The organism is Sandaracinobacteroides sayramensis (assembly GCF_022014495.1).
GTDB classification, from domain to species: domain Bacteria; phylum Pseudomonadota; class Alphaproteobacteria; order Sphingomonadales; family Sphingomonadaceae; genus Sandaracinobacteroides; species Sandaracinobacteroides sayramense.
This window is the reverse complement of the sequence record NZ_JAKLSQ010000003.1, coordinates 224125-281653: the sequence shown is the minus strand read 5'-3', so window position 1 is coordinate 281653 and position 57529 is coordinate 224125. Positions and strand designations below refer to the sequence as shown.

Genomic DNA, 57529 nt, shown 5'->3' with positions numbered 1-57529 from the left:
ACTTGTTCGGCCAAGGCCCGGGCAAGGCGCGTGGAAATCCCCCCGCCTTGTTCCTTCACGTCGATCCCGTAGACGTTAAGTTGGTAGCCCTGTTGATAGGGAAACAGGCACAATGTCAGACGCAGGGTCTGGGAACCCCGGACTTTGCGCTGTGCATTCGCGATCCAGACCGCGCCATCGCAGGAGGCCTGCTTGAACTGTGCCAGTTGCGAGGTGGGGATCATCGCTGCAATCCCGCCCATGCTCGAACTGCCTTCCAGCGGATTGCGGATGGTGAAGCGGCCGGGTGTTTCGGGAGGCTCGCCCATTACGATGGGCGTCATCGTCTGCGCATCGCTGGTGTTGTGCTTCAGCCCAGCACCTGCAGCAGCGATCACATACCGGAATGGCAGGCGTTATGCTGACGATATCATCTTCCATGCCTTTCCTTGGCCGTCCGCATGGCGAGCGAGTCGGTCAGGAGCGACCAGAGGGCGTCACGACGCACCTGCATCGGTTCGCGGCCGGCATAAGTCAGTTCGACAAACAGGCTTTCGACGATGCCGATATAAGCCTCGCCGTAGCTGACGCGGTCGGTCTGTTGCATGTGCGCCAGTCCGCTTGTGTCCAGTTGGCGCAGGAAGCCCGACCGCAAGACGGTCAGGAACTGCTCGTAGCCCTCGCCGATCGCGTGCTTGAGGGCAGTGGGCGGCAGATAGGCGGTTCGGAGCAGATAGCGCAGATGGACCGAGCTTTCATGTCGTTCGGCGATGGCGTCCACATAGCCCGCGCCTGGACCTCGACTGCTGACATCTGCGGCCAGAATGTCTGCGGCGAACCGGCTTTCGACAGCAATTGCGTCTTTCAGCACCTGGAGGAACAACTCGTCCTTGCCGTCGAAATGCGAGTAGAGCGAGGCTTTCCTGATCCCGACCATGCGGGCGATCTCGCTGAGCGAGGCGCCGTCATAGCCCGCGACCGCGAAATGGCTGACGGCCGCTTCACAGACGCGGACGAGGGCAGGGGATCTTTCCTTCACAGCGGCGCTTTCCCTTATCCGTGTTGCAGGCCCACCTGCAGGCCGTGCCTCGAAACCATTCGTGCGGTGGTGAAGGCAAGGCCGCTGGCAGCAAGGCCGGTGGCGGCGAGAAGGCCGAGCCAATGCGCCGCACCGATCTCCGCGACCATAGCGGCGACCGGCGTCGCGGCGGCGCCGAGCAGCAGCGGGAAAGCGCCGAGCAGCGCCGCGCTCGCGCCGAGCGCCGTCGTTCGGGTGGCCAGCGCGACCGACATCAGCGTCGCTTCCGCAATGCCGAGCCCGGCCAGCGCGAGGAACATGCCCGTGACGATGCCCGGCAGGCCGACGCCGCCGAGTGCCGAGAAGAGGCCGATCAACGCGCCCGCCAGCATTGCCAGCGCGCCGGCCAATGCCAGCGCCTCGATGCGCAAGCGCGTCACCAGCTTCGCGCTTGCCATCGCGCCGATCAGCACGGCCGTCCCCGTCGCGCCAAAGACGAAGCCGAAGTCGCGCGGGGACAGGCCATAGCCAGTCTGGTAGGCATAGGACGCGCCGCCGATATAGGCGAAGAGGAAGAAGAAGACGGCCGCGAGCGCCAGGCCCGGCAGCATGAAGCGCCGGTCGGAGACGATCCCGGCATAAGTCCGCATCACCGCCGACAGGTTCAGCGAAGAGCGCTTATCGTGCGCCAGCGATTCGGGCAGGTTCGCCAGCGTATTGGCGGCGACCCCCACCCCGAGCGCGGCAAGCGCGAGGAACACGCCGCGCCAGCCGAAGGCCTCGCCGATCACGCCGCCGACGGCTGGTGCCAGCACCGGGCCGAGACCCTGGATGGTCATCAGCAGCGCGAAAAGTTGCGCCGCGCGCACGCCTTCAGCGACGTCGCGCACGCTGCTCATCGCCGTGACCAGCGCCAGCGAGGCGGCGAGGCCCTGAAGGAAGCGCGCCGCGATCAGGCTTTCCACCGACTGCGCCGATGCCGCCCAGAGCGAGGTCGCAACGAACAAAGCGATGGCCGCGAGCAAGGGGCGCCGCCGCCCGAGCGCGTCGATCACCGGCCCGAACACGAGTTGGCCGCCTCCCATGGCGAGCAGGAATACCGTCAGCGTCAGCTGCATGGTCGTGTAGGGGATAGCGAGGTCGTCCGCCATGACCGGGATCGAGGGCAGGTACATGTCGACCGAAGCGGGCCCCAGCAGCGTGATCAGGCCGAGCCCCACCGCTATGCGCAGGGGCGCCGGGCGCGAAAGGATATCCGTTGTCATTGCAATACCGTTTGCAAAGCCGGTGTCACCACGGGCCGAGACCTTCGAGAGGCACTTGCTACCTACCGGTAGCAAGTATTATTCGCAAGCATATTTTGCTGCCGCCAAATGTTGGACAGCTTCTCGGCGTTATTGCAGGAAGAGGGGATGGTTGATCCCACGCTGCTTCTTGCCTTTCTGGCCGCTGCTGCGATCCTGACCATTACCCCCGGCGTTGACACGGGCTTGGTGCTGCGCGCTTCCGCAACAGCAGGCATCACGGCAGACGCCATCGACCGCGACATGGCCGGCATGTGGTCCAGATCGCCTGCGGTTCTTCAGTTGTCTGACCAACCAGCATATGGCTTTAGCAGTGACCGAAACGCTGTCGGCGGAAGGCCCGGATCATATTATGCGGAAGAAGCTGACCGACTGAACAGAGCCGTTAATGGCAAATGCGGGGGTGATTGCCCATGTTGCTACGCATCGCCAAAGCGAAAGGCGATGCCGATATGATGGTGGAGGAATGCGAGCAGCCTGCCCTAATTCCGTCTCGTCACAGGCAATAAGGAGTTGCTGTACGAACTGCTTTCATGTAATTGCGAATTAATCGCAATAATGTAACCAACGTGCATGAAGGCGAATTTTAGAATGCATCCAAGATGAAAAGCCATTGCACGCCGGCTCTCCGCCCGCAGTGATGGAGCGATCCATTCGGCAGAGTGCTTCCAACCGGAACCTGCGGCTGGTCAAGTGGACGCTGGGAAGCTTCATCCTTCTCCTCGCGCTGGCGTTTGCCGGCCTCCAGTTCTTCTTTGCCGCCAGCGTTGCTCCGGTCGAGCCGTTCGTGCCCACGAAGGCGGAACGGGAAGCGGTTGCCTTCTATGCGCAGCCGGAAAGCTGGTTTCTGGAGCATTTGCAAGGCCCGCGCGAAACAGTGGACGGGCAGACGATCGATCCGAAGCTGCAATATATGATGGAGCAGAGCCGCCCCGTCGCGCCCTGGATATGGCGCACCGCGCCGCTGATCTTCTCGACCCCCTGGGGGCGCGGGTTCATCCGGCATGGCATCGACCGCGAATGGCGGCTCTACACGAAGGTCACGCCGGAAATGGCGCGGGTGGACGACCGGATCATCGAGGGGCGACGCGGCCCGATTCCGATCCGCATCTACCGGCCGAAGGGAGAAGGTGTCGGACCGCTTCCGGTGCTGGTCTACCATCATGGCGGCGGCTGGATCTTCGCGAGCATCGCCTCGCACGACCGGGTGTCGCGGCTGCTCGCCAACGAGGCGAAAGCGATCGTCCTTTCGGTAAATTACCGTCTCGCGCCCGAGCATCGCTATCCTGCCGCCAGCGACGATGGCGAGGACAGCTTCCTCTGGGCGCGCGCCAATGCGGCATCGTTCGGTGGCGACCCGGCGAAGGTCGGCGTCGGCGGCGACAGCGCCGGGGGCCATGTCGCCATCAACATCGCCCAGCGTCAGGTGAAAGCGGGCAAGCCGGTGCCCGCAGCCATGCTGCTTTTCTATCCCGGCGCCGGGCTGCCGCAGGATGACCCGTCCTACAGGCTGTTCGGCAAGGGCTATGCGCTCGACAGCGCGTTCATCGAGTTCATCCTGCCACGGGTGTTCGAGGACTATCGACGCGATCGTATCCGCGAAGCGGACGAGTTTATGAACCCGGTCTCCGCCAATAGTCTCGCGGGCCTGCCGCCCACGATCGTCGCCACTGCCGGATTCGACATATTGCGCGATTCCGGGCGCAGGTTCGCCGACAGGCTGGAAGAAGACGGTGTGCCGGTGCGCTATACCAACTATTCCTCCCTCACCCACAGCTTCCTGCAATTCTCGGCCGTGGTGAAAGACGCCGACACCGCCTCGACCGAAAGCGCGCGGTTGTTCGGCGAGTCGATCCGCAACCCCGCGCGGCTGTTGCCGGCCCCATGACGCAGATTGGTATTTGTCTTGAAGCGGCCGCCTCAGCCGGCGCGCAAGGTCGTTAGAACTTCAATCCGAACTCGACGCCGATGACGCGCGGTTTTCCCGGAGTGGCGTAATATCCCCCGTCGAAACCGAAGAGGAAATTCTCATAGGCGGTGGAAGTGTAGACCAGCTTGTCCGCTATGTTCTCGGCGAAAAGGCGCGCTGACCAGCGCTCGGCTTCCCAGCCGATTTGAGCGTTGAACATCCACGCCATGTCCTGGGCGACCGTGTTGGCCGGGTTCAGCATGGCCTTGCCGGTCCCGTTTGCTTCGCCGCGCAGGAACAGGCCGTCCCACGGGCGCCAGCTCGCGGAGGCTGAAAAATCCCATTGGGGTGTCAGCTTGACCCTGTTGCCTGAATAGTCTCGGGTCGTATCATATCGATACTCGACATATCGGGCGTCGACATATCCGAACGACAGGGCAAGATCGAGGTTTGCGGCAGGTCTGCCGACCAGTTCCATCTCGAACCCGTTGCTGCGAATACTGGAATCCGACGTCACGACCGTGGTCGAAAGCACCACGCCATTGTCGTCGGTGGGAACGACATTTTCCTGCCAGTTCGAGGCCTTGATATGGAAGGCCGCGGCCGACAGAAGCAGGCGACGGTCGAGCAGTTCCAGCTTGAAGCCGGCCTCGTAGCTTTTCAGCGTTTCCGAATCATAGGCCGTGAAGCGTTCTCCGAGTGAGGGAACTGCGGCCTGCAGGTTGAAGCCACCCGGAATCCAGCCCTTTGCGGCTGACGCATACAGCAGAAGATTGGGCGCCGCCTTCCAGTCGATGGCAAGCTTGGGCAGGAACTCATCGAACGATCCGGTGCGATTCTCGGCGGTGTAGAGGAAAGTGCCCAGCGGCCCCAGATTCAGTTCGCCCGCAGCCTGGCGCTTGGTGCGTTCCGCCCAGTCATAGCGCAACCCGCCCGTCAAATGGACGGTGGCGGCAAGCGGTATCGTCGCTTGCCCGAACAGGGCATATCCCTTGCCCTCGTTGGCCTGCCAGGGGGCGTAGGAGTAATCGTCGATGCCTCCTGCGCCCAGCAACGTTCCAAGTTGGCCGCGATGCCGCTCGGTATAGCCGTTGACGCCTATTACCCATTGGATGGTGGAGGACGTCAGGGCCGACAACCTGATCTCCGCGTTCAGTTCGCGATCGCGTGTCCGGTTGCCGCCGGCCGACAGGGGCGCGGCCGTCAGGTCGATGTCGAGGCCTTGCGATGAGTTGCGTTCGCGCCGGATCGAGAAATTTGCGTCCAGCTTGGCGAAATCGAATTCATATGTCGCAGCGGTTGCGAACGTATAGGCTTCGAGCCGCGTGTTGGCGGGCGCGTCGTTTACACGCTCGAACCGTCCGTTGGGCTTGCTGTTCAGCGTGCCCAGATAGACCAGATTATATATATCCCGGTCCATAGGCGAGAATTCGAGTTCATAGAGGCCGGGCGTGCGCTGGATGAACGCATTGCCCAGCAGATCCAGCGTCAGCCTGTCTGTCGGTTCCCAGCGCAGCCGACCCTGAACATAGGTCTCGCGAAGTGCGCCCGGTTCGCCGATGGACGACGCGATGTTGCGGGTGAAACTGTCGGTATTCTCATGCTTGACTGTCAGAGACGCGCCAAGGGTGGATGTAAGCGGCCCTGAGACGTGCGCCGTCAGTTCCACGCCATGCCCATTCCCGAAGCCGTAAACGGAGCCGCTCGCCTCCGCTTCCAGATGATCGGATGGCGCGCGGGTGCGGATGATGATCAGGCCTGACTCGGTGTTGGCGCCATAGAGGGTGCCCTGCGGCCCCCTCAGCACTTCAATCTGCTCGATTGCCGGAAGCACCAGATTGTCGACGCTGCGAAACGGAACGCCATCGACGTAGACCGCCGCCCGATTGACGATGAAGGGGTTGGATTCGATGCCGCGAATCGTGATGTATGTGCCGCCGATCTGGCTGGTCTGGTTGAACTGCACGTTCGGCACGAAATCGTCGATCTGGCGCAAGCTGTCGATTCGGGCCTCGCGGACGAAATTTTCCCCCATCACGGTCGCGGCAACGGGTGCGTCGGCAAGGCGTTCTTCCCGGCGACTTCCCGTGACGATGATATCATCGGCTTCCGCCACCTCTCGCACAGGCTTGTCGCCGGTTTGGGCCTGAGCCGGAAGAGACAGGAATAGGCTCAGCGGAAATGCGCAGCCGAGAAGGAGGTGAAATTTCATGTTTGCCCCATTATTTGCGAATGGGTCGCAAGTGCGACTTTCGCTGCGAGGCGGCAATGGTTCGGATATTAGATATCCGGCATGATTCTTCAGCTATCGGGAGCAGGGCGCACCGCGCTGGGCGACAGGCCATAGCGGCGGCGGAAAGCCATGGAGAAATAGGCTGGCGCATAGCCGATCCGATGCGCCACCTGACTGGCCGATGCCCCGGTCGCGAGCATTTCAAGCGCCAGTTCCAGCCGGGCATTGGCCAGACAGGTGGCGATGCTGACGCCGTACACGGCCCGGAACGCCTCCGTGAGCGAACGGGCGTTGAGGCCAACCTCGCGGGCAAGGAAGGCTATGGTAACGGGGGCTCCCGGATCGTCATGGATGATGTCATGTGCCTTGCGCGCGTGGCCATGGTGGCGATGCGCGCGGCTTTCATGCCCGCCCTGCAACCAGGCGAGAATAGTTGCCTTCAGCTCAAGTTGGCGCGCTTCCATCGCGATGGCGCGGGCCGTGCCGGAAAACCAGGGGTCCAGTGGCGAGCAAAGACGGCAGATCAGGGCAGCCGGAGCCTTATATGTCGCGCGCACCTGCGTCCCGGAACCAAGGGCTTTCAGAATATGCGCGGTTTCCGGCGCGCAGTCCGGATCGTCCGCTAAGGGAAGATACAGGCCCAGGGTCCGCGTATCGCCCGCCAGCAAGGTGGTTTCGAACCGATGTTCGCCATCCAGGCTCATGCAACTCAGGCCCGCGCCCTTGAACTCGAACGCGCCTAGCCCCCGGCTGCCGGTGCGCATGGTGGCGATGGCCGCGCTCACATGCAGGCCGGGAGAGACCGTCATTTCGTAAGAGCGGGCTTCGGCAACGGCCTCGTGCATCAGCCAGTGCGACAGAGCCTGTTTATCCAAAGCCGCTCTGCCGTTTTCAGCGGAGGTGGCGGGATCACCGTCCATGTCGTCAGTTGCGCCATCGGATTTGGGCGGTCCCGATCCGTGCGGCGGCGTCGATATTGGCGGGCTGGTTCACACTTCTGCCGGAGAAAGCGGGGCAGGACGCGGCAGATGTCCGCTCCGATCCTTCACATCCTGTCATGCCACATATTTCTGCTATTGAGAGTTATGTGCATAAATATCATCTCGGAACCCTGTCCGCAACTCTATGTGAAAGGCGTAACGGATATCCTTACCACCTAGGCGTTGTAAGCAGGGCCGTGGACCGGCAACTGCGCCGGACGGCGCTTCATCGGCTCTTTGCTCCTCTCAAGGTATGACGAGTATGCCCTGGGTGAAGGCGAAGCTGAGGGAAGACCGCTGCCCGGCCGCCTGCGTAAACGGTGTGTTGGGCCATGGACTTCCTCCATGACCAGTTGGCGACGGGCCGCAAAATCCGCATCCTGACGGGTCCAGAAGACCAGCATCCCTGAGCCATTGCGTTGGCGACGGGCCGCAAAATCCGCATCCTGACGGGTGGTCGACACCTTCTCGCGGTTCTCGCCGGTACTGGCCGTGGTTGACGGCCGATAGTCTGCCGGCCAAACACACCAGTGGCGGCCAGACTGCAGCACATGCAGGACGCCCGAAATCACCCGCCGGCCATCGAGCCACCGTGCGCCGGGCTGGTTCTTGCGCAAGTGCGGTTCGATCACCGACCAAGCATCGTCCGACACCCAGAACAACGAACGCGACATCGTGAATAGGTCTCCCGCGGCAGCGGATGCCCTCTCAATAAATAGGCTCACGCAATTTCAGGAGGATGATTGGGATTCAACCCCAAAGTGGCCGCCTATTCTCTGGATGGCCCCCAGGCGGCTCTCGCTGGCCGCGGAATTAGAGCTAATCTCGTCATTCCGCGGCCAGCTTTTCCGGATGAGCCTTAAACCTTAAACCAAAGCCACTCGCCCGGATTCCAGATCGTAGAAGGAGCCAACGATGGCGATCTTCTTGTTCTGCTCCAAGTCGCGCAGCACGGGTGAACGATCCCGGATCGACTGGATAGATTTCCGCACATTGGTGTGCGCCACAGCGTCTACAAAGGCTGGATTTTTCGAAGTCCTGTCACCTTCAAACTTCGTTTCCTCGATCGCGTTCTTGAAACGCGCCAGCAGCAGGGTGAGGTTGCCCAGGCGGACATCGTCGATCGCGCCCTTGATCGCGCCGCAGGCGCTGTGGCCCATCACCATCACCACCTTCGCGCCGGCGGCAGCAGTTGCGAACTCCATGGAACCTAGAATATCGTCATTGACGGCGTTGCCGGCGACACGGGCGTTGAACGCTTGCCCAATGCCGATGTCGCAGACCACTTCAACCGGCGCCCGGCTGTCCACGCAGGAAAGAAAGACTGCGGCCGGATGCTGGCCGGCGGCCGTTTCGCGCTGTTCGGCAAGCCAGTCGCGAGGACGTTGCGTGCCGGAGGTAAAACGCGCATTGCCCTTCAGGATGAGGGCAATGATCTGCTCGGGCGTCAGCGTCTCGCGTATTTCGGCGGTCAGCACCTGCGCACCTGCGGGAGCGGACATACCTGTCGCCGCCAGTGCCGCAAAAGCCGAGACCGTCAGCAACCCCCGCCGGTCGACCGCGCAGCAGTCCTGCGCTCCGTCATGATCTTCATGTGACATCTTCGATCCCCTCTACGCCCTGTATGCGACGAAGTTGCGATAAAAATCCTGTAGTGGCAATCAGTTCATCATAGATTGGATCACCATAGCGGTGCAATTATTTAATCTTGATGACATTGGTCAAGGAAACGGCGGAGGCAACAGGAAAAAGTAACGTGAATTATATTCAAGTCTTATAGAGATCAGTAATAAGGAAAATGCAATTAAGAAATTCTCTCTGGCTGATTTCCATATGTGGACTGCCGGCACTAAGCTGCATAGCCATAGATTGGCCTGCTCTCGGTATCCTGGACCGTTTGGGTTGGAAAGTTGCAGAAGAAGTTATAGGGAACGCGAAATTGCCTTCGCGCTAATGTAAGGTGAGAAGGAATGTCTGGCGGCAAAGTTTGCTACAAGGTCGGGATCGCCACCTTCCGCCCTGACGCTGCCAACGCCTTCCACCCGAATGCTACGCGTTGCTGCGCTTCAAGCCAGCCTATTTGCGGCTAGAAATACACGAAACGAACTATGCTTCAGCGAGACGGGGCAACCAGTCGCTCACAGTCACGCAAACAACTGCTTGATTTCCCTGAAAGTGGCGGAGCGGGAGGGATTCGAACCCTCGATACGGTTTTGCCGTATACACACTTTCCAGGCGTGCGCCTTCGACCACTCGGCCACCGCTCCAGCACAAGGTTGGCGCCCCTAGCAGGCCCGGCCCGCAGTTGACAAGGTGGTGTGTGCAGGTCTTTCCAACGGCATGACCTCCACCACCCGAACAGTCGCTGCCGTGATCGCCGAAAGCCTCGCCGCTGCCGGCGTCAGCCACGCCTTTGCGGTGCCGGGCGAATCCTATCTGCCGCTTCTGGATGCGATGCGCGATGTGCCGGTGCGGCTGGTAACCTGCCGGCATGAGGCCGCCGCCGCCAATATGGCCGAAGCCGCCGCCAAGCTGACCGGTCGACCGGGCGTCGCCATGGTGACGCGCGGGCCGGGGGCTACCCACGCCGCCATCGGCCTGCATACGGCGCAGCAGGATTCGACGCCGCTGCTTCTGCTGGTGGGGCAGGTGGGCGATGATATGATCGGCCGCGAAGCCTTTCAGGAAGTGGACTATAATCAGCTTTTCGGCAGCATCGCCAAACGCGTGGTCACCCTGCGCGACGCTGATCGGGTGGCCGAGCAGATGGCGTCCGCACTGGCGGCCACGCTTTCGGGGCGGCCCGGCCCTGTTGTGGTGGTCCTGCCCGACGACCGGCTTATGCAGGCGACGGATGCGCGGGCGATCGCCCCGGCGTCGCTTGCCCCGCCGGCTCTGGAGGCTCAGGCGCTGGCGCGGATCGGGGCCTTGCTGGCCGATGCCGAACGGCCTGTTCTGATGCTTGGCGGCCCGCTCTGGACGGCGGAAGACAGCCGTATCGCGCAGACGGTGGCAGAGCGGCTGGGGTTGCCGGTGCTGACCAGCTGGCGCCGCAAGGATCGTTTCGACAATGGCCACGCGCATTATGCGGGCGAGCTGGGGTTGGGGGCGAACCCGAAGCTTGTCGAGGCGGTGAAGTCCGCCGACCTGCTGCTGGTCGTCGGCGCGCGGCTGACCGAAAATGCGACGCAGGGCTACAGCCTGATCGATGCGGAGTTCGCCGCCGGGCGGCTTGTGCATATCGCCGCCGATGCGGAAGCCCTGGGGCGTTGCTGGCAGCCGCTGCTGGCGGCGCAGGCTGCCGTCGGCCCGGCTTTGCAGGCGCTTGCAACCTTGCCGGCGCAGGGCAGGGCGCAATGGGTGCGATCCCTGCATGCGCTGCATCAGGAGTGGGTGCGGCCGACCGAAGTGCAGGCAGGCGTCAATCCGGCGGCAGTGATCCGGACCTTGTCGGACAGGCTGCCGGCCGACAGCATCTATTGCAATGGCGCCGGCAATTTTGCCGGTTGGCTGCATCGATTCCACCTGCATCGGGCGCCGTTCACGCAGCTTGCGCCCACGTCCGGCGCGATGGGCTATGGCGTGCCGGCGGGGATTGCCGCTTCGCTGCTGCACCCGGATCGGCAAGTGGTGGTGGTGGCGGGGGACGGCGATTTCCTGATGGCGGCGGGCGAACTGGCGACCGTGGCGCATGAGGGGGCCGGCACCCTGTTCGTGGTGATTGACAATGGGCAGTATGGCACCATCCGCATGCACCAGGCGCGGGATTTCCCCGGCCGGCCCAGCGCGACGCGGCTGACCAACCCGGATTTCGCGGCGCTCGCCCGCAGCTTCGGCCTGCACGCCGAAACGGTTCGGGAAACGGCGGAGTTCGAGGCGGCGCTGGAGCGTTCGCGCGGGCAGGCGGCGCTGATCCATGTGCTGGTCGATCCGCAGGAGATTTCGCCGGGTCGAAGGCTGGACGAGGGCGCATGACGCTGCTGCCCGAGGAGCGCGCGGCTCTGGCGGATATAGACCCGGCGCGGATGCTGGCGCAGGTGGAGTATTGGTGCGCCATCAACAGCGGCAGCCGCAATCTGGAAGGTCTGGAAGCGATGGCCGCGCTTCTGGCCGAGGCTTTCGCGCCCTTGGGCGAAGTGCGGATGCTGGAGCCGGCAGACGCAAGCCAGATGCTGCCGACCGGCGAAGTCCAGCCCCTGCGGCATGGGCGCAACCTGCACCTGCTGGTGCGGCCGCAGGCGCCGACGCGGGTGTTGCTGACCGGCCATTACGATACGGTCTTCCCGAGGGAGCATCCATTCCAGACCTTGCGCTGGCTTGAGGCTGGCGTTCTGAACGGTCCGGGGGTCGCCGACATGAAGGGCGGGATCGCCGTGCTTCTGGCGGCGCTGACGGCGCTGGAATCAAGCCCCTGGGCGGCTGGGCTCGGCTATGAAGTTGTCCTCAATTCCGATGAGGAGATATCTTCCCCCGGTTCGGCGCCGTTGTTGCTGGAGTGCGCGCGGCGGGTGGATCTGGGCCTGACCTTCGAGCCGGCGCTGCCGGACGGCACGCTGGCCGGCGCCCGCCCGGGGAGCGGCAATTTCTCGGTGCATGTCGCCGGCCGTGCCGCCCATGCCGGGCGGGAGCCGGAGAAGGGGCGCAACGCGATCGTGGCGGCCGCCGATCTGGCGCTTCGGCTTTCCGCGCTGGTGGCGCCGGACCTGAAGGTGAATGTGGCGAAGATCGAAGGCGGCGGGCCGAACAATGTCGTGCCCGACAATGCCGTTCTGCGCTTCAACATGCGCCCGGCGACGGTGGAGGCCGAACGGCGGGCGGAAGCGGCGATCGACGGCGCGATTGCCGCCATTGTGGCGGCGCATGGCGTGGAAGCGCATCGCCATGGAGATTTCGCACGGCCGCCCAAGCCGCTCGACGCCAATCAGTTGCGCCTGTTCGAACTGGTGAAGGCGGTCGGCGCCGATCTCGAGCTGCCGATCGGCTGGCGCGATGCCGGCGGGGTTTGCGACGGCAACAATCTGGCGGCCACGGGGCTGGCGGTGGTGGACACGCTGGGCGTGCGGGGCGGCGCCATCCACTCGGCGGAGGAATATCTGATCGTCGACAGCCTCGGCGAACGGGCGCGGCTGTCGGCCCTGCTCCTCATGCGGATCGCGCGGCAGGGCTTCCGCCGCTCGCCTTGATCAGCCGCGTTTTTCCCTAAGGCAGCGCGCGATATAGGCGACGACCTGTCCGCGCTCCGCCAGCGAATAGGTGGCGAAATCCTCGCCATCCAGCCGGATCTTGAAGCTGGGCGATTCCGCCATATCCTTCAGATATTCCACATCCAGATAGATGGCGATGCCATAGAGGTTGGGCTCGCCCAGCTTGCCGAAGCCGATCTTCGGTGCCTTCACGCTGCGCCCGGCGAACTGCACCTCGGCCGATTTGGGCGGAGTGGTCACGTTCATATTGCCGCGCACCAGCAAGGAGAACTGGTTGTTCGCCTCGGAATTGACTCCGAAACCGGCCGAGGGAATCTGCGGCTGCATGTCCTTGGTGGTGACGACCGAGCAGCCGCCGCCGCTGCTGCTGACGCGCCATTGGCTGAAGGATTGCGCCGAAGCCGGAGCGGCGGCGGAGAAGGTGGCGAGCGCAAGCGCGCCGCAGGCGAAAAGCCGGTTCTTCAATTCTGCAGCCCCCACATCACCGCGCCCATGTTCGGGTCGGCCATGGAGCCGCCGCCGATCAGATGGTTGTTCATGCGCATCATCATCAGCATTTCGTTCGACTTCGCCTGGAGCGCGCCCTGCCGCGCCATCGCGGCGGCGGCATTGCCCCCTTGAGGCGGCCGGCCGGCACCTTCCGTCTTCGCCACCCGGTTGCCGGCCGCTTCGGCGGCGGCCAATGCATCGTCGACGGAAGAGGCTTGCGGCGCCGGCTTCGCGGCCGCCGGGGCGGCGGCCTTCTTCAGCGAGGGCAGGCATTTCCCGAGCGCGGCGGCGGCCGTATCGCGGCCGGGCGCGGCAAGGTCGGCGAGATTGCGGCCATCCAGCCGCACCTTCACGCGCGCGGATTTGCCGAAGGCGGGCAGCTTGTCCGCCGGCATGATGAAGCCGACCGAGATCAGGCCCTGCTGGTTCTTCTGCACCATGGCGGGGGAAAGGGATTTGCCGGCGTCCAGCTGAAGCTCCGCCACATATCCGTCTCCGGGAGCGAGGCCGGGAAAGCGCGGCGAGGTCAGCATCACCATCACATTCGCATTGTCCTGCGCGCCGAGCATCATGGCGACAGGTTCCTCCGCGCGCGGGCCGGTGCCTATCAGGCATTGCCCGCCGGGTTTCGCGGCGACCCAACCCTGCGGCAGTTGCGTGAAGGCTGCGGCAGCCAGAATTGCCAGCACCAGCATGATGTCCTGTCATTCCTTGTCACATATGGAATGGCCTGACTTGGCCGGCTTTCTTGCGGTTTCGCGACAGGGGAGGGAGGCTGCGTCCGGCCGTGCGCCTGCCACGGCGAGCGGATGGCTAGATGTTCGCCGCCATCCAGATCAGCCCTTCTTCTTCCGGCGCCGCGGGGGCGGGCTTCACGACACGGTTCGTCACCATGCGCCCATGCAACTGGCGGATGAGGTTGCTGCCCGTCTTCTCGCAAAGGCCGGGAACCAGCGCATGCAGGAAGCAGGCGGCACTGGCGCGCGCCATCGTCCAGCCGAAGCTCGCGGCCATGCCCATATGTTCGAAATAGCCTTCGTTGACCGAGCGGGGATGGTCGATGAACAGGCGGCGGAACATGGCTGTCTCCCTTTTCATGTTCCGGGAAGTTGCCACGGCTGGCGGCAAAAATGATTCTATTTTTTCGACTTTCAGTATCGAAATAAGGAAGGATATTATATGCTTTCTGCATGAAAGAGAAAATTCTTCTCGACGCTGTGGATCGGCGTATCCTCGCCCTGTTGCAGCGGGATTCGTCATTATCGTTGGCCGCCATCAGCGAGAGGGTGGGGCTGTCGCCCACGCCCTGCTGGAAGCGCATCCGGCGGCTGGAGGCGGAGGGCATCATCGAGGCGCGGGTCGCGCTGCTGAACCGCCAGGCCATCGGGCTTGGCGTGACCGCGTTCGTGGCGGTGAAGGCAGCCGCGCACGACGCCGCCTGGCTGGACCGCTTTTCCGAAGGGGTGGCGACGGTTCCCGAAGTGGTGGAACTCTATCGCATGGCCGGGGAGACGGACTATCTGCTGAAGGTCGTCTGCCACGACATCGCCCATTATGACCGCATCTACAAGAAGTTGATCGCCATCGCTCCGATGGGGGATGTCTCCACCAGTTTCGCGATGGAGCAGATGAAGTTCACCACCGAACTGCCGCTGACGCGCCTGGAGTGACCGGGCAGCGCGGCATGGCTTCACGCCAGGCCCGGCCCGGCCCGGCAGGCTTTTTCGCTGCACGGACATTTTCCGTTAATCCTCGTGCTGCAAGCGGGGGATCGGCGGGCCTCTCCGCGTAATCAGGGTGTGTCCGTGATCAGTCCTCAGGCGGCCGGTGCCGCATTCGCCGCTTTCCTGCTGTCCACCAGCGCGCTTGCGCAGACAGGGGATCTGCCGCTTCCCGCAGCCGACCAGCCGGTGCCGCCGGGAGGGGCGGCCCCGGTCGATGTCGCCGAGGAACCAGGCGAGGACATCGTCGTGTTCGCCGGGCGGCCGCGTGGGTCCGTCGTGTCGGACATCCAGCCGGAACTGGTGCTGAACCCGGAGGATATCCGCGCCTACGGCGCCAGCAGCCTCGGCGACCTCATCACCCAATTGTCGGCGCAGACCAGCAGCAGCCGTGGCCGGGGCGGAGAGCAGCCGGTGATGCTGTTGAACGGGCGGCGGATTTCCGGATTCGCGGAAATCCGCAGCATTCCGCCGGAAGCCATCGCGCGCGTGGAAGTGCTGCCCGAGGAAACCGCGCTGGCCTATGGCTATCGCGCCGACCAGCGGGTGGTGAATGTCGTGCTGCGCGAGCGCTTCCGCTCGTTCACGGCCGAAGCCGAGATCGGCGGCCCGACAGCGGGCAGGCGCACGGAAACCGAGATCGAGGCGTCGCTGCTGCGCTTGAGCGGCGACAGCCGAATCCTCGCGGATTTCAGCTTCGAGCGCAGCTCGGCGCTTCTGGAAAGCGACCGGAACATCCTCCAGTCAAACCCCAGCCAGCCCTATGCCATTGGCGGCAATATCGTCGGCACGCTGGCCGGTGCCGAGATCGACCCGGCCCTGTCGGCGCTGGCGGGCGTGCCGGTAACGGTGGCCGGCGTTCCCGCATCGGCCGCGGATGCGGCGCCGACGCTTGCGCAGTTCGCGGCCAACGCCAACGATCCCAACAGCACCGACATCGGGCGCTATCGCACGCTGCTGCCGGAAAAGACCGATGTGGAGGCCGGCCTCAGCGTTGCCCGGCCGCTGTCGCAAAGCGTGCAGATGACCCTGTCCGCGCGGCTGACGGCCAGTTCGCAGGAAAGCCGGCAAGGGCTGGCCTCCGCCGACCTGCTGCTGCCGACGGGCAACCCCTTTTCGCCCTTCGAAACCGACACGCGCCTTCTCGCCTATGCGCCGGCGCCGGGCGCCCTGGACCGCGACAGCGATGGGTGGACGGGCCGGCTGGCCGCCGCCTTCAATGGCGATGTGGCGGGCTGGCGCTGGTCGGTGACGGCCAGCCATGACCATGACGCCAATGTGACGCGGACGGACCGCAACCTCGACCTTTCCGACGCGCAGCAGCGCCTGCTGGATGGCGACACCGCCTTCAACCCGTTCGCCCTGAACGCGATCAACGGCCCGATGCTGCGGGATCGCTCCACTTCCAACAGCGACCGCAGCCTTGTGGAGGCGGTGGTGAACGGCAAGCCGCTGGAACTGCCGGCCGGCGGCGTTTCCACCAGCTTCAAGCTGGGCCTCGATCACCGCACGCTGGACAGCTACACCCGCCGCGCGGAACTGGAGCAGGAAACCGGCCTGAAGCGCACGCAGGGCGGGGCGCAGGCGAGCATCGACATTCCGATCGCCAGCCGGCGGCGGGAGGTGCTGCAGCCGCTGGGCGATCTGTCTTTCAACGCCAATGTCTCGGCCGACCATTATTCCGATTTCGGCGAACTCTTCACCTGGGGCGGCGGCCTGACCTGGCGGCCGGTGGAGGCGGTGCAGATGATCGGCTCCTTCACGCAGGAGGAAGGCGCGCCGAGCATGCAGCAGCTTGGCAACCCGCTGATCACCACCCCCAATGTCCGCGTGTTCGACTATGTGACCGGCCAGACGGTGGAAATCACCCGGCTGGACGGCGGCAACGCCGAGCTTGGGGCCGACCGGCGGCAGACATGGAAGCTGGGTGGCCGGGTGCAGCCGATCAAGGATACGGACTTCAGCATCCAGGCCGACTATGTGCGGACGAAGATCGACAACCCCATTGCCGGCTTCCCGACCGCGACCGCCGAGATTCAGGCGGCTTTCCCCGAGCGGTTCCTGCGCGACGCCGATGGCCAGCTTCTGCTGATCGACAACCGGCCCGTGAACTTCGCGCGCTCGGATCGCTCGGAATTGCGCTGGGGAATCAATTTCTCGGAAAGGCTGGAAGCGACCAAGGCCGAACAGGCGAAGATGGCCGAGCGCCGGGCCGAGATCGAGAAGATCCGCAAGGAAGCCGAGGCGGCCGGCAAGCCGCCGCCGCCGGGCCTGGGCGGCCCGGGATTCGGCGGGCCGCGCGGGCCAGGCGGCCCGGGCGGTTCGCCTCCGGGCATGGGGCCGCGTGGACCGGGCAGCCCGGGTGGCCCGGGCGGCGGCGGCGTTCTGCACCTTTCCCTGTTCCACACCTGGCGCTTCACCGACAGCGTGCTGATCCGCGAGGGCGTGCCGGAACTGGACCTGCTGAACGGCTCGGCTACGGGCAGCAGCGGCGGTGTTTCCCGGCATCAGCTGGAAGCGCGGGCCTTCGCCACGAAAAACGGCCTTGGTGGCCGTATCAGCGCCAAATGGCAGAGCGGCACGGAAGTGCTGCAGGACAGGTCGGGGCCGCCCAGCCCCGACGACCTGCGCTTCTCCAGCCTGATGACAGTGGATATGCGGCTGTTCGTGGACCTGTCCCAGCAATGGGGGCTGATGCGCAAGGCGCCCTGGCTGCGCGGCACGCGCCTGTCCGTGGGCGTGGACAATATCTTCGACGACCGCATCGACGTGCGCGACCGGGCCGGAGAGACGCCGATCAACTATCAGCCGTGGCTGATGGATTCCGTCGGCCGGCGGGTGGAGGTTTCAGTGCGGAAGCTGTTTTTCTGAAGCCGCCTCAGGCGGGCACGGAGAAGAAGATCAGCGCCAATGTGGCCAGCAGCGCGACCAGAGTGACCAGCCGGTCGAGACCGTTGCCATCGCCCGTTTTCAGCGCTTTCGCGCGGCTGTCGCTGTCATTCGCCATGGCGAGAGAATGGGGTTTCCACCCGAAGACGGCAAAGCAGCATCTCTAGGGGCGCGCAAAGCCGGGCTTTAGGTTGAGAATTCATACAAGTAATGAATATGTTTTCCGTCATCCCGGGCTTGACCCGGGATCCAGCTTCTTTCCCACGCCGGCGGGAAAGCTGGACCCCGGGTCAAGCCCGGGGTGACGAAGGGAATAGGAGTCCTCAATCTAGCGCAGCCGGCGTGCAGGGCGCATCTGGCCAATAGCGTCGGCCTGTGTCAGGCTTTTCCCCATGCAGCCCGCGCGTATCACCAGCATAGACACCGTGCGGGGCGTGGCGGTGCTGGGCATATTGGTGATGAATGTGATCGGCATGGCCTATGCCGGCGCCGCTTATCTGAACCCGATATATGCCGGCGGCGCGGAGCCGGCGAACATGTGGCTCTGGGCGGTCGCCTATGTGACGGTCGACGGCAAGATGCGCGCCCTGTTCGCCATGCTGTTCGGGGCTTCGCTGCTGCTGATGGCGGAAAGCGGCCCGGCGGAAGGGGCGACGCGGCGGCATCTGGCGCGGATGGCCGTGCTGTTCCTGATCGGTCTTGCCCATGGCTCGCTGCTTTGGGCGGGGGATATATTGCTGCCGTTCGCCCTGGTGGGGCTGGCGGTCTGGCCCTTGCGCCGCCAGCCGCCTTCCCGGCTTTTCCTGCTGGGGGTGATCGCGCTGGGGCTGCAGGTGGCGATCAACCTCAGCTTCGGCATGCAGGCGCTGGCGGCGCAGGCGGCGGCAGCGGCGCCCGATGCCTCTCAGGCGGTGCTGGATGCCTGGGCCAGCCTGCGCTCCGTAACCTACACCGATCCGGCGGATGTCGCGCGGGAGACGGCCATGTATCGCGGCAGCCCGGGGCAGATACTGGCGATCCGCCACGAGGCGGTGATGTTCGCGCGCTTCTTCCTGCTGCCGTTCACATTCTTCGCGGAAAGCGTCGGGCTGTTGCTGATCGGCATGGGCCTCTATCGGCTGGGTTGGTGGCAGGGCGGATTCGATGGGGCGCATTATCGAAAGCTTGCGCTTGCGCTGATCTTGCCGGGCTGGGCGATCGGGGTCTTTCTGGCCTGGCGCTTCTTCGTTTCGGGTTTTTCCGCGCCGGCCTTCTTCTTCACCGACTCCGCGCGGGTGCTCGTCGCGCCCGCGGTGGCTGTCGGCTATGCGGCCCTCATCATCGCCGCCGTGAAATCCGGCGCCTTCCCCCGCCTCGTCGCCCGGCTGGCCGCCTGCGGGCGGATGGCGCTCAGCAACTATGTCGCGGCCTCGCTGCTGGGGAATCTCATCTTCACCGGCATCGGTCTTGGCCTTTTCGGAGAGCTCAGCCGGCCGCAGGTGATGCTGGTGGTGCTGGGCATCTGGGCGCTGCAACTGGCATGGTCCCGGCCCTGGCTGGAGCATTTCCGCTATGGCCCGCTGGAATGGCTGTGGCGCAGCCTCGCGCGCGGCAGGCCGCAGCCGTTCCGGAGCCCCGCCTATCCATAGGGCAGGGCGAGGGATATGACAGGCAAATGAAATTACGTCCGGTCATCCATGAAGGCGCTTTCGCCCCTCTTTCCGAGGCTTGCCTAGCGCGCCGCCCATAGTCAGAAGGATCGGTTATGTGGCTTCTAGATCGACTTTTGCGCCGCGCCATCACCAGGGGCGCGCTGGAAATCCAGGACCATGCGGGGCATGTTCACCGCTATGGCGATCCCGCGGCGACCGCGGTGAAGCTGAGGCTGACGGACGCCGCGACGGAGCGGAAGATCGCCACCAATCCGACATTGGGCGCCGGCGAAGCCTTTATGGACGGGCGGCTGATCGTCGAGAGCGGCGATGTGATGGACCTGCTGGACGTCGTCGGCCGCAACCTGCGCTGGGACCGGGGGAACGCGCTGCGTGTCAGCCTGTGGAACCAGCAGCGGATCGCCGCCAAATGGGACGAGTGGAACGCGCGGGCGCGTTCGAAGCGCAATGTGGCGCATCACTACGACCTTTCCGACAAGCTCTACGACCTGTTCCTGGACGAGGAGCGCCAGTATAGCTGCGGCTACTTCCGCGACGGCAATGTCGGGCCGGACAGCGATCTGGACCGGGCGCAGCGCGACAAGCTCGACCATATCGTCGCTAAGCTCCGCCTGAATCCCGGGATGAAGGTGCTGGACATCGGCTGCGGCTGGGGCGGCATGGCGCGGCATATCCACAAGCTTTCCGGCGCCGAGGTGCTGGGGGTGACCTTGTCCGAAGAACAGTTGAAATACGCCCGGGCGAAGGCGAAGGAGCTGGGGATAGACGGCAAGGTCCGCTACGAGTTGATGGACTATCGCGACGTGGAAGGGCCGTTCGACCGGATCGTCTCGGTCGGCATGTTCGAGCATGTGGGGCGGCCGAACTATTTCGCTTATTTCGACAAGGTGGCGAGCCTGCTGGCGCCGGACGGGGTGGCGCTGGTCCATAGCATCGGCCGGGCAGGGGGCAAGGGCGCCACCGACCCCTGGACCGCCAAATATATCTTCCCCGGTGGCTATACCCCGGCGCTCAGCGAAATGATGCCGCATGTGGAGCGCGCCTATCTGTGGGTGGCGGACATAGAAGTGTGGCGCCTGCACTACGCCTACACGCTGGAGCATTGGCTGAAGCGCTGCCGGGCGCGCAAGGCGGAGATCGTCGCGCTTTACGACGAGCGCTTCTTCCGCATGTGGGAATTCTATCTGGGCGGCGCGATCCTCGCCTTCCGCCACGACGACCATGTCGTCTACCAGTTGCAGTTGACGCGCCAGCGCGATGCCGTGCCCTTGACACGGGACTATCTCTACAAGGGTTGACGGGCGCCGGGCCTGGCCCGGCGCCGCCTGTCGTCAGCGCGCCGTCCAGCCGCCGTCGATGCTGAAGGAAGAGCCGGTCACGCCGCTCGCCGCGTCGGAGCAGAGGAACAGCACGGTGCCGGCCACCTGCTCGGCGGTGATGAAGCGCTTCGTCGGCTGCGAGGCGAGAATGATGTTCTTCACCACATCTTCCTCGCTCATGTCGTTCACCTTCGCCTGGTCGGCGATCTGGCCGCGCACCAGCGGCGTGTCGACGAAGCCGGGGCAGACGGTGTTCACGGTGACGAGCGTTTCCGCCAGTTCCAGCGCCGCCGACTTGGTGAGGCCGAGCACGCCATGCTTGGCGGCGACATAGGCGGACTTGAAGGGCGAGGCGACCAGCCCGTGCGCCGAGGCGATGTTCACGATCCGCCCCCAGTTCTGCGCCTTCATCGCCGGAATCGCCGCCTTCATCGTGTGGAAATTGGACGAGAGGTTGATGGCGAGGATCGCGTCCCATTTGTCGTCGGGGAATTCGTCGACCGGGGCGACATGCTGGATTCCGGCGTTGTTCACCAGAATGTCGAGCCCGCCCAGCTGCTTCTGCACGTCGGCGACGAAGGCCTGCGCCTCTGCCCCCTTGGAAAGGTCGGCGCCGGCGAAGACCACCTTGGTTCCGTGCGCGCCCACTTGCCGAAGCGCCGGCTCATGGTCGCCGAAGCCGTTGATGGCGACATCGGCGCCGGCCTTCGCCAGCGCCTCGGCAACGGCGAGGCCGATTCCGCTGGTGGAACCCGTGACGGCCGCGCGGCGGCCGGAGAGGGGGCGAAGAGCGTCGGGCGTGTCGGCCATGGAAATCTCCGGAAGTTTCAGGTCAGGACGGATGTAAATTTGTGCTGCGGTGCAAAAAACATGTGCAGAATGCCGTGAGGAGGGCTAGCTTTTTCAGTGTAGGCGAAAGCGTGGTCGGCATGTATGACATTATCGTTGCATCGTCGGAGGCTCATCGCTGGTAAATGCGGAAGCTGCAAAGGGTTTATGGATGCTGTATGATGCTTATGAGCTTGGACGCGGCTGGCTGAGCGGAGCCAGTGCCGCCGCTCGACTCGGCGCGGCCTGGTGGGGCAGTCCGGCCAATCCGCTGGCCTATACCGGGGCCGGCGAAGTCGCGGCCGCCGCGCTGGACGTGTTTTCCCACGCCGCCGCGCCGCGCGGCAAGCCGCCCTTCAACCTCGACAGCACGCTGATCGACGGAAAGCCGGTGCCGGTCACCGAGGAAATCGTCGACCGCAAGCCCTTCGGCCAGTTGAAGCGATTCGTCCGCCACGGCGCGCCCGCGAACGACCCGAAGCTGCTGATCGTGGCGCCGATGTCCGGCCATTATGCGACGCTTCTGCGTGGCACCGTGGAGCGGATGCTGCCCAATCACGATGTCTACATCACCGACTGGCGCGACGCGAAGATGACGCCCTTGTCGGAAGGCCTTTTCGATCTCGACGATTATATCGATTATCTGATCGACTGGCTTTCGGTGATCACCCCGCCAGGCTCGCCGCGCGCGCATATCCTGGCGGTGTGCCAGCCTTCGGTGCCGGTCTATGCGGCCGTCTGCCTGATGTCGGCCTCGAAGCATCGGGCGCTGCCCTGCACGCTGACGATGATGGGCGGGCCGATCGACACGCGCCGGGCGCCGACCGCCGTCAACGAGCTGGCGATGCAGCGCCCTCATGCCTGGTTCCAGCAGAATGTGATCGCCAAGGTGCCGCTCTATTATCCGGGCGGCGGCCGCAAGGTTTATCCGGGTTTCCTGCAACTTGCCGGATTCATGTCCATGAACCTTGGCAACCATATGATTTCCCATTGGGAAATGTTCAAGCATCTGGTTCAGGGCGATGGCGAGTCGGCGGATTCCACCAAGACCTTCTACGAGGAATATCGGTCCGTCTGCGACATGACGGCCGAATTCTACCTGCAGACCATCGATGTGGTGTTCCAGCGCCACCTGCTGCCCAAAGGCGAGATGATGCACCGCGGCGTGCGTGTGGACCCCGGCGCCATCGCCGATGTCTCCATCCTCGCGATCGAAGGCGAGCGGGACGATATCTCGGGCCTCGGCCAGACCAAGGCCGCGCTCGATCTCGCGGTCAATCTGGCGGACGACCGCAAGCGCTATCTGATGGTCGAGAATGTCGGCCATTACGGCATCTTCAACGGCCGCAAGTGGCGGGAGATCATCGCGCCGCAGCAGGAAGCCTTCATTCGCGCCAATTGCGTGGACTCGCCGCCGCTGCACGGGAAGGGCGCGCACGCCGAGCATGTGGACATGGAGCCTTGCGCGGGCGCCGAGTTCGCCTGACCAGCCGCTGGCGCGACTTCCGGGCGGCTGAACGCAAAGCCGTCTGATCGGGCATTGCCTGCCCCTTTCTCGGCCGCAAGGACTTGCCGTCTTTCCTGTCCGGATCGGGGTCGGTTTTGAAGCAGTTCCTTATCGTCGGCGGCGCTTTGCTCGCCTTTTCCATGGCAGCCTGCAGCGGCAGTGCCCAGCCTGAGAAGGCGCCAGCGGCTTCGGCGAATGGCGCGCAGCGCGGCAACGGGCTTCCCTATGAAGTGCTTGGAACCGAGGTGTGGGACGTGCCCGACCCGGTGTCGGGGCGCGCCTATCAGCTGTTCGTGAACCTGCCGCCTTCCTATGGTGAGGAGCCCGGGCGGCGCTATCCGGTGCTCTATGTGACCGACGCCGACTATGCCTTTCCGCTGGTCCGGCAGATCGGCCGGCGGCTGAATGTGGAAGGCCCGAGGGTGGAGGAATTCATCCTCGTCGGCCTCTCCTATGCGAAGGGCGACGGCGGGATGACCAGCCGGCGTCGGGATTACACGCCGACCGCCAACGGCCCGGCCGGAAGCCCTCCCGGCGACGTGCATGGCGGGGGCGCCGCCTATCAGGCCTATATCCGCGAGCAGGTGAAACCCTTCGTGGAAAGCCGCTTCCGCGCCGACCCCGGGCGCAGCCTGTTCCTGGGCCATTCCTACGGCTCACTGCTGGGCGCACAAATCCTGTTTACCGAGCCGAAGATGTTCAGCGGCTATATCCTGGGCAGCCCCTCGCTCTGGTTCGACAAGCGGCACGCTTTCGGATGGGAAGAGGCTTATGCCAGGGCGCACAAGGACTTGCCAGCGCATGTCTATATGTATGTCGGCGAATATGAAGCGGTGAAGGAGGGCGACCCGCGCTACAACAGGCGCACCGACATGGTGGCGGACAACCGCGCGCTGGAACGCCGGCTGAAGGCGCGAAACTATCCCGGACTCGTGCTGAAATCGGAAGTGCTGAACGACGAGGACCATGTGACGGTGGCGCCGCGCGGCTTCACCCATGGCCTGCTCGAACTGCTGCCCGCGCAGAAATGACGCTCAGCCGAGCGCCTCGGCCTTTTCCGCCACTTCGAGCCAGCGTTCCTCGGTCGCGGCCAGCTCGTCGCGGAGCTTCGCCGCTTCGCCCGTCAGCCGGTCGAACGCCTTGGGGTCTTTCGTATAAAGGTCCGGGTTGGCGAGTTTCGCCTCGCGTTCGGCGATCGCGGCTTCCAGTTCGGCCATCTTGCCGGGCAGCTTTTCGAAATCATGCTGATCCTTGAAGCTCAGCTTCTTCTGGGCACCGTCCCTCGGCCGTTCGGCAGGGGAGGGGACCGCTGCCTTGTTTTGCGCCGGCCGGCGGGCAGCGGTGCGGGCCTCGCGCAGGGCTTCCAGTTCGCGGAAGCCGCCGGCGACGATATCGGCGCGGCCCGAACCATCGAGGCCGATGGTCATGGTGGTGGTGCGGTCGAGGAAGTCCCGGTCGTGGGAGACGATGAGGACGGTGCCCTCATAATCGGCGATCACTTCCTGCAGCAGGTCCAGCGTTTCGAGATCGAGATCGTTGGTCGGCTCGTCCAGCACCAGCAGGTTGGATTCGCGGGCGAATTCCCGCGCCAGCAGCAGGCGGGAGCGTTCGCCGCCGGAAAAGGTGCCGATCTTCGCGTCGGTCACGCCGGGCGGGAAGAGAAACTCCTTCAGATAGCCCTGCACATGCTTCTTCACGCCGCGCACGGTGATCCAGTCGCCGCCGTCCGCCAGCACGTCGCGGACGCGCTTGTTCGGGTCCATCAGCTTGCGCTGCTGGTCTATGGTGATCCCCGTCAGGGTCTTGGCGCGCTTCACCTGGCCTGTGTCCGGCTCGATCTCGCCGGTCAGCAGCTTCAGGAGCGTGGTCTTGCCGGCGCCGTTCGGGCCGACGATTCCGATCCGGTCGCCGCGCTGGATGCGGATGGAGAAATCCTTGAGGATTTCGCGGCCTTCGTAGCTTTTCGAGATGCTCTCGGCCTCGATCACCATCTTCGACTTGCTGTCGTCGGAAGCGACCGCCAGCTTGGCGGTGCCCTGCACGCCCAGCATCGAGCGGCGCTCGGCGCGCATCAGGTGCAGCCGCTCCAGCCGCCCCTGGTTGCGCCGGCGCCGCGCGGTCACGCCGCGTTGCAGCCAGTGCAGTTCCTGCGCGATCTTCGTGTCCAGCTTCTCGGTCTGCCGGGCTTCCTCGGCATAGACGGCTTCCGTCCAGGCTTCGAAACCGCCGAAGCCGACTTCCTGTCGGCGCATCTCGCCCCGGTCGAGCCAGAGGCAGGCCTTCGTCAGGCGGGTGAGGAAGGTCCGGTCGTGGCTGATGACGAGGAAGGCGCCGTTGAATCGGTTGAGCCAGGATTCCAGCCAGTCGATCGCTTCCAGATCGAGGTGGTTGGTCGGCTCGTCCAGCAGCAGCAGGTCGGGCTCCTGCGCCAGCGCGCGGGCGAGCGAGGCGCGACGACGCTCGCCGCCGGAAGCGGTCGCGGCCCTGGTGGACAGGTCCAGCCCCAATTGCGTGGCGATCGACTCGACCGCGTGGCGCGGCGGCGCGTCGTCTCCGGCCAGCGCGAAATCGGCCAGAGTCTCGAAGCCGGCAACCGGCGGGTCCTGCGGCAGCAGCACCACCTTCGATCCAGGCTGCACCGAGCGGCGGCCGCGATCCGGCTCCAGCGTGCCGGCGATCAGGCGCAGCAGCGTCGTCTTGCCGGCGCCGTTGCGGCCGATCAGCGCCAGACGGTCCTTCGCGCCGATGAAAAGCGAGAGATTTTCGAACAATATGCCGTCGCCCTGCCGCAGCAGTATGTCTTCGAGGGAAATGATAGGGGCTGCCATGGCGAGGGCGCTTGCCATGTGCCGGCCCATGAGGCAACCAAGGTCACCGTGAGTGCCCTATTCAGAACTTGTTCACGGCCTTGGGCCTACCTCCGCCGCAAGGTTGCACAAGAGCGATGAAACATCTTCCCATTCCCCCCCTCGCAGGGACCGACGGCGGCGCCCGCCTGATCGTGGCCTCCACCGCGACCCTGTTGCTGGTGGCCGGCGGCCCGGCCCATGCCTTCTTCCAGCGCGATCCCGGCGCGCCGCGCCCGCAGGGGCGGGAGATTTCCGATCAGGAACATGCGCGCAACCAGCGGGAGTCCGGACAGAACCGCAGCTTCGACGAACTCTACCGCCGCGCCAGTTCCATCGGCCGCGGCGAGTATCTGGGGGTCGAGCCCGATATCTCGCGCAACATTTATCGCTTCAAGTTCATGCGTCCCAGCGGCAATGTCGTCTGGGTGGATATGGACGGGCGGACCGGGCGCGAACTCGCCGTCCGGCAATAGCCGCCGGCAAGTGGGGCACGCCGGCCATGGCCGGCTTTCGAGAGGTGGCATGGAATGCGGATTCTGATCGTCGAGGATGAACCCACGCTCGCGCGGCAGCTGCGGCAGACGCTGGAGTCCGCCGGCTATGCGGTCGACAGCGCGCACGACGGCGAGGAAGGCCAGTATCTCGGCGAGACCGAGGCCTATGACGCCGTCATTCTCGACCTCGGCCTGCCGGAGGTGGACGGGCTGACCGTGCTCGACCGCTGGCGCAAGGCCGGGCACAAGATGCCGGTGCTGGTGCTGACGGCGCGCGACAGCTGGTCCGACAAGGTGGCCGGGCTGGACGCCGGGGCCGACGATTATCTCGCCAAGCCCTTCCAGTCGGAAGAACTGATCGCCCGGCTGCGCGCCCTCATCCGCCGGGCGAGCGGCAACGCCTCCTCGGAACTGGTGGCGGGCGGCGTCCGGCTCGACACCCGCTCGGGGAGGGTGACGCTGGACGGCGAGCCGGTGAAGATGACGGCGCAGGAATATAAGCTGCTGTCCTACCTGATGCACCACAAGGGCAAGGTGGTTTCCCGCACCGAACTGATCGAGCATATCTACGATCAGGATTTCGACCGCGATTCCAACACGATCGAGGTTTTCATCACCCGCATCCGCAAGAAGCTGGGCGCCGACCTCATCACCACCATCCGTGGGCTCGGCTACAGCCTCCAGGGCTGAGGCGGGCGCCGCGCCGGCCGCCGGGCCGGCGCCGCCGGCATTTCCGCCTCCGGCCCCGGGGGACGTTCCGGCGCGCCGCAGGGCGCCCGGCTCGCTCAGCCGGCGCATCGTCCTGCTCGCCGCCATCTGGACGGCGGCGCTGCTGCTGGTGGGGGGAATCGCCCTCGACCGGATCGTGACCGGCACCATCACCCGCAACTTCGACGACCAGCTGGCCGAATCCATTCCCGCCATGCTGGCGGCGGCCGAACTGGACCCCTTTGGCGAGGTGCGCTTCAACCGGCCGCCCGTCGATCCGCGCTTCAGCGAGCCTTATTCCGGCCTCTACTGGCAGGTGAGCGCGGAGAATCGGGCGCCGTTCCGCTCGCGCTCGCTGTGGGACCGGGAATTGCCGGTGGATTTCTCGAAATCCTGTGTCGAGCCCTGCGTCACCCGTTCGGGCAGTTTTCGCAACGAGCCGCTCAGGATCATCGAGCGCGACGGGATCATTCCCGGTTCCACCGTCACCTGGCGCTTTCAGGTGGCGCAGAGCACCGGGCAACTGGATGCGCAACTGGCGGATGTGCGGCGGACGCTCTGGCTGTCGCTGGGGGCATTGGGCGCCGGGCTGCTGCTGCTGGCGGTATTGCAGGCCAGCATCGGCCTGATGCCGCTTCGCAAGATCTCTGCTGATCTGGCCGCCATCCGCTCGGGCCGGGCCAGCCGGGCGCCGACGGACGATGTGCCGCCCGAGGTGGCGCCGCTCGTGCAGGAATTGAACGCACTTCTGGAACATAATGAAAAGGTTGCGGAAGAAGCCCGAACCCATGCCGGGAATCTGGCGCATGCGCTGAAGACTCCGATGAGCGTGCTGACAAACGAGGCGGCGGCCCGCTCGCCCGATCTGGCGGACGCCGTAGTGCGGGAGCTTTCCACCATGCGCCGGCATATCGACCACCATCTGGCGCGCGCGCGGGCGATGGGGCGGCGCAACGCCTCCACCGCGCGGGCGCCGGTCTGGCCGTCGCTCGAACGGCTGGTGACCGCCATCGAGCGTATCTATGCCGAGCGCGGCGTGGTGATCGACGTGGCCGGCGACCGCAATCTGGTGTTCCGGGGCGAGCGTCAGGACCTGGAGGAAATGGCCGGCAACCTGATCGACAATGCCGCCAAATATGGCGGCGGCCGGGTTTTCGTGACGCTGAGCGAGGGCAGCGGCAAGGATGCCGGCCTGTTGCAGATCCAGGTGGAGGACGACGGGCAGGGTATTCCGGTGAAGCTGCGCGAGACGATGTTCGAGCGCGGCTCGCGGCTGGACACAGGGAAGCCGGGAACGGGCCTCGGGCTGGCGATCGTGCGCGACGTGGCGGGCATCTATGGCGGCAGCGTGCAACTGGCGGAAAGCGAGGATCTGGGCGGGCTGATGGTGACGCTGAAGCTGCCGGTCTGCCAGCAGAACAGCCCCGGAAAGGGCTGATCGGGCCTTGTCCGGCTTGACTTCCGGCCTTGGCTCATGCAAGCGCCCCGCCACCGCAGGCTGGAACGGCTGTTCCCCGCGTCGAATGTCATGGCTTGCTGCCGTAGCTCAGTGGTAGAGCGCATCCTTGGTAAGGCTGAGGTCGGGAGTTCAATCCTCCCCGGCAGCACCATGACTCCCCCCGCCAGATCATCCTTCTGGAAATTGTCACGCAGTTCGTGTCTAAGCCTATGAAGTCCGGGCACGGCTCCGGTTCGATCGGTTCGACCAAAGGGGGCGTGCATGGCTTTGGAAGCGGGCGGCAAGCGGACTGGCACGGGGCTGGCGCTGCTGCTGATGGGCATCGTCAGCGCCATGCTGCTCCTCTATTTCGGCCGGGCGGTTTTCGAGCCGCTGGTGTTCGCCCTGTTCATCATCGCGCTGACCGCGCCCTTCATGCACAAGCTGCGGCCCGTGGTGGGCAAGGGGCTGGCGATGCTGCTGACGGTGGCGCTGACGCTGGCCGTGCTTTTCGTCTTCTTTTCCATCGTCTTCTGGGGAATCAGCCAGGTCGCCGGCTGGGTGATGGCCAATCTGGGGCAGTTCGACGCGGCCTATCGGGAAGTGAACCTCTGGCTGGCAAAGCAGGATATGCCGCTGGACGTCCTGCTGCCCGCCAGTTTCGATCCGCGCTGGGTCGTCGGGCCGATCATGTCCCTGGTGGAGCAGGCGCGGCTTATCAGCGGCTTCGCGCTGCTGGTGTTCGTGTTCGCGGTGCTGGGGCTGACAGAACTGGACGGCATGGCCCGCCGGATGGCGAAGATCGAAGCCGATCGGCCGAACCTGAAAGTCACCGAAGTGGTGAAGGACGTGTCGGCGAAGTTCGGCCTTTACATGAAGGTCCGGCTGGTCGTCAGCCTGATCGACACGCTGGTCTGCTATATCTTCTTCCGCATCATCGGGCTGGAGGAGCCGTTGGCCTGGGCGATCCTGGTGGGGACGATGAACTTCATTCCCTTCATCGGGCCGCTGCTGGTGACGGTGGCGATCGCCCTGTTCACCGCCGCGCAGTTCGGAAGCCTGTGGATGGTCGTGCTGGCGGCCGGCGGCACCAGCATCATCAACTTCGTGCTGGGCAGCTATATCGAGCCGCTGATGGCCGGCAACGCGCTGTCCATGTCTGCGGTGCTGGTGCTGTTCTCGGTGTTCTTCTGGGCGATCTTCTGGGGCATTCCGGGCGCCTTCATCGGCGTGCAGATCATGATCGTGATCCTGGCGGTGCTGCGGCGCATGCCCTCGGCGGCGTGGCTGGCGGAACTGTTCTCCGGCGACAGCGCGGAAAAGGCCGTCAGCCAGGGCTGAGGGCCTCGACGATGCGGCAGGTAGAGACGACCCCGCTGCCGCATTGGCCGAGCAGATGCTGCAATTCCTGTCGCAGCGCCTTCAGGTCGGCCAGCTTGCGGTCGACTTCTTCCAGATGCGCCCGGGCCACTGCGTCTATCGCCTCGCACGGCTGCTCGGGATCGTCCGACAGGGAGAGCAGAGCCCGCACCTGATCGAGTGAGAAGCCGAGATCGCGGGCGCGGCGGATGAAGGAAAGCCGGCCCAGATGCGCGGGGCCATAAGCGCGGTAATTGCTCCGGGTGCGCGACGGAGCGTCCAGAAGGCCGATCTTTTCATAGAAGCGGACGGTTTCGACCTTGGTTCCGGTGGCTTGCGCCAGCTCGCCTATCTTCATCGCCTGTCCTTTGCCGCCGGCCGCGTTGCACCGGGCTTGACCCCGTATCTGCTACAGGGTGCATATAGGTTGCGTTCCGATTCGTTCGAGGTATGACGATCCGCCATGCGCCGAGACAGTGACAAGCTGATCTGGAAATCGCGATTGCCAGCCCTGCTGCTGGGGTTGCTGCTGGCGCTTGCCCTGCTGGTCAGCAACAGCGTCCACGCGGCGGAACAGATGTGCGAGCCGATTGTGGAACTGGGTGCCGATACCGGCAAGGGCGATCATGGCCGGGGCGATGCCGGCGCGCTGCACCAGCATGGCGGCTGCCACGGCCATCATGTGGTGGCGCCGCTGCCGCGCATCGAAGCGGGGGAGTTCGGACCTTCCCGCGAACCGACTTTCGCCCTCGGCCTGTTCCGGCTTTCGCAGGCGCCGCCGGTAAGCCATCTGCGCCCGCCCATCGCCTGACAGGACATTCGTTGCCGGTGCCTTGCGCGCCGGCCACCTGATCCTGACAGGAGAATTTCATGCAAAGCTTGCAGGCGGCCATTCTGGCCGTATGCGCCTTCGCCTCCGTGGCGCGGGCGGAACCACCGGCATCGGGGGAACCCGGCGCCATATTCACGCTGGCGCGGGCGCTGGAACTGGCCGAACGGCAATCGCCGCTTCTGGAAGCCGCTGGCGCCGAGGGGCGAGCCGCCGCCGCTGCGCGGACCGTCGCCGGGCTCCGACCCAATCCCAGCCTCAGCTTCGAAATGGAGAATTTCGGCGGCCGTGGCGATTACCGCGGCACGCGCAGCGCCGAGGGGACGGTTAGTTTCGGCCTGCCGCTGGAATTGGGCGGCAAGCGTTCGGCTCGTTTGGCCGCTGCCGATGCCGGCCTCGGGCAGGTGGCGATAGCGGGTGCCAATGCTGAGGCAGACCTGAAGCTGGCGGTTACCGAAAACTATGCGCTGGCGCTGGCGGCCGGGAAGCGGCTGGCGGTCGCCCGCGATGAGGCGCGGATCGCCGCCGAGGGTCTGCGCGCCGCAAAGCTGCGGGTGGAGGCCGGGCGTGCATCGCCCATCGAAGCGCAGCGCGCGGAACTGGCGCGGATCAACGCCGACGCGGCCGTGGAAAGCGCGGCAAGGGCCGAAACGGTCGCCCGTCTGGCGCTCGCGCGGCTGGTGGGGGCGCCATGGGATGGCCGGCTGGATTCCGCCTGGTTCGCGGCGGCGCCCGCCTGGAACAAGCGCGAAGCGTCGGGTTCGCTGGCGCTGGCAGCCGCGCAATCCGAGGTGGCGCTTGCGGAGGCCGGGGTGCGGCTGGCCCACTCGCAACGGGTGCCCGACCTGACACTGAGCGTGGGCGCGCGGCGATTTGCCGAGAGCGACAGCAACGCCGCGCTTGTCAGCCTGTCGTTGCCGGTGCCGCTGTTCGGCAACGGCAGGGCGGCGCTGGAACAGGCGCGGGCGGAGCGGCAGGCTGCCGAGGCGCGCAGCCGCCATGCAGGGCTGCAACTGGAGCAGGAGGTGGAGCGCGCGCAGGCGGAAGCCGAAACCGCCGCCGCCATCGCCGGCACGGCGACCGGCCCGGCTCTGGCCGCCGCCGAGGAAAGCGCCCGCATCGCCCGCATCGGCTATGCCAATGGCAAGTTCGGCCAGCTCGACTTGCTGGAGGCGGAACGCGCCCTTTCGGAAACCCGCGCCCGCGCCATCGACGCGCAGCTTGCCACCCACATCGCCGTTGCGCGCCTGGAGCGCCTGACCGCCCGCGCGCCGGCCCAATCAGGAAATTCGCAATGATCTCTCCCTATCGGGCGGCGCTGCCGCTCTCCCTATTGGCTTTGCTGGCGGCCGGTTGTTCCGGCCCTGAGGCCACTCCCGCCGAAACCGCTGTGGAAGCCGAGCATGGCGAAGAGGAAGGCCATATCGACTTGACCGCCGCGCAGATTCAGGCGGCCGGGATCACATTGGTTCGCCCGACGAAGTCCGGCGGCGGCGCTATTTCGCTGCCGGCGATGCTGGAAGGCGACCCGGAACGAACGCAACTGGTGTCGGCGGCGATCGGCGGGCGCGTTGTGTCGTTGACCCGCAACCTCGGTCAGCCGGTGCGGCGCGGCGACACGCTGGCGATCGTTGAAAGCAGCGAGGCGGCTTCCCTCAACGCGGAAGTGGAAGCGGCGCGGGCGCGACTGCGGCTGGCAGAATCTAGCCTGAAGCGCGAGCAGATGCTGTTCGCCGAGCGGGTGACACCCGAGCAGGATCTGATCGCAGCCCGCACCGCCGCCGAGGAGGCAAGGATTGCCCTGCGGCTGGCGCAGCAGAAACAGTCGGCGGCGGGCGGCGCGGGCGGCAGCCTCAACCGCATTGCCATTCGTGCGCCCATTGGCGGCCATGTCGTCGGGCGCCGGGCGGTGCTGGGCGAAACCGTGGCGCCGGACGCGGAACTGTTCCGGCTGGCGGACCTGTCGCGGCTTTCGGTGAACCTCTCGCTCAATCCGGCGGACGCCGGGCGGGTTCGCCCCGGCCAGCAGGTGGAACTGGTCTCCGGCCAGCGACGGGCCGTGGCGCGCATCCACTATGTCTCGCCGGTGCTGGACGCGGCGACGCGGCTGGTGAGCGCCATTGCCTTGCTGGACAACAGGGCAGGGGAATGGCGGCTGGGCGAGCCGGTGACCGCTTCGATCCGTCTGGCCGACGCTGCCGGCAGCGCCGCGATTCTGGTGCCGGAAAGCGCCGTGCAGACGGTGGAAGGCCGGCCGACGGTTTTCGTGCGGACGGACGATGGTTTCCGTGCCGTGCCCGTGTCTCTGGGCCAGCCGGCGGGCAATATGGTGATCGTCAATTCCGGCCTTAGTGGCGAGGAACGCATCGCCCACGCCAATAGTTTCACCCTGAAGGCCGAGCTCGGCCTTTCAAGTTCCTGGGGCGAAGCCGAGCATGGGGGGCACTGAGCCATGAACAATTCCAGCTTCATTGCCCGCGTCGTCACATTTTCCGTCGAACGCCGCTGGTTCATCCTGCTGATGACGCTGATCGCCATCGTCATCGGCGCCTGGGCGATCAGCCGGCTGCCGATCGATGCCGTGCCCGACATCACCAACAATCAGGTGCAGGTGAACATCTCCGTGCCGTCGCTTTCGCCCGAACTGGTCGAGAAGCAGGTGGCCTTTCCCATCGAGACCGCCCTCGCCGGCGTGCCGGGGCTTGAATACACCCGTTCGCTGAGCCGGAACGGCTTCGCGCAGGTGACGGCGGTATTCACCGACGGCACCGACATCTATTTCGCCCGCCAGCAGGTCGCGGAACGGCTGCGTCTGGCCGAGGAGAGCCTGCCCGATGGCGCCGTGCCGCAGATAGGGCCGATCGCCACGGGTCTGGGCGAAGTGTTCATGTGGACGGTGCATTTCGAGCATCGCGACGAGGACGATCACAAGCCCGGCGAGCCGGGTCTGCAGCCCGACGGCAGCTATATCACGCCCGAGGGCGAGCGGCTGCTGACGGAAACCGACAAGGCCACCTATCTGCGCACCGTGCAGGACTGGATCGTGGCGCCGCTGCTGCGGGGAACGCCGGGGCTTGCGGGTGTCGACACCATCGGCGGCCATGTGAAGCAGTTTCAGGTGGTGCCGGACATGCAGAAGCTGGCGTCCATGGGGCTGACGCTCAACGATCTGGCGGAAGCTCTGGAAGCCAACAACCAGGGCATCGGCGCGGGTGTGGTGGACCGGGGCGGCGAAGGGCTTGCCGTGCGCTCCGACGCGCGCATCCGCAACGCCCGCGAACTGGCGGAAACGGTGATCGCCACGCGCGGCGGCACGCCCATCCAGCTGGACCAGGTGGCGGACGTGCGGCTGGGTCAGGCGGTTCGCTATGGCTCCGCTTCGGAGAATGGCAAGGAGGTGGTGGTGGGAACCGCCATCATGCGCATCGGCGAGAACAGCCGGGAAGTCGCCTCGGCGGTTTCCGCGCGCATCGGCGAGATAAACGCCTCGCTCCCGACCGACGTGACGATCCAGCCGGTGCTGGACCGCACGTCCCTCGTCAATTCCACCATCCAGACCGTCGCCAGGAATCTGACGGAAGGGGCGCTGCTGGTGATCGCCGTGCTGTTCGCGCTGCTCGGCAATTTCCGCGCGGCGCTGATCGCCGCGCTGGTGATCCCCATCACCATGCTGATGACGAGCTTCGGNTGGTGATCCCCATCACCATGCTGATGACGAGCTTCGGCATGCTGAAGGCCGGGGTTTCGGCGAACCTGATGAGCCTTGGCGCGCTGGACTTCGGACTGATCGTCGATGGCGCCGTCATCATCGTCGAGAATGCGCTGCGGCGCATGTCGGAGCGGCAGCACAAGCTCGGGCGGTTGCTGACGCTGGACGAGCGGCTGCCGGTGATCGCCTCGGCCGCGCGGGAGATGATCCGCCCATCCGTCTTCGGGCAGGCGATCATCATCCTCGTCTATGTGCCGCTGCTGATGCTGACGGGGGTGGAAGGCAAGACCTTCACGCCCATGGCCCTGACCGTGATCATTGCCCTCGTGGCCGCCTTCATCCTGTCGCTTACCTTCGTGCCGGCCATGCTGGCGATCTGGCTGTCGAAGCCGGTGGACGAGAAGGAGGGGCGGATCATGCGCTGGCTTTCCGCCCGCTACGAGCCCAATCTGGAGAAGGCGATGCAGCGGCCGACGCTGACGGCGGGCGTCGGCTTTGGCGCCTTCATCGGCGCCTGTGCGCTTTTCCTGACATTGGGGCAGGAGTTCCTGCCGCAACTGGACGAGGGCGACATGACGGTGCAGGTGCTGCGGATACCGGGCACGTCCGTCGACCAGTCGCAGGCGATGCAGAATCGGGTGGAGCGGGCGATCGCCACCGTGCCGGAAGTGAAGTTCGTCTTTTCCAAGACCGGAACGGCGGAACTGGCCTCCGACCCGATGCCGCCTAACATCTCGGACACCTTCATCGTGATGAAGCCGCGGAAGGAATGGCCCGACCGGGGCCTCAGCAAGGCGGAACTGGTGGCGAAGGTGGAAGCGAAGCTGGAGGATATTCCGGGCGGCGCCTATGAGATCAGCCAGCCGATCCAGATGCGTTTCAACGAACTGATCGCCGGCGTGCGCGGCGATGTGGCGGTGAAGGTGTTCGGCGACGACGCCGACGCCATGAACGCGACCGCCAACAGAATCGCCGCCATCCTGCGGGAAACCGAAGGCGCGGTGGACGTGCGGGTGGAGCAGACCGAGGGCCTGCCCATGCTGGATATCCGGCCGAAGCGCGACCGGATGGCGCGGCTGGGGGTGACCGTGGCCGATGTGCAGGCGGTGGTCGCGGCGGCCGTCGGCGGCCGGGACGCGGGGCTTATCTTCGAGGGGGATCGCCGCTTCGCGGTGACGATCCGCCTGAGCGACGAGGCCCGTGCCGATCTCCAACGTTTGCGGCAGGTGCCCGTGCCGCTGCCCGGCGGGGGGTTCGTGCCGCTGGAAAGCGTCGCGGACATCGCGGTGACGGAGGGGCCTAACCAGATCAGCCGCGAGAATGGCAAGCGCCGCATCGTCGTGCAGGCCAATGTGCGCGGCCGGGATGTGGCCGGGGTGGTCGGCGACGCGCGGGCGCGAATCGCCGAGGAGGTGCGGCTGCCGGCCGGGCAATATCTGGACTGGGGCGGGCAGTATGAGAATCTGCAATCGGCCAGCAAGCGGCTGACGCTGGTGGTCCCGGCCTGCCTCGCCCTCATCCTCCTGCTGCTCTATGCCGCACTCGGCAGCGTCCGCGATTCCGTCATCGTTTTCACCGGCGTGCCTCTGGCGCTGGTGGGGGGCGTGGCGGCGCTGGCGCTGCGCGGCATGCCCTTTTCCATATCGGCGGCCGTCGGCTTCATTGCCTTGTCGGGCATTGCTGTGTTGAACGGACTGGTGATGGTCACTTCGATCCAGCAGTTGATGGCGAACGGCATGCGGCGGGAAAGGGCGGCGTTCGAAGGCGCCCGCCTGCGCCTGCGGCCGGTGATCATGACGGCGTTGGTGGCCAGCCTGGGCTTCGTGCCCATGGCGCTGGCCACCAGCGCCGGGGCGGAGGTGCAGCGGCCGCTGGCGACGGTGGTGATCGGCGGCCTGATTTCGGCGACGGCGCTGACCCTGTTCGTGCTGCCGGCGCTCTACGCCCGTTTCGGACAGCGCGAAAAGGAGTCCGCAGCATGACGGATCGGCTGAAAATCGACATCCCGGTGATCCTGCCGGACGTGCAGGACGCCGGGGACAGTTGCGTCGGCCGTCTCATCGCCGAATTGAAGGGCCATGTAGGTGTCGAGGATGCCCATGTCGCCCCTATGGAAACGGGGGCGACGACGCTGTGCATCCATTACGACCCCAATCTGATCCCGCTTTGGCGCATCCGCGAACTGGCGGAATCGGCGGGGGCGGAAATCACCCAGCGGGTCGGCCATCTGCTGTGGCAGATGCAAGGGGCGCTGCATCCCCGCCGGGCGCGCACCATCGCCGATCGGCTGCGCGCCTTGCCGGGCGTGCTGGAAGCCAATGCGAACGGGGCCGGGGTGCTCAGCCTGGAATATGATCGGGCGAAAACCTCCGAAGCGGCGGTTCGGGCGGAACTGGCGAAGCTGGATGTCCGCAATGTGCAGCCTCTGGCACAGCCGGCGCCCGACGAGCACGCCGGCCACGACCATGGGCCGGGCGAGCATGGCCATTCGCACGACCATGGCGGCCTGTTCGGCGCGAACAGCGAACTGGTCTTCGCGCTGCTCTGCGGCGGCCTGCTGGTGACCGGCTTCGCCATTGAGAAGCTGGTTGCTGGTGCGCCAAGCTGGCTGCCGGTTGCGCTTTACATGCTGGCCTATGTCTTCGGCGGCTTTTTCACGCTGCGCGAGGCGATCGACAATATCCGGCTGAAGCGGTTCGAGATCGACACGCTGATGCTGGTGGCCGCTGCCGGCGCCGCGGCGCTGGGGGCCTGGGCGGAAGGGGCGCTGCTGCTGTTCCTGTTCAGCCTCGGCCATGCGCTGGAACATTACGCCATGGGGAAGGCGCGGGCGGCGATCGAGGCGCTGGCGGAACTGGCCCCCGATGTGGCGAGCGTCAGGCGGGATGGCGCCCTGGTGGAGCTGCCGGTCGGCGAACTGGAAGTGGGCGACATCGTCGTAGTCCGCCCCGGCGAGCGGCTGGCGGCCGACGGTTTCGTGGTCGCCGGCCAGAGCAGCATCGACCAGGCGCCGGTGACGGGCGAGAGCATCCCGGTGGACAAGCGGCCGGTGGCCGATGCGGAAGCCGCGCGCGCCAGGCCCGATCTGCTGGATGCGGCCTCGCGGGTGTTCGCCGGCACCATCAACGGCGCCGGCGCCATCGAGATCGAAGTGACCCGCCGCGCCGGGGAATCGACGCTGGCGAAGGTGGTGCGGCTGGTGAGCGAAGCGGAAACCCGCCGCTCGCCGACGCAGCGCTTCACCGACCGGTTCGAGCGGATCTTCGTGCCGCTGGTGCTGGGCCTTGCCGTGCTGCTGCTGTTCGCCTGGGTGGTGGTGGACGAGCCTTTCCGCGACAGCTTCTACCGCTCCATGGCGGTGCTGGTGGCGGCCAGCCCCTGCGCTCTGGCCATCGCCACGCCGAGCGCCGTGCTTTCCGGCGTGGCGCGCGCGGCGCGGGGCGGGGTACTGGTGAAGGGCGGGGCACCGCTGGAACTGCTCGGCTCGCTGGAGGCCATCGCCTTCGACAAGACCGGCACGCTGACGGTTGGAGAGCCGCATATCCGCAGCGTCGTGCCGGCACTCGGTGTGACGGCGGGCGAGTTGATGGCGGTGGCCGTTGCCGTGGAAGAGTTGAGCGATCATCCGCTGGCGCGCGCCATCGCCAGCGACGGCAGAAGCCGGCTGGAGGGCGAAACGGTTCCGATGGCGACCGCGCTTCGCAGTCACACGGGGCAGGGCGTGTCCGCCATGGTGGACGGCGAGCAGGTGCTGATCGGCAAGGCCGAGATGTTCGGCGAAAATGGTTTCGAGCCGCTTTCGCCGGCCATGGAGGAAGCCATTGCCGGCCTGCGCGAAGCCGGTCAGACCAGCATGGTGGTGCGAAAGGGCGGTCGCGACCTGGGAGCCATCGGCCTTATGGACACGCCCCGCCCGGAAGCGGCCGCCACCCTGAAAAAGCTGCGCGGGCTCGGCATCCGGCGGATGATCATGATCTCCGGCGATCATCAGAAGGTGGCGGAAAGCGTCGCGAAGGAAGTGGGGCTGGACGAGGCCTGGGGCGACCTCATGCCCGAGGACAAGGTAGAGGCGATCCGGCGGCTCAAGGCCGAAAGCGCAGTGGCGATGGTGGGCGACGGCGTCAACGACGCGCCGGCTATGGCCAACGCAACCGTCGGCATCGCCATGGGCGCGGCAGGGTCGGACGTGGCGCTGGAAACGGCGGACGTGGCGCTGATGGCCGACGATCTGTCGCATCTGCCGTTCGCCGTCGGCCTCAGCCGCCACACGCGGGGGATCATCCGGCAGAATCTGTTCGTCAGCCTGGGCGTGGTGGCGCTGCTGGTGCCGGCCACGATCATGGGCCTTGGAATCGGCCCGGCGGTGCTGCTGCATGAAGGTTCGACCCTGCTGGTGGTGTTCAACGCGCTGAGGCTGCTGGCCTATCGCAAGGAGGTGTGAGGAAGCGCTGCGCGGCCTTGTCGATCAGCCAGACGAGGATCAGCGACAGACCCAGCAGCGGCATCAGCATGCCCGCGACGGCCAAGATCCACAGCGCGCCGCGCATTCGCGCCTGAGGCGCGCGGGGAGGGGCGGCGAATGCGCCTGCGGGCCGTCGCTTCCACCACATGGCGATGCCGCTGCCGACCAGCAGGACGATGGCCAGGCAGGGAAACAGCATCAGCAACTGGTTCGGCAGGCCGAAATAGCGCCCCATATGGATCTGCACGCCCAGCTCGACCGCCTTCGCGCCGACACCATATTGCGACCAGGCATATTCGCGCAGCAGTTCGTGGCTCCAGCGGTCGAAGTGAAGGGTCCGCTGGCCCTGCGGCCTACCGGGAAAGGCGAGGGCGGTGTAAATGCCGGTCTCACCTTGCGGCAGGTAAAGCCGGTAACCCCGCGCCATCCCGAGCTTAGCCGCGCGGTCGAAAACAGAGTCCGCGCCGGCGATGGCCGCTTCGTCCGGCCCCGAAGTCGATGCGTGCTCGCCATGATGCCCCGAGTGGACTGGATCCGAAACCGGCATCGGCGCGGTTTCCTGCGTCCAGCTTATGCGCCCCAGCGCCTTGCCCATCGGCTGGCTTGCGGGGGCCATATGCCCCCAGGCCTGTTGCGGGGCGCCGATCCCCAGCGCCTCCATCCCGCCCCGGATCAGCGGCCCCTGAACCACCGCCCAGGGCAGGCCGGTGAGCAGCAGGAACAGGATCAAGGCGAGGCTCCAGACGCCCGCCACGCCGTGCACGTCCCGCCAGAACAGCCGGCCCTTTGCGCTGAGGCGTGGATAGAGAATTCCCGCCGCTTTCCAGCGGCCGCGCGGCCACCAGAGATAGAGGCCGGTGGCGATCAGCACCAGCGCCCAGCAGGCGGCCAGCTCGACGATGGCGTCCCCGCGCTCGCCCAGCGTAAGCGAACCGTGCATCACATCGGCGAAGCCGACCAGCGTTCGCGTATAGACGAAGCTGCCCAGCACCCGGCCGCTGGCCGGGTCCACCATCACATGCAGCGGCTCGCCCCGATGCGGGCGGACATGGACCTTGGCCGGGCGATCGGCGGCGTCCGGAATGTCGATCCGCGTCGGCGTGCCGGGATATTCGGCGATGGCCGCGCGGATCAGCGCCGATGGCGGGAGGGCGTGGTGGACCGGCTCCACGAAATGCAGTTCCGGCATCAGCAGGTCGTTCAATTCCTCGTCGAACAGGTAGATGGCGCCGGTGACGCTGAGGATCAGCAGGAAGGGGGCCACGATGAGCCCGGCCCAGAAATGCCAGCGCCAGATCGCCCGGTAGCGACGGGAGGATTCAGCTTTTGCCATCACGCCCTCCCTAGAAACGATAGCCGAGGCGAACGCTCAGCATCCGGGGGTCGCCCGGATAGACGAAGTTCGCGCCGCCGTTGGCGGTGTAGTAGGTGCGGTCGGTGAGATTGGTCAGCGCGGCGTCCAGGCTGAGGTTGCCGAAACGCGCGCCGGCGCCGATGTCGAGCAGCAGATAATCGCCCAGGATGATGTCGCTGCCGTTCACCAGTGCGCGCTCGCCGACATAATAGGCGCCGCCGCGCAATTCGATCCCGCTGCCGCCCAGTGCCACGCGGGTGGAAAGCGTGGCGGTGTTGCGCGGCGTATCGCCCATCCAGGCGCCTTTCAGGCCCGGGGTGTTGTTGCGGGTGACGCGGCCGTCGATATGGGCGTAACCGCCTTGCAGCCACCAGCCGGGCAGCGGAACCCATTCGCCTTCGATCTCCAGGCCGCGGCTGCGGAGCTGCCCTTCCTGCACTTCGTAATTCGGGTCCTGCGGATCGGCTGTCGCGACATTGTTGCGGCGGATTCGAAAGACGGAAAGGCTGCCGCTGAAGCCGCCGCGCGCCAGCCGCAACGCGGCCTCGATCTGGTCGGAGGTTTCCGGCTTGAAGGGCGTTCCATCCTTCGATCGGGCGCCCACCACAGGCTCCAGATCGAAACCGCTGTTATAGCCGCCATAGAGCGAGAAGCCGCCGCCCAGCCGGTAATGGCTGCCAAGCTGCCAGCTCGTGTTGGAAAAGCTGTCGGCGTTGCGCACGCCGTTGCGGCGATTGTCATAGTCGAACAACGAATGGCGCAGGCCGGCGACCAGATCCCAGCGGTCGCTGAGGGCGATCTGGTCCTGCGCATAGGCCGCGAAGCCATTGACGCTGGAAAGGCTGAGATAGGTGAAGGCCAGTTCCGGCCCGGCTTTGCCGAAGGCGGGGACCGGGTTCATCGAATCGATCGGCGGCACGCCGCCGGGCACGATGTCGTGCTGAAGGAAGCTGGGGCGATCGGCGCTGTATTCCACGCCCACCAGCAATTTGTGGATGACGCCGCCGGCAAGGAACTGGCCGGCGAGATCGACCTGGCCGATATAATAGTCGTCATCCTCGCGCCCGCGCCGGCCGTTGCGCTGGATCAGCGTCCGGCTTCCGGGCCTGGGGGCCAGAAGCCGGATCTGGTCGAGCGAGGTGTTGAACTGGTTGAACTGGAAACGGGGTGTCAGCACCCAGTTGTCGGCCATGCGAAAATCGACCCATGCCTGAATCAGCACGGCATCGGCCACCAGATCGGTGAATTCCGGCTCTCCCAGAAAGGCGCCGCGGCGAACGCGGCCCACGCCATTCTCCAGCACGGTTCCGACAACGGGAAGGCCGGGGTTGTTGACGGTGGCGCGCCGGACATATTCGCCGACGAGATGCGCCGACACGTCAGGGCTCGGCGCCCATCTGAGCATCAGGCCGACATTCTCCCGGTCCATGTCCTGATGGTCGACGAAACTGCCCGAGCGTTCGATTTCTCCCGTCAAGCGGATACCCAGATGCCCGGAAACCGGGCCGCCCATATCGATGGTGGCCATCTTCTGGCCGTAGCTGCCGCCGGTGAGGGCGGCGGAGGCCTCGAAGCTGTCGGTCGGCCTTTTGGTGACGATCGAAATCAGCCCGCCCACCGCCGACTGGCCGAACAGCACCGCCGACGGGCCTTTCAGCACTTCGATGCGGTCGATGTTGGAAAGGGCGGAGGCGTCGACATCCTCATAATAGCGCTGGCGGATGCCGTTGCGCATCTGGTCGGCAGCGAAACCACGGATTTTCAGCCCGAAGCTCTGATAGCGGGAAATGCGCGCGCCGCCGGCATTGGCGGAAGGAACGGCCCGCAAGGCGTCGCCCATGCTGCGCACGCCCCGGTCGATCAGCTCCTGACTGTCGAGCAGTTGCACGCTTTGCGGCATGCGTTCGAGCGGGATTGCGGATTTGGCGCCGAACTCGCCGGTTTGGGCACCTGTCACGATGATGGTTTCAGGCGCGAAGTCGGCGGCCGCGGCGGGGGTCGCCAGCATCATAGCGGCAAATGAGGTGATTTCGAGTTTCAAGGATATGGCTTTCAGCGAGACGGATTGGGGGAGGTGATGAAATCCCCGGCGTCGCGCGTCAGCCTGCTGCCATTGCGCCCCGACCGGCCGAGCCGGGCAGGGGCTTTGTTTGGCAAAAGGGCATTGATGAGGGGCGACCCATCAGAGGTCGCCGTCCGCGCGAGCCGTCAGGCCTGCGCGGGTGGGCCGAGCGCGGGTGGCGGCGGCGCGGCCAGCCGATGCGTGGTCAGGTCGGCGATCGCGGCGCTGAAGAAGGCCGCGGACACGAGCGGCCAGGCAAGCAGGCCAGCTTGTGCGCCGGTGAAAGCCGGGATCGCCCCCGGCGTCGAGGCAAAGACGCAGGGCAAATCCATTGCCTGCTGGTCGGTGGAGCCGGCCTTGCCGAAATCCACATCGATGCGCTTGTCCCCGAAGGCTGAGCAAAGCACCAGGCTGGCGGTTCCGTTTCCGAAGGCGGGCATATAGCCCGCCGGCACGGCCATCCGCATGGCCAGCGCGCACAGAAGCAGCAGGGCGAGCATGTATCGCCCAACAGCCATTTGTGAGATGCGCCCTGACATGGAGTGCGGCTTATCGCCCGGATAAGGGCTTGTCATCAGACAGATTGCCCCATTGCTGGTGGCGGAACGCTTCACAAATGGGTTGGCTGCCCGGCCGGATGACCGGCATTCCATCGACCTTTGCATGAGGAGCCGGGCGAAATCTGCTTGTTCGCCTGAAGGAAATCGCCCGCGACACAGCCGGGCACGGGCGGCCAGCGCCGCCAAGCGGACGCGCCCTTCATCGGCCGGTTACTGGCAAGGCAGGCGGAGAGGGAGAATCTCATCGGCATAAAAGTATATTGTATCTGATTTCAGAACATGATCTCCTGCCTCGACAGTGGTCCGACCGTGAGCGCGGCGGCTCCTCGGAGGGAGGAAAGATGAAATGATCGTAGCGGTTCTGCTGACCCTTCTGGCGCTTCTCGCCGGTTTCTACGCCGTTCAACTGGTGCGGACGGCCCGGGCGCGCGGCGAGGCCAGGCCCAAACCGGAGGGCGTGGCCATTGGCGCGGTGGCGAATTTCTTCGACGCCCTGGGTATCGGCTCCTTCGCGCCCACCACGGCATATCTGCGCTTCCGCAAGCTGGTGCCGGACAGCTTCCTGCCGGCGGTGCTGAACGCCGGGCACTGCCTGCCGACCGTGGCCCAGGGCCTGGTGTTCATCCATCTGATCCAGGTCGACCCGATCCTGCTGGTGGCCTGCATCGCCGCTTCGGTGGTGGGCGCGGTGATCGGGGCGCCGATCGTGCTGCGCCTGCCCGTGCGGACGGTGCAGATGCTGGTGGGGATGGCGCTGCTGATCGCCGCGGCGCTCTATGCCATGACCAACCTGAACCTGATGCCCGCAGGTGGCGACGCCGTGTCGCTGGAGGGCGGGCTGTTCGTCATCGCTGTGATCGCACATGTGATCATGGGCGCCCTGATGAGCTTTGGCATCGGCCTTTATGCGCCCTCCCTGATCATGCTCAGCCTGATGGGCATGAACCCCACCGCCGCCTTTCCGATCATGATGGGCGCCTGCGCCTTCCTGATGCCGGTCTCCAGCCTGCGCTTCATCCGCAGCGAGCGCATCGACCTGCGGCTGGTGCTGGGGATGGCGATCGGAGGCATTCCGGCCGTGCTGCTGGCGGCGTTCGTCATCACCTCCCTGCCGCTGACGGTGCTGCGCTGGGGCGTGGTGGTGGTAGTGCTCTACGCCGGCGTGACCTTGCTCATCACCGCCCTGAAGGCGCACCGTGCCGCCAAGGCGGAAGCGGCTCCGAAAGGAATCCCCTCATGATCCTCTCCGTCGCGGACCCGCACACTGAGCCTTCCTCGCCCGGCTCGGGGCCATCGGCTCGCGCGTCATCGCCGGCACGATCTATGCGGAAGCCGAGGCAAAGCGTCCCTGCCGCCGTTTGCCCCGTCTGTGAAGGCTGCGCGGGATTCTTCGGGAGCGTCAGGACGCGCGGCGCTGCCGCTCCGGCTGGTCTTGGGGCGCCTCGGCCTGGCCTAAGCTGAACTCCTGCCGCAGATCCGCCAGGGTGTGTTCCAGATGCTCGGCCACCAGCTTGCGGACCCGGTCGGCGTCCCGATCCAGCCAGGCCTGGAGAATCTCATGATGCTCCGCCTCGGCGGTCAGATGGCGGCCCTTATATTCCAGGTGCTTGCGCACATAGCGGTCGGCCATGACATGCATCCGCGCCACGATCCCGGCCGTCACCGCATGGTCCCCGGGCCGCGACAGGGCGATATGGAAAGCGCGGTTCAAAGCGCCCGCCGAAGGCTGATGCGCCGCCGCGGCGGCGTCCAGCCGCATCAGCACCTCGCGCGCGGCCGTCCGCTCGGCCTCGCTGGCCGCCAGGCACGATTGGGCGGAGGCGTCCGGCTCCAGCTTCAGGCGCAAGGCGTAGATTTCCTCGGCCTCGGCCACGCTCATGGGGCGCACGAAGAAGCCGCGATTGGGCTGCGAGACCACCAGCCCGTCCTGCTCCAGGCGCACCAGCGCTTCGCGCAAGGGGATCTTGCTGACGTTCAGCTCGCTGGCGAGGCTGTCCTGTCGGATGGCCACATTGGGCTGTATGGTTCCGGACAGGATCATGTCGCGCACCACCTCCATGAGGCGATCCGAGAGGGTTCTGACTTCAAAGGTGCTGGAAGGCATGGACGATCATCGCTGCATCGGACGGGCCGGTTGGATCGCCCGCCCATAGCCTGCGGTGCCTGCAATGACGATACGCAAAATATTGCCCATCCGGCCGTCGCCGGTCAGACCACCTGGAAGCCAGCCCAGAAGGGATCGCGACGATCCACCCAGATCGTGTTGAAACCCGTCGCAATGGCCGATCCCTCGATCGATGGAACGATGCCCTTGAAGTCGCCCACGGTCGTCTCCGCTTCCACCCGGCCGATGAAGCGGCTGCCGATATAGCTTTCGTGGACGAAGGCCTCGCCGGTTTTCAGCCGCCCACTGGCGTGAAGATGCGCCAGACGCGCCGAGGTGCCGGTGCCGCAGGGGCTGCGATCGATCGCCTTCTCGCCGTAGAAGACGGCGTTGCGGCCGTGAGCGCCTTCGCCCCGGGGCGCGTCGGCCCACAGCACATGGCTGACCCCGCCGATGCTCGGCTCCAGCGGATGCACCGGCTGGAACGCCGCCCGCACCTGTTCGCGCACCGCCCGGCTGAGTTCGATCAGCCGCGCCGCGCCCAGGGCGTCCAGCCCCCGATAGGCGCCCTGAGGCTCGACGATGGCATAATAATTGCCGCCATAGGCCACATCCACGCTGAGCGGGCCCAGGCCCGGCACGTCGATCGCGATGCCTTCGGCCGCCACATAGCTGGGGACGTTGCGGATACGCACCGAAGCGACCCGCTCGCCTTCGACGTGATAATCCACCTCCAGCAGCCCGGCCGGAACCTCGATCCTCAGCCGCCCCGGCACGCGCGGGCGGATCAGCCCATGCTCGATCCCGAAGGTGAGGATGCCGATGCTGCCGTGCCCGCACATGGGCAGGCAGCCGCTGGTCTCAATGAACAGCACGCCCGCGTCCGTATCCGGCAGGGTCGGCGGATAGAGGAAACCGCCGCTCATCATGTCGTGGCCGCGCGGCTCGAAGCAGAGCGCCGTGCGGATCCAGTCGTAGCGGGCCATGAAGTCGGTGCGCCGCTCGGCCATGGTCGCCCCGGCCAGGAGCGGCGCGGCGCCGGCCACCAGGCGGACCGGGTTGCCGGCGGTGTGCCCGTCTATGCAAAAGAAGATGTCGCGCATCGCTACTCCCGGCTCAGGCCTGGCTCACGGCCCGGCCGGAGCCGACCGGACGGGTGGCGGCGGCCTTCTCGACGATCGACGTCACATAGTCGCGACGCGCCCCGCTAAGCGGCATGCGCGGCATGCGCACCCGCTCGGAGCCCCTGCCCATGATCTGCTCGGCCAGCTTGATCGACTGGACCAGATCCTGTTCGGAGTCCAGGTGCAGCAGGGGCATGAACCAGCGGTAGATTTCCACCGCACGGGTCAGGTCGCGCTCCCGCGCCGCCTTGACCAGAGCCACCGATTCCTCGGGGAAGGCGTTCGTCAGGCCGGAGATCCAGCCGCTGGCCCCCAGCAGCAGCCCTTCCAGCGCCACATCGTCCAGGCCGACGAGGACGGTGAAGCGGTCGCCCAGATCGTTCAATATGTCGGTGATGCGCCGGGAATCCGCCGCGCTCTCCTTGATGGCGACGATATTCTCCACATCCGACAGGCGCTTCAGGTCCGCGTTGGACAGGGAAACGCGGTAGGCCATGGGATTGTTGTAAAGCATGATCGGCAGCGACGTCGCCGCCGCCACGGCGCGGAAATGCGCTTCCAGCTCCTCGGGGGTGGGCACATAGACCATGGCCGGCAGCAGCATCAGGGCGTCGGCGCCTATGGCTTCGGCGTCCCGCGCATATTGGACGGCGCGATCGGTGGTGAGTTCGCTGACCCCGGTGATGACGGGCACCCGGCCGGCGGCGACCTCGACCGCCGCCTTCAGGACGGCCCGCTTCTCGTCCGGCTCCAGGGAGTTGTTCTCGCCCACCGTCCCCAGCGCGATGAGGCCGTCCACGCCGTCCTGGATGAGTGCGTCCTGCACCTGCTGGGTCGCGTCCAGGTCGATTGCGAAGGCTGTGTCGAATTGAGTCGTGGCCGCCGGAATAACGCCGGTCCAATGCATCTTGGCGCCCGCCATGGGGAAATCCTCTCGCTAAATTTAGTATACCATATCTGATTTATGACCCCTTGATCAAGCGCAATGCGCGACCCGGCCGGAATATCATGTTCCGGGTCGGAAAGGCGCCGCCGCGCGGTCTTGCGGCGCCGCCTTCCAGCCTAGAAGCGCGCCCGGACGCCGGCGAAGAAGGAGCGCCCGACCGGGTCGTAGAGGGTCACGTCGGTGTTGGAATCGCCGCCGTGCGCCTGGCCCAGAATGCGGGGCTGGCGGTCCAGCAGATTGTTGAATCCGCCGAACAACTGGAGATGGTCGTTGAGGTCGACCGACCCGTTCAAATCCCAATAGGCCACCGCTCCGGCGTTCACCAGCGGCGCGTTGACGCCCGCCATGGGCTTCAGGGCGCTGATGTAGCGAACCTGCGTGCCGACCATCACCGGGCCGGAGGCGTAGCGCGCGCCGAAATTGGCGCTGAAATCCGGCGTGCCGCCCGCGCCCATGCGGGTGCATGTGCCGAAATAGCCGGCGCAATCGATGGGGTTGGCGCCGATCAGCTGGTTGACCTGCTTGAACATCCAGTTGGCGTTCAGGGTCAGGGCCAGCCGCGCCTCGTTGCTGCCGAACGCGACCGCTTCGGGCAGCGGTAGGGACCAGTCGGCCGACAGGTCGATGCCTTCGACGGTGCGCGAACCGATGTTGCTGCTGCTGGCGTTGACCTCGAACACTTCGCCATTGCCCTGGATGCGGGTGATCGCCCGGCAGGGCGCGCTGTTGATGTCCAGCAGTTCGAAACAGACCCGCAGGGTGTCGGCGGCGCCCAGGGTCGCCACGGCGTTGTCGACCTCGATCTTGAAATAGTCGACGGCGATGTTCAGGCCGCTGACCCATGGGACATGGACGACGACTCCGGCGGTGTAGGTCTTCGAGGTCTCGTCCTGGAGCTCCGGGTTGCCGCCCGAGCGCTGGTTGAAGCCCAGGGCGCTGGGAGTGAAGGTGTCGATGGCGGCGGCGGGCACGCCCTGCTGCACGCAGAGCTGCTTCTGGGCGGCCGTCGGGTTGTTGGCCGCGGCGCAAGGGTCGGAGCCGGCCGCGAAGCCGACCACGATCGGAGAGTAAAGCTCGCTGATCGCCGGGGCGCGATTGGCCCTGTTGTAGGCGGCGCGGAACCGCATCCAGTTCACCGGGGCCCATTCCACGCCCAGTTTCCAGGTGTAGGCGCCGCCGAAGTTCGAATAGTCCGAGTAGCGGACGGCGCCTTCCACGGCCAGGGAATCCGCGAACGAGACCCCCGACAGGATCGGCACGCGCAATTCGCCGAAAAGTTCGGCGACGTCATAGCCGCCTTCGGTGATCCCGCGCGACGACGAGCCATATTCCCGTGCGAGATCGGTCGCACCGGGCATATAGTCATATTTGTCCTTGCGATATTCGAAACCCAGGGCTGCGGCCACGGCCCCGGCGGGCAGCTGGAACAGGTCGCCCGCCAGCGAGCCGCCGATCACCGTGCGCGCGAACTTCTCGGTGGAGGAACGATGCGGGGTGATGAACGCCGCCGCCTCGGGGCCGAAGGCGTTCAGCCCGAACGGATTGACCGGCACGCAGCCCAGGATCGGGTTGGCGCACACCACATTGCCCGCGCCGTCGACTGTCGTGTTCAGCCCCAGACCCAGCCGCGCCGAGGACATCATCCCCTGCACCACCTCGTCGGTGCGCGAGTGCTGGAACTGGGCGAACAGGTCCCAGCGCCATTGATTGGCGCCGAAATCCAGCTCGCCGCGCAGCCCGCCCGTGACTCCGACCGTGGTGCGGTCGAAGGCGAAGTTGCGCAGGCCCAGCTCGTCGAAGCGGCGCGCGATGCCCCCCGCCAGGCGGGCGTTGCCCGTCCCCAGAGGATCGAACACCGTCGCATTGTCGATGAAGAACTGGCGGAGCTGCGCCGGCAGCACCGGGTTGGTGGCATAGTTGGCCACCTCGAAATAAGGCTGATCCGGCGTCAGGACGTTGAGGGAGTCCGAAGCCTGCTGGAACTGGTTCTTGGTGTTGACATAGTGCAGTTCGCCATAAACCTCGACCGAGGGTATGACGCGATAGCGGGCGATGCCCGCGAACTGCTGGCGCTCATAGGGGCGAAGCAGGTAATTGCCCTTCGCGTAATTATAGAGATCCTCGGGCGTGCAATATTGAAAGACTTCCGCGCCTTCGCCGAAGCGGATGGAGTTCTGCGGCGAGGTGCAGTTCGGCCCTCTGGGCAACTGCCCGGCGAGTTGGCCCACGTTCACGGCCACGCGGCCGCCGGGAATATTGCCCGAGCCGGTCGGGTTCATGGTCGCGGAGTCGAGGGGAGTCCGCGAAAAGCGGCGATCCTCCATCATCACCCCATCGCGCTGCATGTAGCCGGCATGGAGGATGATGTTGCCGCGCCCTTCGGCGAAGGGCGTGCCGAAGGTGACGTCGATCTTGTGGCTTCTGGCGTCGCCGGCAGTGGCCTGGCCATATTGGTAGGAGGTCTCCAGGCCGTCGATGTCATTGCGCAGGATGAAGTTAACGGCGCCGGCGATGGCGTCGGACCCATAGATGGCCGAGGCGCCGCCGGTGATGATCTCCACCCGCTCGACCAGGGCGCTGGGAATCGTGCCCAGGTCCACATTGCCCGCGCCGTTGGCGGGGATGAACCGGCGGCCGTTCACCAGCGTCAGGGTGCGGTTCGCCCCCAGGCCGCGCAGGTTGGCGGTCAGGACCCCGGAGCCGCCCCCCGAGTTGACGCTCGAGGTATTCCCCCCGGAAAGCTGCGGGAATTCGTTGAGCACCGACTCGATCGTAGTGGCGCCGGAGTTCGCGATCTGCTCCTGCCCGATGATGGTGGTGGGGCTGGGCGCGTTCAGGTCCGAGCGCACGAGGCGCGAGCCGGTGACGACGATATCCTCGACGCTTGCCGCCTCCTGGGCGGCGGCGAGCCCGCTCCAGCCCGCGAGCGTCAGGACAGCGACGCCTCCCAGCATGGTGGTTGCGCGCAGGCGGATGCGCATGTCGGCAAATGGCAACATATTCCCCTCACTTTCTTAGCCCGATTCCCTGCGTCTGGCCGGCCTCGACCGACCTGGCGAATGTCTGCGGGTGACCATCGAACTGCGCGGCAAAGGCGTCGCAGCAGAATGGCCAGCCGTCCTCCCTAGGCTTATTTTCGTATATCGGATACTTTATCTGCCCAATTGCATATGTCAACCAAGCGCCGCAAAAGTGTCAAAAAAACCAACCGGAAACCCGTTTGGCTATTCATCCAACTGAATAGAAAGGGATAATTCTCTTGTCGCAGAGAACCCGCGCGGGGTCGTGGTGACTCAGGAATGGGGAGGCTGACGGCGGACGCCGCCCGCTGGCGTCAGCTCCAGGCGTAGGCGGACTTGATCCGGTTGAAGAATTCGCCGTCGCAAAGCCCTGTTCGCGCGCGCAAAAAGGCGACTTCTTCGAACCGCCGAGCGGCATATGATAATCCAGCCCGGCGGTTGCCTGGTTCACCATTGCCATGCGGGGAGGAAGTGTCCGGCCCTAGTTCACGGGGCCGGAATAGAAACGCCACCGGCTGCGGTAATCGGGCTGCAGCGGCTGGTCCAGCAGCCGGGCGCGGATCAGCTCCACCGGCATCGGCCCCAATTGCATCACCGCGTCATGAAAGCCGCGCTCGGTCATGCGGCCGGAGTCCACCAGCTCGCGCCGCAGGGCGTGGAATTGCAGGCCCCCGATCATGTAGGCCGCCTGATAGAAGGGCGCATCGATGGTGGTGCGGCGCACCTCGGCTTCGGCGTTGGCGCGCTCATGGCCCACCTGCTGGACCAGATAGTCCACCGCCTGCTGCGGCGTCCACGCACCCGTCTGGTAATTCAGCGAGAAGACGATCCGCGCCGCGCGGTGCAGACGCCAGAACAGCATGCCGATCCGGTCGGCGTCGTTCCGGGGGAAATCCTTCTCCCACAGGATCATCTCCCAGTAGAGCGCCCAGCCTTCGCGCCAGACCGGTGTGTTGGTGAGCGGCGTGCGATGGGTGTTGAAGCGGTCGTTCATGAACTTCTGCATGTGATGGCCGGGGATCAGCTCATGGTGCACGGTGGCGAAGTTGAAATGGGGGGTGTTGCCGCGCATGGACATCAGTTTGTGCGCATGACTCATGCTGTCGACCGGATAGGACAGCCGCGTCACCTCGCCGCCGGAGAAGAAGGGGTTGATGAGCTGGCGCTCGGGCGTCTGCATCGCCAGGCGCCACACTTCGCGCGACAGGGCCGGCATGGTGACGGAGCCGTCCTTTTCCACGAACCGCTCGGAATAGTCGGCGATGTCGAAAATGGCCCAGGGCACCTCGCCCGGCGCCGGCGCCAGGGTCTTCACATGCTCGAGCGCCGCATGCCAGTCGTCGCCATGGCCCATGCGGTTGGAGACGATCTTCAGCTCCCTGACGATCCAGGCGAACTCCCGCTCGCCGATGCGGATGAGCTCGGCCACGGAATAGGGGATCATCTCCAGCGCCAGGTCCGCCGCCAGTCCCTGGGCCAGGACCGGATCGCCGATGATGGGCGGCTGCTCTCCCGGCCGTATCCCCGCCAGATGCAGGTTCAGGGCGCCGGCATAGGCCTCCAGCGCCGCGTCCAGGCGCTGGTAGGGCTTGCGCACCCACCAGGAATAGTCCGGATCATAGCCGTCGTAGAATCGGTTGTAGTCGTCCAGGACCGTGCGCAGATGCTCGACCTGCAGCGCGGCGCGGCGTCCGGCGACGGCGGAGACGCCCGAGGGTTTGCGCCCGTCCGCGAGGGCCGCGCTCAGACCTTCCACCTCGCCGGCCACGCCGTCGAGAACGCCCGCCGCCTCGCGCGCATTGACTCGGGTGCGATCGAAGCGCGCTTCCTGGAAGGCGCGCAGCCGGTCGAAGAAGGGGAGCAAGGGCGCGATCTGCGCGGCGCGCGTCTCGCTCAGGCGCAGCATGGCCTGGTCATGGTCGATCCGGTTGCGCAGGGTGACATAGTCGACCTGGCCTTCGGGATTGAGGGCGGCGAAATCGGTTTCGGCCAGCCGCGCCCGCCAGGCGTCGTGGAAGGCATGCAGCCGTGCCGCCCGCGCGGGAGAATAGAGGATCGGATAGCGCCGTTCGATGGCCGCCCTGTCTTGCAGATAGCGCACCACCGCGGTGCGCAGGTTGCTCTCCTGGTCGGCAAAGGCCACCAGCGAGGCCAGCACCGGCGGGTCGTCGCTCCAGTCCGTCTGGCCGGGGAAGCCGCTGCGGCCCTGGGCGGCGGAGGCAAGGGTCAGGGCAGCCAGGGCGCAGCCGGTCAGCATCGGAATTGGGCGCATGGTCTCTCCTCCTCTGATTCAGTGCAGGTTATCCTTTGAAAATAAATAGTTGCCTGGCCTCCGGCAGTCGGAGGCGCCGCGCTCAGAATCCCAGGGCCAGAATACGCTCGTAAAGCGGACGCGGTGTGCGCACGCCGCGCGCCAGGCTGCGGGCGCGGGCGGCGTAGCGGCGCTCGGACGGCAGGCGCGCCCCCTGGTCGGCGAAGGCCGCGAACAGGGCCTCGGCGCGCGCCGCATTGGCCGCGGGATCGGGGCCGCCGAGCATTGCCGGGTCGAAGGCCAGGATCAGCTCGCCATGACAGGGCGCGGCCTGGGCGCCGGCGTCGAAGGCCATGGACTCCCGGCTGGTCATGTCCCCGATCAGCGGCCCGGCCAGCAGCTCGATCATGGTGGAAAGGGCCGAGCCCTTGTGCCCGCCGAAGGTCAGCATGGCGCCGTCGAGCGCCGCGCGGGCGTCTGTGGTAGGCCGTCCCTCGGCATCCACGCCCCAGCCTTCGGGAATGGGTTGCCCGGCGATCTCGTGCAGCGCCAGGTCGCCGCGCGCGATGGCGCTGGTGGCGAAGTCGAACACATAGGGGTGGGGGCCCGGCCGCGGCCAACCGAAGGCGAGCGGATTGGTGCCCAGCAGGCCTTTGCGTCCGCCCGCCGGGGCTACCCAGGCGTGACTGGGGGTCATGGCCAGAGCCGCCACGCCCTGCTCGGTCAGATGTTCGATCTCGGGCCAGAGGGCCGAAAAGTGGAAGCAGTTGGTGATGGCGAGGGCCGCGACGCCGACTGCCTTGGCCTTCTCCACCAGCAGCGGCGCCGCCCGTTCGAAGGCTAGGAGCGAATAGCCGAAGCGGGCATCGGCCCGGACCAGGGCAGGGGAGGCGTCGACGATCCCGGGCTCGGCGTCCGGAGACAATTTGCCCGAACGGATGGTCATGACGCAGCCCGGCAGGCGATAGAGGCCGTGCGAGGCGCATTCGTCCCGCTCGCCCGCCGTGATGACCCGGGCGACCGCCCGGGCGTGGGCGTCCGACAGTCCCGCGCCCTTCAGCACCCGGAGGGAAAGATCGAACACCTCCTGAATCGACAGGGCGATGCTGTCCGCGGCGTCGAAAACGCTCATTCCATTGCTCCCGGCGACGATTTGGCATGGTTCAGCAGGCTGCCGCGCCGGCTGTAGAGGAGGTAGACCACGACGCCGATCATGTTCCAGATGACGAAGTTGATCTGGGTCGCAGTCGGCAGGCTGAAAAACAGATAGATACAGCCCCCTATGGCCAGCGGGCCGACCAGCCACCAGGCGGGCGCGCGGAACAGGCGGGGCCGGTCGGGCTCGCGCCGGCGCAGGACGATCAGGCAGATGCCGACGGCGGTGAAGGCCGCGAGCGTTCCCGCATTGGCCAGCGCCGCCAGCTCGCCCAGCGGAAAGAAGCCGGCGATGACGGCCATCAGGATGGCGGTCCCGGCTGTGACCCGCACCGGCCCGCCGCTGCGGGCGCTGACCCGGGCCAGCCGCCGGGGCAGCAGACCGTCCCGGGCCATGACCAGGAAGATGCGGCTCTGGCCGAACATGAAGGCGAGGATCACCGTGGGCAGGGCCACGACGGCAGCCCCGGCGATCAGGGTCGCCCAGAAGTCGGAGCCGACGGTGCGGACGATATGGGCCAGCGGCTCGGGCGAGCGCATGAACTCGGTGAAGGGCATGGCCCCCAGCGCTGCGCCGGCGACCGCGATGTAGAGGATGATGCACACGGCCATGGAGCCGACGATGCCGATGCTGAGGTCGCGGCCGGGATTGCGCGTCTCCTCCGCGGCGGTTGCCACGGCGTCGAAGCCGTAGAAGGCGAAGAAGATGATCGCGGCGGCCGCCATCACCCCGACTTCGGCCCCGTCGGTGCCGGACTTGGCGAAGCCATAGGGCATGAACGGCTGCAGGTTATCGGGGTTGAAATGCGGCGCGGCGATGGCGATGAAGGCGATGAGGGCTGCGATCTTCACCACGACCAGCACGGTGTTGACCTGCGCGCTCTCGCGCGTGCCGAGGATCAGCATGGCCGCGACGACGCCGACGATGATCACCGCCGGCAGGTTGACGATCCCACCTTGCGTCGGCGCCAGGGTCAGGGCGGCGGGAAGCCCCCATCCCAGACCTTCGAGCATCCCCGCGAAATAGCCGGCCCAGCCCACGGCGACGGCCGAGCAGACCACGGTATATTCCAGGATCAGGCTCCAGCCCACCAGCCAGGCCGCCCCCTCGCCGAGGGTTACGTAGGAATAGGTATAGGCCGAGCCCGAAACCGGGATCATCGCGGCCAGTTCGGCATAGGCCAGCGCCGCGCACACGCACACCACCCCGGCGATGACGAACGCCAGGATGACCGCCGGCCCGGCGCGCTCCGCCCCCACCCCGATCAGAGTGTATATGCCGGTGCCCACGATCGCCCCTACGCCGAGCGCCACCAGATGCGGCCATGAAAGGGTTCGCCTGAGCCCGCCTGGCGATGACGCTGCGGTCTCGCTTCCCGGCATGGCTTTGCGGCGGGTGAGAAATTCCATTGTTGCCCCTGTTGTGTTTGCATGGCCATCTGGCATCGTTGTATTCGTATACTTCCTACGAAATTTCCATAATGTCCAGATGCCGGCCGCAAGACCGGACCCTGCGTCGAGCTTCTGACGGGATTGGAGGGCGGCCGAAGCTGAGTTGAGCAGTCGTGATGAAGCAGCAACCGATCATCGGGGATTTGATGGCTGGTGAACCTGCTTCCAAAGGTTGATGTATCATCCGATATCTTGCCGCGCAGGTGTATCGGTGTGTTCGTGTGATCCTACTGTAAGAAGAACTGGACAGGGACCAGAAGTTCGAGCGTTTCGCCGGGCCTGTCGTCGGGAGGCTTGGGCAGAGGCTGCGCGCGCGTGGGGAGCGCCACTGCTTCTCGATCGAGTTCGGGAAACCCCGACGAGCGTTCGAGACGTGAGGAGAGCACCATGCCCTCGCGGTTCATCGTGAAGCGGATATAGGGCACGCCCTGCCGCCCGCGTGCCATCGCGGAGCGGGGGTAGCGGCGATGCTCGATCAGCCGCGCCAACACCTTGCCTTCCCACGTCTCGGCCGCGTCGCCCGAAAGCTTTGGCGCTGGCGGGGCGGGCTGAGTCCTGGGGGCGGCGGTTTCTGGCTCGGCGGGGCCGGGGTCGGTCGGCTGGGCCGCGACGATCGGCGGCGACTGCAACACCGGTGCGATCGGAACGATGACGGGCGCCGTTGGTGGCGCAGGCGTGGGCGGCGGTTGCGCTTGCTTCTTCTGGACCGGTTCGGAGGCGTGCTTGTCGACGGGTGGGGTTTCCTGCGGCGAAGCCGGCGGCAGCAGGTTCACGACCGTCAGTACTGGAGGTGGCGACACCGGGGCCATGTAGCTGACCGTCAGAAAGAAGCTGGCGGCCACGAGCGCAAAGATGGCGCTGGTGCCTACAAAGCCAATGATCCGGCTGCTCGCGGGCGGCGCATAAACGCTCCGATCAAGATACAAGTCCATCGACGACGCTTCACAATCCCCGATTGCCCTGTCGTCATCACGACCGGTCGGCCTATCTGACGGCATCTATTTCCCCGGAACCCGGCACCGCAAGTTCAGGCGGGCGACGCCGCCGCGTGACGCGCGGCACGCGCTTCTTCCACCAGATATAGACGCCCGTCACCGACAGCATGGCGATCACCAGTCCGGCGACGCAGATGAGGATGCGGCCGGAAAGGCCTGCCACCTGGCCGGAGTGGATCGGGAACATCAGTTCGTTCACGACGTCGCCGGCCTTGCCGCCGCCCGCTTCCCGCACGGAAAGGATGCGACCGTCCACGCCCGACACATACATGACCGACGCGCCGAAACCAGGCTCATGCTCGCGGCCGAAGCGCATCATGTAGAAGCCTTCCGCCCGGGCCGCATGAATGATGCCGAGCGGGCTGTCCCAGCCGCGGCGATCGGCTTCCTCTCGCGCCTTTTGCGCCGCCGCGTCCCAGTCGAGCGCGAAGGCCGGGGGCACTGCCGGCCGGGGATCATCCCAGAGGCTCGGACTGGTCGGCAGGACGGCAGCGACGATCGGCCGGAACACCTCCCGGTTCAGGTTGAGGGCCATGCTCGACAGGGCGACGAGGAACAGAACCAGCCAGAGCCACAGGCCGAACGCGCGGTGCAGGTCGAAGTTCAGGCGATAGGCGCCGGCGCCGCGCTTGATCTTCCACGCGGGTCGCCACTTGCGCCAGAAGGGCCTCCCCCGCGGCAAGGTGAGATAAAAGCCGACGAAGCAGTCGAGCATCCAGGCTAGCGCGATGCCGCCCAGCAGCCATTCGCCCCAGCGACCGGGGGTCGCGAGCGTATAGTGCAAACGGTAGAGGAACGGGATGAGGCGCTCCCGGTCGAGGCCGAAAGCGCCGTTGAGGCGGCGCCCGAGCGTGGCGCCGGTCGCCGGATCCAGGAATAGCTGATTATAGTCGAGCGCTGCCGCCGCATCGCGCGCGCCGCCGAGCACGATGGCGCTGCGTTGCGGCGTGTCGGGCAGGATGATCGCATAGGCTTGCAGGCCGGGATTGTCGCGCTCCGCCTGCCCGATCAACTGGGATGGCGACAATGGGCCGGCTCCCGCCTGCTCGACGCGGAACAGGCGCGGGTTGAGCCAGGCGTCCAGCTCGGATTGAAAGGCCAGCACGCTGCCGGTCAGGCCGGTCAGCACGAGAAACCCCGCCATGACCAGCCCGACATAGCGATGCAACCAGACCCATGAGGCGCGCTTCATGGTCTGGTCCCTTCACCAGCGATAGGTCACTGTGCCGACTACCCGGCGCGGTTCGCCGTAGAAGCAATTATAGGTGCAGGTGACATAATTCCTGTCGAACAGGTTGCTGGCGTTGACGGCGAACCGCCATGACCCGATGTCGTAGCTGACCAGCGCATCGACCACCGTGTACGACGGCACGTCCAGATCGCGGAAGAGGGCCCGGGTCTCGCCGATGTAGCGGACACCACCGCCCAGCGTGAAGCCGGCCAGCCCAAGCGCCGCGAAGTCATGGTCGAGCCACAGCGATGCCTGATGCTTCGGCACATTGCCGCTTTGCTTGCCGACTTCTTCCGGCGTGACCGGGCTGGATTCGGTGGTCTTGGAATCGGTATAGGCATAGATGGCGATCAGGTTGGTCGCGGCGCTGAAGCGGGCACGCGCCTCCAGCTCGA

The 57529-nt window shown here is 65.9% G+C and carries 45 protein-coding genes, 2 tRNA genes and 3 pseudogenes (2 of these 50 running past the window's edge); 22 read left to right on the top strand and 28 right to left on the bottom strand.

Annotation, left to right across the window (positions count from 1 at the left end):
* The 3 genes in view from L6Q21_RS04180 to L6Q21_RS04170 are tightly spaced (at most 32 nt apart) and all read right to left on the bottom strand, a layout consistent with a single transcriptional unit that may run on beyond the window.
* Window positions 1–377: the 5' portion of a hypothetical protein gene (locus L6Q21_RS04180; RefSeq protein ID WP_237829297.1), read on the bottom strand. Its footprint begins 166 nt before the window's first position; the window shows 377 of its 543 coding nt (coding positions 1–377); the start codon lies at window positions 375–377; its stop codon lies beyond the left edge, outside the window.
* A gap of 32 nt (window positions 378–409) precedes the next feature.
* Window positions 410–1018 carry a TetR/AcrR family transcriptional regulator gene (locus L6Q21_RS04175; protein WP_237829295.1) on the bottom strand — a complete coding sequence of 203 codons (609 nt, stop codon included), beginning with the start codon at window positions 1016–1018 and terminating at the stop codon, window positions 410–412.
* 14 nt (window positions 1019–1032) lie between these two features.
* Window positions 1033–2262: a multidrug effflux MFS transporter gene (locus tag L6Q21_RS04170; RefSeq protein ID WP_237829294.1), complete on the bottom strand. Its 1230-nt coding sequence runs from the start codon at window positions 2260–2262 to the stop codon at window positions 1033–1035.
* Window positions 2263–2370: 108 nt separating this feature from the next.
* Between L6Q21_RS04170 and L6Q21_RS04165 the strand changes: the two genes are divergently transcribed.
* A complete protein-coding gene (locus tag L6Q21_RS04165; RefSeq protein ID WP_237829293.1) occupies window positions 2371–2757 on the top strand; it encodes a hypothetical protein in 387 nt (128 codons plus the stop codon).
* Between the two features lie 184 nt (window positions 2758–2941).
* Entirely contained in the window at window positions 2942–4189 is a 1248-nt protein-coding gene (locus L6Q21_RS04160) for an alpha/beta hydrolase (RefSeq protein WP_237829292.1), read from the top strand.
* A gap of 52 nt (window positions 4190–4241) precedes the next feature.
* Here L6Q21_RS04160 and L6Q21_RS04155 read toward each other — a convergent pair whose 3' ends face one another.
* Window positions 4242–6326: a TonB-dependent receptor gene (locus L6Q21_RS04155; RefSeq protein WP_237829290.1), complete on the bottom strand. Its 2085-nt coding sequence runs from the start codon at window positions 6324–6326 to the stop codon at window positions 4242–4244.
* 185 nt (window positions 6327–6511) lie between these two features.
* Window positions 6512–7363: a helix-turn-helix transcriptional regulator gene (locus L6Q21_RS04150; protein ID WP_237829289.1), complete on the bottom strand. Its 852-nt coding sequence runs from the start codon at window positions 7361–7363 to the stop codon at window positions 6512–6514.
* Window positions 7364–7694: 331 nt separating this feature from the next.
* On the opposite strand from L6Q21_RS04150, the pseudogene L6Q21_RS04145 reads away from it, so the two are divergent.
* A pseudogene (locus L6Q21_RS04145) lies at window positions 7695–7809 on the top strand (IS3 family transposase); the annotation flags it as partial.
* A 111-nt stretch (window positions 7810–7920) separates the two neighbouring features.
* On the opposite strand, the pseudogene L6Q21_RS04140 reads toward L6Q21_RS04145, so the two are convergent.
* The 3 genes and pseudogenes from L6Q21_RS04140 to L6Q21_RS04130 all read right to left on the bottom strand — a co-directional run.
* Window positions 7921–8097 (bottom strand): annotated as a pseudogene (locus L6Q21_RS04140) (transposase); the annotation flags it as partial.
* Window positions 8098–8289: 192 nt separating this feature from the next.
* On the bottom strand, window positions 8290–9024 hold the full coding sequence (locus L6Q21_RS04135; protein ID WP_237829288.1) for a carbonic anhydrase family protein: 735 nt from the start codon (window positions 9022–9024) through the stop codon (window positions 8290–8292).
* Between the two features lie 575 nt (window positions 9025–9599).
* Window positions 9600–9690, bottom strand: a tRNA-Ser gene (locus tag L6Q21_RS04130).
* Window positions 9691–9763: 73 nt separating this feature from the next.
* Between L6Q21_RS04130 and L6Q21_RS04125 the strand changes: the two genes are divergently transcribed.
* Together L6Q21_RS04125 and L6Q21_RS04120 are read left to right on the top strand one after the other, a co-directional pair.
* Entirely contained in the window at window positions 9764–11398 is a 1635-nt protein-coding gene (locus tag L6Q21_RS04125; protein ID WP_237829286.1) for a thiamine pyrophosphate-binding protein, read from the top strand.
* Window positions 11395–12606, top strand: a complete 1212-nt coding sequence (locus L6Q21_RS04120; protein ID WP_237829285.1) for a hydrolase — start codon at window positions 11395–11397, stop codon at window positions 12604–12606. Before L6Q21_RS04125 ends, L6Q21_RS04120 begins: the two co-directional genes overlap by 4 nt.
* Here the strand turns inward: L6Q21_RS04120 and L6Q21_RS04115 are convergent, their stop codons facing one another.
* From L6Q21_RS04115 to L6Q21_RS04105, 3 genes are all read right to left on the bottom strand, one after another.
* Window positions 12607–13092: a hypothetical protein gene (locus L6Q21_RS04115; protein ID WP_237829284.1), complete on the bottom strand. Its 486-nt coding sequence runs from the start codon at window positions 13090–13092 to the stop codon at window positions 12607–12609.
* On the bottom strand, window positions 13089–13811 hold the full coding sequence (locus tag L6Q21_RS04110) for a hypothetical protein (RefSeq protein WP_237829283.1): 723 nt from the start codon (window positions 13809–13811) through the stop codon (window positions 13089–13091). Before L6Q21_RS04110 ends, L6Q21_RS04115 begins: the two co-directional genes overlap by 4 nt.
* Before the next feature lie 118 nt (window positions 13812–13929).
* Window positions 13930–14214, bottom strand: a complete 285-nt coding sequence (locus L6Q21_RS04105) for a DUF6356 family protein (RefSeq protein WP_237829282.1) — start codon at window positions 14212–14214, stop codon at window positions 13930–13932.
* A gap of 92 nt (window positions 14215–14306) precedes the next feature.
* Between L6Q21_RS04105 and L6Q21_RS04100 the strand changes: the two genes are divergently transcribed.
* Together L6Q21_RS04100 and L6Q21_RS04095 are read left to right on the top strand one after the other, a co-directional pair.
* On the top strand, window positions 14307–14786 hold the full coding sequence (locus L6Q21_RS04100) for an Lrp/AsnC family transcriptional regulator (RefSeq protein ID WP_237829280.1): 480 nt from the start codon (window positions 14307–14309) through the stop codon (window positions 14784–14786).
* A 135-nt stretch (window positions 14787–14921) separates the two neighbouring features.
* Window positions 14922–17708 carry a TonB-dependent receptor domain-containing protein gene (locus L6Q21_RS04095; protein ID WP_237829278.1) on the top strand — a complete coding sequence of 929 codons (2787 nt, stop codon included), beginning with the start codon at window positions 14922–14924 and terminating at the stop codon, window positions 17706–17708.
* A 7-nt stretch (window positions 17709–17715) separates the two neighbouring features.
* On the opposite strand, the gene L6Q21_RS17935 is transcribed toward L6Q21_RS04095, so the two are convergent.
* Window positions 17716–17844, bottom strand: a complete 129-nt coding sequence (locus L6Q21_RS17935) for a hypothetical protein (RefSeq protein ID WP_255696703.1) — start codon at window positions 17842–17844, stop codon at window positions 17716–17718.
* A gap of 274 nt (window positions 17845–18118) precedes the next feature.
* Between L6Q21_RS17935 and L6Q21_RS04090 the strand changes: the two genes are divergently transcribed.
* Together L6Q21_RS04090 and L6Q21_RS04085 are read left to right on the top strand one after the other, a co-directional pair.
* The gene (locus L6Q21_RS04090) at window positions 18119–19354 is read left to right on the top strand and encodes a DUF418 domain-containing protein (RefSeq protein WP_237829274.1); all 1236 of its coding nucleotides are present in this window, start codon (window positions 18119–18121) and stop codon (window positions 19352–19354) included.
* A gap of 116 nt (window positions 19355–19470) precedes the next feature.
* Window positions 19471–20676: an SAM-dependent methyltransferase gene (locus L6Q21_RS04085; RefSeq protein ID WP_237829273.1), complete on the top strand. Its 1206-nt coding sequence runs from the start codon at window positions 19471–19473 to the stop codon at window positions 20674–20676.
* Between the two features lie 33 nt (window positions 20677–20709).
* Here L6Q21_RS04085 and L6Q21_RS04080 read toward each other — a convergent pair whose 3' ends face one another.
* Window positions 20710–21507 carry a 3-hydroxybutyrate dehydrogenase gene (locus L6Q21_RS04080; protein WP_237829272.1) on the bottom strand — a complete coding sequence of 266 codons (798 nt, stop codon included), beginning with the start codon at window positions 21505–21507 and terminating at the stop codon, window positions 20710–20712.
* A 190-nt stretch (window positions 21508–21697) separates the two neighbouring features.
* Here L6Q21_RS04080 and L6Q21_RS04075 point away from each other — a divergent pair, with 190 nt between their 5' ends.
* Together L6Q21_RS04075 and L6Q21_RS04070 are read left to right on the top strand one after the other, a co-directional pair.
* Complete coding sequence (locus tag L6Q21_RS04075; RefSeq protein ID WP_237829271.1) at window positions 21698–23011, top strand: polyhydroxyalkanoate depolymerase; 1314 nt, start codon at window positions 21698–21700, stop codon at window positions 23009–23011.
* Window positions 23012–23127: 116 nt separating this feature from the next.
* A complete protein-coding gene (locus L6Q21_RS04070) occupies window positions 23128–24063 on the top strand; it encodes an alpha/beta hydrolase (RefSeq protein WP_237829270.1) in 936 nt (311 codons plus the stop codon).
* A gap of 3 nt (window positions 24064–24066) precedes the next feature.
* On the opposite strand, the gene L6Q21_RS04065 is transcribed toward L6Q21_RS04070, so the two are convergent.
* Window positions 24067–25860, bottom strand: coding sequence for an ABC-F family ATP-binding cassette domain-containing protein (locus L6Q21_RS04065; protein WP_237829269.1), 1794 nt, complete (start codon window positions 25858–25860; stop codon window positions 24067–24069).
* Window positions 25861–25976: 116 nt separating this feature from the next.
* Here L6Q21_RS04065 and L6Q21_RS04060 point away from each other — a divergent pair, with 116 nt between their 5' ends.
* The 5 genes from L6Q21_RS04060 (at window position 25977) to L6Q21_RS04040 (ending at window position 29862) form a co-directional block, all read left to right on the top strand.
* The gene (locus L6Q21_RS04060; protein ID WP_237829268.1) at window positions 25977–26354 is read left to right on the top strand and encodes a hypothetical protein; all 378 of its coding nucleotides are present in this window, start codon (window positions 25977–25979) and stop codon (window positions 26352–26354) included.
* A 54-nt stretch (window positions 26355–26408) separates the two neighbouring features.
* Complete coding sequence (locus tag L6Q21_RS04055; protein ID WP_237829265.1) at window positions 26409–27065, top strand: response regulator transcription factor; 657 nt, start codon at window positions 26409–26411, stop codon at window positions 27063–27065.
* A complete protein-coding gene (locus L6Q21_RS04050) occupies window positions 27037–28521 on the top strand; it encodes an ATP-binding protein (protein ID WP_237829264.1) in 1485 nt (494 codons plus the stop codon). Before L6Q21_RS04055 ends, L6Q21_RS04050 begins: the two co-directional genes overlap by 29 nt.
* A 97-nt stretch (window positions 28522–28618) precedes the next feature.
* Window positions 28619–28693: transfer RNA gene (locus tag L6Q21_RS04045), tRNA-Thr, on the top strand.
* 110 nt (window positions 28694–28803) lie between these two features.
* On the top strand, window positions 28804–29862 hold the full coding sequence (locus tag L6Q21_RS04040) for an AI-2E family transporter (RefSeq protein WP_237829263.1): 1059 nt from the start codon (window positions 28804–28806) through the stop codon (window positions 29860–29862).
* Here L6Q21_RS04040 and L6Q21_RS04035 read toward each other — a convergent pair.
* Window positions 29849–30238 (bottom strand): MerR family transcriptional regulator, encoded by a 390-nt coding sequence (locus L6Q21_RS04035; protein ID WP_237829262.1) that lies wholly within the window; start codon window positions 30236–30238, stop codon window positions 29849–29851. The two genes, L6Q21_RS04040 and L6Q21_RS04035, sit on opposite strands and share 14 nt — an antisense overlap.
* Before the next feature lie 105 nt (window positions 30239–30343).
* Between L6Q21_RS04035 and L6Q21_RS04030 the strand changes: the two genes are divergently transcribed.
* From L6Q21_RS04030 to L6Q21_RS04010, 5 genes and pseudogenes are all read left to right on the top strand, one after another.
* Window positions 30344–30691 (top strand): hypothetical protein, encoded by a 348-nt coding sequence (locus tag L6Q21_RS04030; protein ID WP_237829261.1) that lies wholly within the window; start codon window positions 30344–30346, stop codon window positions 30689–30691.
* Window positions 30692–30750: 59 nt separating this feature from the next.
* Window positions 30751–32007 carry a TolC family protein gene (locus L6Q21_RS04025; RefSeq protein ID WP_237829260.1) on the top strand — a complete coding sequence of 419 codons (1257 nt, stop codon included), beginning with the start codon at window positions 30751–30753 and terminating at the stop codon, window positions 32005–32007.
* Complete coding sequence (locus tag L6Q21_RS04020) at window positions 32004–33158, top strand: efflux RND transporter periplasmic adaptor subunit (RefSeq protein WP_237829258.1); 1155 nt, start codon at window positions 32004–32006, stop codon at window positions 33156–33158. Before L6Q21_RS04025 ends, L6Q21_RS04020 begins: the two co-directional genes overlap by 4 nt.
* A 3-nt stretch (window positions 33159–33161) precedes the next feature.
* Window positions 33162–36443, top strand: a pseudogene (locus L6Q21_RS04015) (efflux RND transporter permease subunit); the annotation flags it as partial.
* Complete coding sequence (locus tag L6Q21_RS04010; RefSeq protein WP_237829257.1) at window positions 36397–38859, top strand: heavy metal translocating P-type ATPase; 2463 nt, start codon at window positions 36397–36399, stop codon at window positions 38857–38859. The pseudogene L6Q21_RS04015 and the gene L6Q21_RS04010, both read left to right, overlap by 47 nt.
* On the opposite strand, the gene L6Q21_RS04005 is transcribed toward L6Q21_RS04010, so the two are convergent.
* The 3 genes from L6Q21_RS04005 to L6Q21_RS03995 form a co-directional block, all read right to left on the bottom strand.
* Window positions 38819–40213: a PepSY-associated TM helix domain-containing protein gene (locus L6Q21_RS04005; protein ID WP_237829254.1), complete on the bottom strand. Its 1395-nt coding sequence runs from the start codon at window positions 40211–40213 to the stop codon at window positions 38819–38821. The genes L6Q21_RS04010 and L6Q21_RS04005 overlap by 41 nt on opposite strands.
* Before the next feature lie 10 nt (window positions 40214–40223).
* Window positions 40224–42245: a TonB-dependent receptor gene (locus L6Q21_RS04000; RefSeq protein ID WP_237829253.1), complete on the bottom strand. Its 2022-nt coding sequence runs from the start codon at window positions 42243–42245 to the stop codon at window positions 40224–40226.
* Between the two features lie 197 nt (window positions 42246–42442).
* Window positions 42443–42796 (bottom strand): hypothetical protein, encoded by a 354-nt coding sequence (locus tag L6Q21_RS03995; RefSeq protein WP_237829252.1) that lies wholly within the window; start codon window positions 42794–42796, stop codon window positions 42443–42445.
* Window positions 42797–43202: 406 nt separating this feature from the next.
* On the opposite strand from L6Q21_RS03995, the gene L6Q21_RS03990 reads away from it, so the two are divergent.
* On the top strand, window positions 43203–44096 hold the full coding sequence (locus L6Q21_RS03990; RefSeq protein WP_237829251.1) for a sulfite exporter TauE/SafE family protein: 894 nt from the start codon (window positions 43203–43205) through the stop codon (window positions 44094–44096).
* Between the two features lie 159 nt (window positions 44097–44255).
* Here the strand turns inward: L6Q21_RS03990 and L6Q21_RS03985 are convergent, their stop codons facing one another.
* From L6Q21_RS03985 to L6Q21_RS03940, 10 genes are all read right to left on the bottom strand, one after another.
* Entirely contained in the window at window positions 44256–44960 is a 705-nt protein-coding gene (locus L6Q21_RS03985; protein ID WP_237829250.1) for a GntR family transcriptional regulator, read from the bottom strand.
* 104 nt (window positions 44961–45064) lie between these two features.
* The gene (locus L6Q21_RS03980) at window positions 45065–46063 is read right to left on the bottom strand and encodes a 4-hydroxyproline epimerase (RefSeq protein WP_237829248.1); all 999 of its coding nucleotides are present in this window, start codon (window positions 46061–46063) and stop codon (window positions 45065–45067) included.
* A 13-nt stretch (window positions 46064–46076) separates the two neighbouring features.
* Entirely contained in the window at window positions 46077–47006 is a 930-nt protein-coding gene (locus L6Q21_RS03975; RefSeq protein ID WP_237829246.1) for a dihydrodipicolinate synthase family protein, read from the bottom strand.
* A gap of 140 nt (window positions 47007–47146) precedes the next feature.
* On the bottom strand, window positions 47147–50029 hold the full coding sequence (locus tag L6Q21_RS03970) for a TonB-dependent receptor plug domain-containing protein (RefSeq protein ID WP_237829245.1): 2883 nt from the start codon (window positions 50027–50029) through the stop codon (window positions 47147–47149).
* A 502-nt stretch (window positions 50030–50531) separates the two neighbouring features.
* Window positions 50532–52322: a DUF885 family protein gene (locus L6Q21_RS03965; protein ID WP_237829243.1), complete on the bottom strand. Its 1791-nt coding sequence runs from the start codon at window positions 52320–52322 to the stop codon at window positions 50532–50534.
* Window positions 52323–52404: 82 nt separating this feature from the next.
* On the bottom strand, window positions 52405–53433 hold the full coding sequence (locus L6Q21_RS03960) for an Ldh family oxidoreductase (protein WP_237829241.1): 1029 nt from the start codon (window positions 53431–53433) through the stop codon (window positions 52405–52407).
* Complete coding sequence (locus L6Q21_RS03955; RefSeq protein WP_418895800.1) at window positions 53430–54866, bottom strand: amino acid permease; 1437 nt, start codon at window positions 54864–54866, stop codon at window positions 53430–53432. The genes L6Q21_RS03960 and L6Q21_RS03955 overlap by 4 nt, the downstream gene beginning before the upstream one ends.
* Before the next feature lie 269 nt (window positions 54867–55135).
* On the bottom strand, window positions 55136–55840 hold the full coding sequence (locus L6Q21_RS03950) for an energy transducer TonB (RefSeq protein WP_237829239.1): 705 nt from the start codon (window positions 55838–55840) through the stop codon (window positions 55136–55138).
* Between the two features lie 52 nt (window positions 55841–55892).
* Window positions 55893–57095 carry a PepSY-associated TM helix domain-containing protein gene (locus L6Q21_RS03945; RefSeq protein WP_237829237.1) on the bottom strand — a complete coding sequence of 401 codons (1203 nt, stop codon included), beginning with the start codon at window positions 57093–57095 and terminating at the stop codon, window positions 55893–55895.
* Window positions 57096–57107: 12 nt separating this feature from the next.
* Window positions 57108–57529, bottom strand: partial view of a TonB-dependent siderophore receptor gene (locus L6Q21_RS03940; protein ID WP_237829235.1) — the final stretch only. It continues 1891 nt past the right edge of the window; only the last 422 of its 2313 coding nucleotides appear in the window; the start codon falls outside the window, past its right edge; it ends in the stop codon at window positions 57108–57110.

Excerpts from the sequence above, each read along its gene's own strand:
- L6Q21_RS04000 (WP_237829253.1), bottom strand. The coding sequence starts at position 42,245 with ATGATGCTGGCGACCCCCGCCGCGGCCGCCGACTTCGCGCCTGAAACC.
- L6Q21_RS04005 (WP_237829254.1), bottom strand. The coding sequence starts at position 40,213 with ATGGCAAAAGCTGAATCCTCCCGTCGCTACCGGGCGATCTGGCGCTGG.
- L6Q21_RS03965 (WP_237829243.1), bottom strand. The coding sequence starts at position 52,322 with ATGCGCCCAATTCCGATGCTGACCGGCTGCGCCCTGGCTGCCCTGACC.
- L6Q21_RS03990 (WP_237829251.1), top strand. The coding sequence starts at position 43,203 with ATGATCGTAGCGGTTCTGCTGACCCTTCTGGCGCTTCTCGCCGGTTTC.
- L6Q21_RS04030 (WP_237829261.1), top strand. The coding sequence starts at position 30,344 with ATGCGCCGAGACAGTGACAAGCTGATCTGGAAATCGCGATTGCCAGCC.
- L6Q21_RS04110 (WP_237829283.1), bottom strand. The coding sequence starts at position 13,811 with ATGCTGGTGCTGGCAATTCTGGCTGCCGCAGCCTTCACGCAACTGCCG.
- L6Q21_RS03945 (WP_237829237.1), bottom strand. The coding sequence starts at position 57,095 with ATGAAGCGCGCCTCATGGGTCTGGTTGCATCGCTATGTCGGGCTGGTC.
- L6Q21_RS04125 (WP_237829286.1), top strand. The coding sequence starts at position 9,764 with ATGACCTCCACCACCCGAACAGTCGCTGCCGTGATCGCCGAAAGCCTC.
- L6Q21_RS03995 (WP_237829252.1), bottom strand. The coding sequence starts at position 42,796 with ATGCTCGCCCTGCTGCTTCTGTGCGCGCTGGCCATGCGGATGGCCGTG.
- L6Q21_RS04170 (WP_237829294.1), bottom strand. The coding sequence starts at position 2,262 with ATGACAACGGATATCCTTTCGCGCCCGGCGCCCCTGCGCATAGCGGTG.
- L6Q21_RS04105 (WP_237829282.1), bottom strand. The coding sequence starts at position 14,214 with ATGAAAAGGGAGACAGCCATGTTCCGCCGCCTGTTCATCGACCATCCC.
- L6Q21_RS04080 (WP_237829272.1), bottom strand. The coding sequence starts at position 21,507 with ATGGCCGACACGCCCGACGCTCTTCGCCCCCTCTCCGGCCGCCGCGCG.
- L6Q21_RS04120 (WP_237829285.1), top strand. The coding sequence starts at position 11,395 with ATGACGCTGCTGCCCGAGGAGCGCGCGGCTCTGGCGGATATAGACCCG.
- L6Q21_RS03975 (WP_237829246.1), bottom strand. The coding sequence starts at position 47,006 with ATGGCGGGCGCCAAGATGCATTGGACCGGCGTTATTCCGGCGGCCACG.
- L6Q21_RS03970 (WP_237829245.1), bottom strand. The coding sequence starts at position 50,029 with ATGTTGCCATTTGCCGACATGCGCATCCGCCTGCGCGCAACCACCATG.
- L6Q21_RS04025 (WP_237829260.1), top strand. The coding sequence starts at position 30,751 with ATGCAAAGCTTGCAGGCGGCCATTCTGGCCGTATGCGCCTTCGCCTCC.
- L6Q21_RS04150 (WP_237829289.1), bottom strand. The coding sequence starts at position 7,363 with ATGGACGGTGATCCCGCCACCTCCGCTGAAAACGGCAGAGCGGCTTTG.
- L6Q21_RS04035 (WP_237829262.1), bottom strand. The coding sequence starts at position 30,238 with ATGAAGATAGGCGAGCTGGCGCAAGCCACCGGAACCAAGGTCGAAACC.
- L6Q21_RS04010 (WP_237829257.1), top strand. The coding sequence starts at position 36,397 with ATGACGGATCGGCTGAAAATCGACATCCCGGTGATCCTGCCGGACGTG.
- L6Q21_RS04065 (WP_237829269.1), bottom strand. The coding sequence starts at position 25,860 with ATGGCAGCCCCTATCATTTCCCTCGAAGACATACTGCTGCGGCAGGGC.
- L6Q21_RS03960 (WP_237829241.1), bottom strand. The coding sequence starts at position 53,433 with ATGAGCGTTTTCGACGCCGCGGACAGCATCGCCCTGTCGATTCAGGAG.
- L6Q21_RS04085 (WP_237829273.1), top strand. The coding sequence starts at position 19,471 with ATGTGGCTTCTAGATCGACTTTTGCGCCGCGCCATCACCAGGGGCGCG.
- L6Q21_RS04160 (WP_237829292.1), top strand. The coding sequence starts at position 2,942 with ATGGAGCGATCCATTCGGCAGAGTGCTTCCAACCGGAACCTGCGGCTG.
- L6Q21_RS04165 (WP_237829293.1), top strand. The coding sequence starts at position 2,371 with ATGTTGGACAGCTTCTCGGCGTTATTGCAGGAAGAGGGGATGGTTGAT.
- L6Q21_RS03955 (WP_418895800.1), bottom strand. The coding sequence starts at position 54,866 with ATGGAATTTCTCACCCGCCGCAAAGCCATGCCGGGAAGCGAGACCGCA.
- L6Q21_RS04055 (WP_237829265.1), top strand. The coding sequence starts at position 26,409 with ATGCGGATTCTGATCGTCGAGGATGAACCCACGCTCGCGCGGCAGCTG.
- L6Q21_RS17935 (WP_255696703.1), bottom strand. The coding sequence starts at position 17,844 with ATGGCGAATGACAGCGACAGCCGCGCGAAAGCGCTGAAAACGGGCGAT.
- L6Q21_RS04075 (WP_237829271.1), top strand. The coding sequence starts at position 21,698 with ATGCTGTATGATGCTTATGAGCTTGGACGCGGCTGGCTGAGCGGAGCC.
- L6Q21_RS04100 (WP_237829280.1), top strand. The coding sequence starts at position 14,307 with ATGAAAGAGAAAATTCTTCTCGACGCTGTGGATCGGCGTATCCTCGCC.
- L6Q21_RS04060 (WP_237829268.1), top strand. The coding sequence starts at position 25,977 with ATGAAACATCTTCCCATTCCCCCCCTCGCAGGGACCGACGGCGGCGCC.
- L6Q21_RS04020 (WP_237829258.1), top strand. The coding sequence starts at position 32,004 with ATGATCTCTCCCTATCGGGCGGCGCTGCCGCTCTCCCTATTGGCTTTG.
- L6Q21_RS04090 (WP_237829274.1), top strand. The coding sequence starts at position 18,119 with ATGCAGCCCGCGCGTATCACCAGCATAGACACCGTGCGGGGCGTGGCG.
- L6Q21_RS03985 (WP_237829250.1), bottom strand. The coding sequence starts at position 44,960 with ATGCCTTCCAGCACCTTTGAAGTCAGAACCCTCTCGGATCGCCTCATG.
- L6Q21_RS03950 (WP_237829239.1), bottom strand. The coding sequence starts at position 55,840 with ATGGACTTGTATCTTGATCGGAGCGTTTATGCGCCGCCCGCGAGCAGC.
- L6Q21_RS03980 (WP_237829248.1), bottom strand. The coding sequence starts at position 46,063 with ATGCGCGACATCTTCTTTTGCATAGACGGGCACACCGCCGGCAACCCG.
- L6Q21_RS04040 (WP_237829263.1), top strand. The coding sequence starts at position 28,804 with ATGGCTTTGGAAGCGGGCGGCAAGCGGACTGGCACGGGGCTGGCGCTG.
- L6Q21_RS04135 (WP_237829288.1), bottom strand. The coding sequence starts at position 9,024 with ATGTCACATGAAGATCATGACGGAGCGCAGGACTGCTGCGCGGTCGAC.